This window comes from Chitinophaga nivalis (genome assembly GCF_025989125.1).
Taxonomy (GTDB): domain Bacteria; phylum Bacteroidota; class Bacteroidia; order Chitinophagales; family Chitinophagaceae; genus Chitinophaga; species Chitinophaga nivalis.
In genome coordinates this window covers 4,549,932-4,607,602 of sequence record NZ_JAPDNR010000001.1, presented here as the reverse complement: position 1 = coordinate 4,607,602, position 57,671 = coordinate 4,549,932, and the positions used below count along the sequence as shown (strand labels likewise).

Below are 57,671 nucleotides of genomic sequence, written 5' to 3'. Positions count from 1 at the left end.
GCTGCCATTCGCGGGGATTACCGATATACATGTTTTTCACCAGCCGGCCGGAGATGTGATAAATATACAACTGCAACTGATTTACGGATAAAGCATCAGAAAGAATCAGCCGGATCATACGGCCGGCAGGATTCGGTACAATCTGTAAGTCATTTTCATGTACATCACGCGCAATAACGTTAACGGTTACACGTGCGTTGGCAGTAGCATTATCATTATCGGTGACAGTCAGTTGAAATTCATAGGCGCCTACTACCTTGAAAGATACAAACGCTTTGGCGCCGCCGGCATTGGTAATAAATACATCTGGGCCGCTGACGAGTGTCCACTGGTATTTTACAATCGCGCCATCCGGATCATAGGAAGCACCACCATTCAATAATAACAGATCATCAGACAAGGGTACGGTTACCGAATTACCTGCATTCGCTATCGGCGGTTTATTATCCGGCTTGGGCTTAATCACGGTAACGGTTACACTGGCCTGCGCGGTAGCGCCTTTATTATCGGTCACCTGCAACTGAAAGGTATAGGTGCCGGATACGAGGCCGGAAACAGTGGCCGTTGCGGTAAAAGCATTATTGATCGTCACTTTACCCGGGCCGGAAACTTTGGTCCAGGCATAGGAAACAATCGTACCATCCGGATCGTAGGAGGCCGTACCATCCAGCGTGACACTGGATACCGGTAACTCTACGGTAACATCATTGCCGGCATTGGCAATGGGTGGCTGATTACCGGGATCCGGCGGGTTGACGGTAACAGTCACCCGCGCCGTAGCACTAGCCTGCTCATTGTCTGTGACCTGCAGTTCAAAAATATAGGTACCGGCGATCAAACCGGTTACCTTTGTCTGCGCACTGGCAGCCGTAGTAATGGCAGCCGTATTGGGGCCTGCTACCTGCGACCACTGATAAGCGGTAATGGTACCATCCGGGTCTGTAGAAGCACGGCCATCCAGCTGTGCGGAACTCACCGGCAAGGTAATGGCAATATCTGCACCGGCATTGGCCACCGGTGATTTATTAGCAGCACGGTTAACGATAACGGTTACACGTGCATAGGCAGATGCCCCGTCATTATCTTTTATCTGTAGTTCAAACACATAAATACCTGCTGTCAGACCGGAAACTGCCGTTCCCACACCGGTAATATCTGCAATAACCGCCTTACCGGGGCCCGATACCTGCGACCACTGGTAAGATACAATGGTACCATCCGGATCCGTGGAGGTGCTGCCATCCAGCCGGGTAGCATTGTCTGGCAAGGTAAGGGTGATATTACTGCCGGCATTCGCTACCGGTGGCTTATTTCCGGGCAGTGCCGGGTTAACGGTAACGGTAATACGATCTGTAGCTGTAGCATTATTGTTGTCAGTTACCTGTAATTCAAAAACATAGGTACCGGCTGTTAATCCGTTTACGGCCGTACTTACGCCGGTGGCGGCAACAATCACCGCCGTACCCGGACCGGAAATCTGCGACCACTCATAAGCGGTAATGGTACCATCCGGATCGGCAGATGCACTGCCATCCAGCTGTACACTACTCACCGGCAAGGTAATGGCAAGGTCATTGCCTGCTGCCGCTACCGGCGGTTTATTCGCAGCAGGTTTTACGGTAACGGTTACACGACCTTTGGCAGTAGCCTGGCTGTTATCGGTTACTTCCAGTTCAAACACATAGGTACCCGCCACCAGACCAGACACGGTAGTCTGTGCGGTTGCCGGTGTACCTATAGCAGCGGTATTCGGTCCGGAAACCTGGGTCCATTTATACACGTCGATGGTGCCATCCGGGTCAGCAGAACGACTGCCATCCAGCTGCGTGGTATTTACCGGTAAGGTAATGGTGACATTATTGCCCGCATTGGCTACCGGCGGTTTGTTCACGGGTGGCTTAACGGTCACGGTTACACGCGCTGTACCCGTAGCGTTGTCATTATCTTTTACCTGCAATTCAAAAACATAGGTACCGGCGATCAGGCTGTTTACCGCCGTACTCACCCCGGCAGGTGAGGCTATATCAGCGGTATTGGGACCAGACAATTGCGACCAGAGGTATTCTGTAATCGTGCCATCCGGATCGGAAGAGCCACTGCCATCCAGTTGCACACTGCTGACCGGCAGCGTAATAGTAACGTTGCTGCCTGCCTGGGCAACCGGTGGTTTGTTCACCGGCGCCGCCGGTTTAACGGTGACGGTAATACGTGCCGTATCGGTAGCGCCGGCATTATCCGTTACTTCCAGTTCAAATACATAGGTACCGGCTACCAATCCGTTGGCCGCCGTCTTTGCGGCAGCCGTATTGGCAATGGCCGCAGTACCCGGACCTGAAACCTGCGTCCACTTATAAGCAGTAATGCTTCCATCCGGGTCAAGGGAGGAAGCACCATCCAGCTGTACTGTATTCACAGGCAGCGTAATGGTTTCATCCTGCCCGGCATCTGCCACTGGCGGTTTGTTCACCGGAACGCTGTTGCCATATTCAAAGGCGCCTGCATCAAAAATATTATTAAAAGGCCTGGACTTCCCGTCCTGGTCATTGGTCACACCATAGCTACTCAGGTCTGTACCTTTATCAATAGCCGGAGAAGTGGCAAGCAGGTGATAATCATTACCAGCAGCGTTCTGAAATTTTGTCGTCGCTTCATCTTTCAGCCAGGTGTTGGTCAGCAGCCGGCAATCGATGCCGCTTTGTACAGAAATGCCTGTAGACGCGCCACGGGGTCCTGAACGTACCACCAGGTTGTTGGCGATGATATTCCCCCGGCCAATAGTGGTATAGGTATTCAGTAACCGGATACCATCCCGGCCGGAATTGACAATCGTATTATTCATTACCTGTACGATCAACGGCGTATAGGCTTTGGGGGTAGGCCGGTCGTCAATGAACAGGGCATCCTGGCCTTCACTGGTGCCATCCAGTCCGGTATTGACCAATACGTTATTATATATTTTACAGAGCCCCATCCCAAACACCTCGATACCGTTACCGGTTCCCTTGATCACAGTGTTATTATATACCTTACCATTGGAAGCGCCGCCCAGGATAATACCAGCCTGCTGGCTGCCTTTATTTTCTATACCATAGTTCAATACCCGGTTGTCGTATATCTCCACGTTTTCGGGCGCAGAGGCCACCTGTATCCCATCCCATCCGGTACCATCCGTGATGACATTGTAAATCTTCAGGTTGTAAATCCGGGGCGGTATCACATCTATCGATCCGCTGGCGCAACCATCTACGGTCGTACCGGAAGAAGCTGTATTACCAATGTACATGCCCTCTCCCAGCGTACCATGGATATACAGGTCGTGGAAGTTGACATTGCGGATAGAGAAGTTGGGATATTGGGTAAGGGGGTCGCAGGTAGGGTTGATTTTAGCGAGTACACCGGCCTCTGTATGGGTAATTTCAAAACGGTCGGCTTCATAATCGGTACAACCAGCTCCCATGGCCAGTCCTACGTTGAGATATTTATTGACGCCGTTTACTTTAAAGCCGTATTTGTCGGCACTGCCGGAGCCGGTAATTTTAAAGTATTTAACATTGTTAAAGATGATACCGTAGTTACCGCCGTTTCCGGCTTTTACCTGTCCGCCGCAGTTGATGAATACCAGCGGGCGCTGGGCGCTACCGGTGAAGTTAAAGAACTGAATAAAGGTATAGTTACCGGCTTTGATACAGATAGTATCTCCCGGTTTAACCCCCATGTTTTTACCATCAATATAGGCGCCACCATCACTCGGACTGGGCGTAATCAGGAATTTACAATTATTGCAGCCACCCGTAGCAGCCGGTGCTACGGTAACGGTTACACGCGAAGTAGCAGACAGGTTATTATTGTCTGTTACTTTCAGTTCAAATACATAGGTGCCGGCTACCAGGCCGGTAAGTCTGGCCCTGACGGTATTGGCAGCAGACAGTACGTAGGCCGGACCGGATACATACGTCCATTGGTATTGTGTAATGGTATTGCCCGTAGCTGCTTTGGAGCCTGCACCATCCAGTGTGGTGCTGTTGACCGGATAGGTCAGTTTAATATTGTTACCTGCATTGGCGACGGGTGGTGTAGGTCCGGGAGGTACGCCCCCACCTTTGCTGTATTGCAGCATCCATTCATATATATTCGGTGTCGATAACCGATGCAATACATCGTAGGCTACATCCCACGTATCACCATTATGACCGGCATTGGGTATGATCGTGGAAATGGCTTTGATCACCGGGTTGCAGGAAGCGCTGTTGATCTGGTTCTGGTAAGTGGCAACATATTGATAAAACTGATCCTGATCGCCACAGATATTCCAGACGGCCACTTTACCGGATGCGATATTACAAAGTCCGCTCTTTTTAATATTGTCAATCGGGGCAGCAGATACCGGTACAATCGCGGCGATATTACTGGCGTATTGCGCGCCGGAGGCCACATAGTTCCAGGTGCCATAACCACCGGCACTGATACCGGTAATGTATACACGATTTCCATCCACGCGGTAGCGTGACTTCACATCTGCGAGTATTTGATCCATCATGGCTTCGCTGCAATATCCATTTTCGATTTGCGGCGATACCGTAATAAATTTATACAGCTTTCCTCCTACCGTGAACTGCATTTTAGCTCCCTTGCTGATCATTTTGGGTACGCCCCATTTCAACACCAGATTGAGGTCCGTTCCTTTTTCGCCGATTCCATGCAGGAATATCAGCAGGGGGTAACTCGAGGTTGTTTTATTATAATCATCCGGCAGGTGCAACCAGGCACCGGTAGTTTGGGTAGTGCCAGTTTTAACGGATATGGCTGTTTGGTCTCCCTGGGCGAATAACGGGCTGCACCAAAAAGACACTAAAAGTATACAACTCAATACGTTGATACCAAGTAGTCGGTTCTTCACTAAGGTTAAATTTAAATTGGGAAAAAATCCATCCTGGTCTCCATATACCCCCTGTTTTATGCTTCTTTTCGAACGCTACAAAAATAATCGTTAAGTTGGTATTTAAGGTTAATTCCTAATTAAATACACATATAATTAATTTATTAATTCATTTTATTTAGTAATACATAAACGCTTCACACCGTGTCTCAAAAACAGATGCATACTAAATATAATATTATTATATTAAATAATATAAATTTTAACATTATTTCTTATCGGGTTCTGCCACTGGATTTCGGCTGATATCAGCCGGCAGTAACCTTCGTTTCACCACATCATACAGGAGCACACCCTTCACTGCCTGTTGGATGGAAATATGTGGTCTTTCGCAGTTAAAACGGTGCAGAATAGCCGGATGGATATCCCGTCTGTGATTGGCCGTACCAAAAACAATATCCAGTAACGGCATCGCCGGATCGAATACGGTATCAAAAAAGGAGCGGCTTACCCCCGCATCTGAATGCGGAAATGCAAAGGCCTTATAAGGTAATTGAAACTGTACGGCCAGATCATTCACAGAAGTGCAGGTCTGGTGGAGTTGTTCCTCCAGTGTCAGCTGGGTATAATAGGGATGATCGATACTATGTCCGCCAATACCGAAACCCTGATCAATTAATTGTTGTACCTCCGCGCTTTCCAAAAAAGGTTTTTCTTTCGAGAGATAATCATCAAAAGTTATTTCCAGCAACGCGCCTGCCTCATCTGCCAGGTGGCGGTTATGCCAGGTAATCCGGCGTAGCGCAGCTATAACCGCATCTCTCCCACCGGCTGGCTGGCCGGGTAGTATGGCCCCCACAGCGGTCAATACCGCATGGCTATACGTAGTTTGCTGTAAGGCTTCGATCAGCAGACTGATTTTAAATTTATAGAAGAGTAATTTATTATCAAGGAAACCTGTGTTGAGAAAGAAGGCGCCGGGAATACCTTTCCGGTATAACATCGGTGCAATAAAGTCTTTGACCTGGCGCAGGCCATCATCAAAGGAAAGCAGGAAACTGTAGGGCGATAACGGCCGTTGTTCCTGTACGCTGCGGATGACTTCCGGCAATGTTACCGGCGTGAAATGCTGCAACAGATAATCGAGATCCTGCTCAAAAGCGGCTATCCCCTTGAAGGGATACAGGTGTTTGATATGCGGTACAGGCGCATCGCTGACCAGGTGATGATAAGGCAGCAGCAACCGGTTAGGATCCAGTTGTTTTAACAGCGAAAGTGGTGCTAATTGTATAGATTGATAAAAGGCACGTTTAGCGAATTGCATGGAGTCAGCGTAAGTATGCTTGCAAGATAATGGATGCGGGAGAATAATAAAATAAAAAGCCCCGGAATTATCTTCCGGAGCTTTTCATTCTATTATTCAGTTATCGTATACCTTATAATTGGAAAGCAGCTTTTACTTTCTCAACATAATCCAGTTTTTCCCAGGTAAACAACTCAACTTCTACACTCTTCTCGTGTTTTTTGCCTTTGTTGAATACTTTGGTAACAGTCTTAGGTTCACGACCCATGTGGCCATAGGCAGCTGTGTCGCTATAGATTGGATTACGCAGTTTCAGTCTTTGCTCAATAGCATAAGGACGCAGGTCAAAAATTTCTTCTACTTTCCGGGCGATTTCACCATCCTGCAGGTTTACTTTGGCAGTACCATACGTATTTACGTATACACCGCAAGGTTTAGCTACACCGATCGCGTAAGATACCTGTACCAGTATTTCGTCGCAAACGCCGGCAGCTACCAGGTTTTTAGCGATATGACGGGTAGCATAGGCCGCAGAACGGTCTACTTTGGAAGGATCTTTACCAGAGAAAGCACCACCACCGTGTGCACCTTTACCACCGTAGGTATCTACGATGATTTTACGGCCGGTTAAGCCGGTGTCGCCGTGTGGTCCGCCGATCACAAATTTACCGGTAGGATTGATGTGATAAGTGATAGCGCCGTCAAACAGTGGCTGTAACTCAGGTTTCAGCTGTGCTTTTACGCGTGGGATCAGGATATTGATCATATCTTCCTTAATCTTCGCGAGCATTTTATCATCTGTATCGAAATCGTCATGCTGGGTAGAGATAACGATTGTATCGATTCTTACAGGTTTATTATCATCAGAATACTCAATAGTCACCTGGGATTTAGCATCCGGGCGGAGGTATTTGATTTCGTTATTTTCCCGGCGCAATACAGCCAGTTCCTGCAGCAATTTATGTGCGAGGTCCAGTGCCAGTGGCATGTAGTTGTCTGTTTCACGGGTAGCATAACCAAACATCATTCCCTGGTCGCCGGCACCTTGTTCTTCAGGAGAAGAACGGTCAACGCCCTGGTTAATGTCGGGAGATTGCTCATGTATAGCAGACAGAATACCACAGGAATTGGCTTCAAACATATATTCACTCTTGGTATAACCAATTTTGCGAATAACCTCACGTGCAATATCCTGTACATCCAGGTAGGCTTCCGATTTCACTTCACCGGCCAATACCACCTGGCCTGTGGTTACCAATGTTTCACAAGCTACTTTAGACTTTGCATCATAGGCCAGAAAATGATCGATCAGCGCATCGGATATCTGATCGGCAACTTTATCAGGGTGTCCTTCTGAAACGGATTCAGATGTAAATAAATAAGGCATAAAAAAATTGGATTAGCAATTTTATGGTTTTGTATAAATGATTCTTAGTTTGATGCCGTACTGCGTTTGTTTGGTACCTCCTGCTTTTACACGGGCTACATTGATAAAACCACCGGTGAATGGCAGCATTTTGAGGTCCAGGTTGGTTTCCTGCTTCTTGATCAGCAGTTGCATGTAACGGGTCAAGTTAAAAGAATACTGTGCAATCTGTATTCCTCCAAAGTTTGTAATAATTTGCTTATTAACTGACAGCAATTTCTCGCCAGTATTATAATCAAACATGGGTTTGGTGGTTTCCCCATTTGTAAACTGAAACAAAGATAAGCTTCCTGGTTCAGTAAATACATCATTCATATCACTTTGTCCGCTGGTAATTTGTGTAATGACTAATTCTGCTTTATTAATCAATACTTCAGGGAAAGATTCTAATCCTGGAATAGTCAACCTGGTATACAAACCAGGGCTGGAAGTCAGGAAGAGAATACTGTCTCCTTTCGGATTGGATGTATTAATGTAATTGCTGGCCGTGGAGCCGGTGTAGTTGCGGATATAGAAGTTCGCATGTGCACTGGAAGACTCATTGAATCTGAAAGTAGCACGCAGGGAATCATCCACGGAGTTCTGATAAAACACAGTCAGTTTTGAGCTGGCGTCGTTCAGATTCAGGTAGATCATATTCCTGTTGGAACCCGCCGACGTATCCGGTACAATGGCAAAACCTTTCAGGAAATCGCGGAAGGTCGTGTCATTTTTAAAGGCGCCATCGGATTTCTGCTGGAGCAGCAGGTTACCAAAAGCGCTACTCAGTTTAACCCGGAGCTGCGGCGCTTCTTTGGTACCATATACACCTACAGAATCGCGCAGGGTACGGGGTGCTACCGTTACAGTACCCAGCAGTTCTCCCTGATCATATTGTAAGGCCTTGTTATAGGCGTAGTTAGAGTCTATTGTGAAATTAGGCTCCTTCATACGATATACACGGAAAGTTTGTGTGGTGGAAGAATCACCATAGAAACCCTTGTAGTTCAGGGACAATACAACAGAGTCCAGTTTAATATTGGCGCCATCGAACGTAAACGCATTTTTGGGCAATCCCATCTGCGTATATACGAAAGCGTGACTTTTTCCAAAAATAGGATCTGCTATAATAGATCCCAGTACCTTTGAGTAAGCTCCCTTTCCATTGACAATGGTGGAATCGAATCGCAGGATATTATGGGCGAGGATATTTGTGATAACAGTATCCTGTGGATTCACATAATCTCCCGGCGGAATCAGGCCGGTACCGAGAATGGTAGACTGATTACAACCGGAAACACCGTATAATGCAGTAAAAAAAGTGGCTATGTAACTAAGGTTCCTGAAATTGAGCTTCACGCGAGTATGTTGTTTGTTTATACGATGTTACCGAATATGCTTGTTATTCCCGGTTATTTCCCCAGCAATTGGTTGTACAGTTGCAGGTAGTCGCCCAGATCTTCATTTTCTTTCTTGTAAGGCAAAATTATCTTGCCTTTTTCCGCTTTCAGCTCATCCACCACTTTTTTCTCCAGCTTATCGCCGGCCAGCACCACTGCATCTGCGTATTTACCAGCTCCCCTGTTCAATGCGGTATTGGTACCTTCCTTGAACAGTTCCATATCTTTCTCCTTGATCTGGTTACTGATGGTGGCTTTCTTAACAAAAGTAGTACCTAATTTCTCCTTGAAGGAGTTAGGTAACATCGAATATACAATTTTTGAATTGGCAAAAACCGGCTCTTTTTTATAAGCGGTTTTCAGATACATCGGTATCAGAGAGGTCATCCAGCCACTGCAATGGATAATATCCGGAGGCCAGCCGAATTTTTTGACGGTTTCAAGGGCGCCTTTGCAGAAAAATACCGAACGGGCTGCATTGTCGTCGAAAAACTCTTCGTTTTCGTCGGCGAAAACCGTTTTTCGTTTGAAATAATCTTCATTATCCAGGAAATACACCTGTAATCGTGCATTGGGTAAGGAGGCCACCTTGATGATCAACGGATAGTCATCCCCGTCAATCACAATGTTGATACCCGACAATCTTACCACCTCGTGCAAGCGGTGTCTTCTCTCATTAATAATTCCAAATCGGGGCATGATCACCCTCACTTCCAGGCCCGCCTCATTGGATTTAATTGCCATTTTATTGACCATGGCCGCATAATCACTCAACTCCAGGTACGGCGACATCTCTTGGGCAATAAAAAGAATTCTTTTCTTTGTGGACATTTAACGCTGATTATTAATGCAGTAATTTTTAATTTGGCTTGCAAAATTACGGATTTTTTTAGGAATATTGGCCAATCTGTCAGTTTTAACATCCTTTTAAGCAATGATTTATGTATCTATTTAAGCGCAGCAACGACCTGAAGAAGCACCTGGAACTGGTAAGGAAATCCAATAAAAGCGTTGGTTTCGTGCCAACTATGGGTGCCCTGCATAGCGGACATCTGTCACTTATTCAGGCGGCAAAAAAAGAGAATGAGGTAGTCGTTTGCAGCATTTTTGTCAATCCAACCCAGTTCAATGACCCGAAAGATTTTGAAAAATACCCGATCACCATCGAAGAAGACATCAAAAAATTAAACGACGCCTCAACAGATATACTTTTTTTACCATCTGTAGAAGAAATGTACCCGGAAGGACTGCAAAGTGGCCTTCAATACGACTTCGGCACCCTGGAAACCATCCTGGAGGGTAAATTCCGGCCAGGTCACTTCCAGGGTGTAGGACGCATTGTACACAAATTACTTGACATTGTAAAACCGGATGGCCTTTATATGGGTCAAAAAGATCTCCAGCAATGCCTGATTGTACGTCGCCTGCTCGAAATTACCCATTTGCCGGTAAAACTGGTGGTATGCCCTACCGAACGGGAAAGCGACGGATTGGCTAAAAGCAGCCGGAATACCCGCCTCTCTCCTGCTGCCCGCAAGAAAGCAGTAGCCATCTACCAGGCACTCGAAACACTGCGCCAGAATTTCGGTAAAGGCCTCCATTTCCTCGAAGGCGCCCATGAAGCCATGGATGACCTCAAAGCAAAAGGTTTTGAACCTGAATACCTCGACATCCTCCTGGTTGAAAACGGAACACTCCGGCATATCGACGAGCCACCCGGCAACCATACTGTAGTAGCCGCTGTTGCAGCCTGGCTCGATGGCGTAAGACTCATCGACAACATGGTGCTGCAAGGTAGCCTGTAATATTATTTCCGTCACCAAAAAAAGGGCGCAAAGATTATGTTAATTAACAGGTCTGTTGCGCCCTTTCTTATGCCCTGCCTTGCGCTAAACAAAATATTTTTCCTAGCTTTGCGAACACGCTTATAAGGCGTTTAAGCAGTTATACTATGCAAATTGAAATTTTAAAGTGTAAGATCCACCGGGCGGTAGTTACCGAAGCTAATTTACAATATGTCGGAAGTATCACAATTGACGAAGACCTCATAGATGCTGCCGGCTTAATTGAGTATGAAAAAGTGCAGGTAGTAAACGTTAACAATGGTGAAAGACTGGAAACCTACGTGATCAAAGGCAAACGCGGTTCCGGTATCATTTGTCTGAATGGCCCGGCGGCCCGTTTGGTTGCCCCGGGAGATATCGTGATCATTATCTCCTATGCTACAATGGATTTTGAAGAAGCGAAAAAATATACACCTATTGCCGTTTTCCCGAAAGAAGGAAACAAATTATAATCCCTCAAATACTGCACTGTACCATCACAGCCTAAAACCAATTTGGATATGCCCAAAATGCTTAAGAACCTCATTAAGTTTGTCTGCTTCTTTGGCATAGGCCTGCTATTGATCTGGCTCTTTACAAAAGATATCACAGCCGATCAATGGGATCAGATTTACACTGCATTCCGCAAAGCCAATTACTGGCTTGTTATTCCTGCCATCGTATTGGGTATTGCCAGCCACTGGTTCCGCGCTGTCCGCTGGAAACTGCTGATGAAACCACTGGGCCACCAGCCATCCACACTGAATACTTTCTTCGCTGTGATGGTAGGCTACCTGGCTAATCTGGCTGTGCCACGCCTCGGTGAAGTAACCCGTTGCGGTATACTGGCCCAATACGAAAAAGTACCCGCCGATAAACTGGTAGGTACCATGATTGCAGAACGTGCAGTAGATCTCGTGTGCCTCCTGCTCCTGATGGGCCTCACCATCGTTATTCAGCTGGATGTACTCGGCGCTTATGTCAGTCAGGAAATTTTTCAGCCGCTGAGCCGGAAACTGGCCAATGCCAACGGCGGACAACTGATCATCGTTGCCATCGGCGTATTGGTAGTTGTACTGCTGCTCCTATGGCTGCTGCGTCGCTTCGCCAGATCCAAAGTGGCCATCACCATCAAATCGCTGGCCAGAGGCGTCATGGAAGGCATCTTGTCTATCGGCAAAATGAAAAACAAAAATGGTTTTCTCCTGCAAACAGTACTCATATGGGTCTGCTATCTGTCTCAGGTGTATATCGGTTTTTTCTGTCTGAAAGAAACCAGCCACCTCAGTATCAGCGCTGCCCTGGCCGTACTGATCATCGGTAGTGTAGGCATGATCGTTACCCCGGGTGGTATCGGCGCCTATCAACCACTGGTGCAAAAAACACTGCAACTCTACAATATTCCGTACGCCATCGGCTTTGCCTTTGGCTGGATTATCTGGGTAGCACAAACCCTGCTGGTTATATTCCTGGGCTTCTTCAGCCTCGTGGCATTGCCCATCTACAACAAAAACAGGCATCAGCCTAAACCATAAAATGAACGGATGATAACCACCTGTTATCATCCGTTCGCTGTTTAATTATACAGCTATCTTCCCTTCTTTCCGGCTACTGTTCATATTTTTCATTAACTTTAATTTAATACCATATTTTCACCTAAAACTGTATTATCGCAGCTTAGTTGATGCGTTTACCGAAAGTTAATAAGTAAGATTTTATGCGATTACAGCGTGGCGAGCACCTTGAGACCATGACAACACCCGAAGCAATATCGTCAAAGAAACCAGTCAGGAAAAAACCTGTTGTGGAGAAACGGAAAATGATCGCCAGAGACATCAGCTGGTTATCATTTAATGCAAGAGTACTGCAGGAAGCAGCAGATAAAACCGTTCCGCTGCACGAACGTATCCGCTTTTTAGGCATCTTTTCCAATAACCTGGATGAATTTTTCCGGGTACGGGTAGCTACGCTCAAAAGAATGATGTCTTTTGGCAAAGCATCCCGCATGCACCTGGAAGAAAATCCAGGAAAAATACTGGAAGATATTCAAACCAACGTAATCGACCAGCAACGGGAATTCGATCGCGTATGGAAAGACATTGTGCATGAACTGGAAGTGCAACACATTTTTTTACGTACAGAAAAACAGCTCAACAAAGAGCAACAACGTTTTGTACTGAACTATTTCAATGAACAGGTGCGTACCAATATCATCCCCCTGATGATAGAAAGCATCCAGCACTTCCCTATCCTGCGCGATAAATCCATCTACCTCGCGGTAGTACTGGCCCGTCAGGATAACTCCGTGCGACAGAAATTCGCACTCATTGAAATTCCCACTACCGTATTACCCCGGTTCATTATTCTTCCTTCCAAAGAAGGAGAACACGATATTATTCTGCTGGAAGACCTCGTGCGCTTCTGCCTGCCGAATATATTCTCCTACTTTGGTTACGATAAATTCTCTGCCCACATCATCAAAGTAACACGCGATGCGGAGCTGGATATCGATAACGACATCTCCACCAGCCTGATTCACCAGCTGGAAAAAGGCCTGAAAGACCGTCGTAAGGGGAAACCGGTGCGGTTCGTATACGATAAGGACATCGACCCTTTGCTGCTGGAATATCTCATGCGCCGACAGGGCCTGTCCGGCAAAGACAACCTTATTCCGGGTGCGCGTATCCATAACTTCAAGGACTTTATGGATTTCCCGGAATCGATCTTTCCGCCACATACCCACCGCAAAACCTTCATCCATCCCCTGTTTCTGAATGCGCCCAGCGTAATGCACGTGATTCAGCAACATGATGTGATGCTGCACTTCCCTTACCATTCTTTTGATACGATCATTGACCTCCTCCGGGAAGCTGCCATTGATCCGAATGTATCGTCCATAAAAATAACAGCGTACAGGCTTGCCCGTAACTCCAAGATCATGAATGCCCTGATCAACGCTGTCCGGAACGGAAAACAGGTAACGGTTGTGCTGGAGCTCCGCGCCCGCTTCGATGAAGCGGCCAACCTCGACTGGAAGTCAAGGCTGGAAGAAGAAGGCGTAAAGGTACTGCTGGGTATACCCAATATGAAGATACATGCCAAGCTGTGCGTCATCAAAAAACGGATCGGCACCAAAACACTGCAATGTGGCTTCGTCAGCACCGGTAACCTCAATGAAAAAACCGCACGGGTCTATGGCGATCACTGTCTGCTCACCACCAACCGTGCTATCATCGCAGACATTAACCGGATCTTTGCCTACCTGGAAAGTCCGCGCCACGATACCAAAATACTGGAAGGGTGCAAAACCCTGCCGGTAAGTCCGCTGAACATGCGTGATACTTTCCTCCGGCTGATAGACCGGGAAATAAAATACGCCAAACATAAAAAGAAGGCCAGCATCACCGTGAAAATGAACTCCCTCTCGGATGATGAGCTGATCGCCAAACTCTACGATGCCGCCAAAGCTGGTGTAGACATAAAAATGGTGATCCGGGGTATCTGCTGCGCCTATACGGAAAATAAAAAGTGGAAGAAAAATATCACCGCGGTGAGCATTGTAGATGAATACCTGGAACATGCCAGGGTATTTATCTTCCATCATGGCGGGCAGGAAAAGGTATTCATTGCTTCCTGTGACTGGATGGTCCGTAACCTGGACCACCGCGTGGAAGCAGCAGCACCTATCACGGACCCGGCTATACGTCAGGAACTGATAGACATCATGAAGATTCAGCTGAGCGGAAACGTAAAAGCCCGTATGCTCGATAATGATCAGAAAAATGAATATAGAAAGGAAGGAGATAAAAAAGTAAGAACACAGGTAGAAATTTATAAATACCTCCACGAAAAACAATACCACTAATATTACCCTGGTGCTGTATCGTGTTTCCCATTGCGTACACGATACAGCACTCATAAATAACAGATAACGGCCGGTATTATAACTTCATCACCTGTATCCCCGATCCACTGAACACAAAACCAGGAAATATTTTACTTTTGCGTTTTTTAATTTAATGATTCATTGATGAAGTTAGCAGCTATAGATATTGGCTCCAATGCTGCCAGGTTATTGATTTCCGAAGCATCTCCCAACAGCAGCGGCGCAATGGACTTTACCAAGGTAAACCTGGTGAGAGTACCATTACGATTGGGTTTCGACGTATTTTCAAATAATACGATCTCTGAAAAAAGAGCGGCTCACCTCATTGACACCATCAAAGCATACAAGTTATTACTGGACGTTTATGAAGTAAAATACCTGAAGGCCTGCGCTACCTCGGCCATGCGCGACGCCAGCAACAGCCCGGTGATCCTGCAGGAAGTGAAAGCGCAGACCGGTATCGATATCAAAATTATTTCCGGCCAGGAAGAAGCTTCCTACATCTACGAAAACCATGTCGCCGAAAACATGGATAAAACAAAATCCTATCTCTATATCGATGTAGGTGGTGGCAGTACAGAACTCACCCTCTTTAGTGCCGGCAAACTCATTTTCAAGGAATCTTTTAATATCGGCACCATCCGCCTGCTGCATCAGCAGGTGACAGACAGCGCCTGGCAGCAGATGAAAGATTTCCTGAAAATACAGCTGAAAAACATCGGCGCCGTTACCGCCATCGGTTCCGGTGGCAATATCAACAAGATATTTTCTCTCTCCAAACGCAAAGAAGGCAAACCGCTCTCTCTGGATACACTTAAAGACTACTACAAGGAATTCAGCAGCTTCACTGTGGAAGAACGCATACACCTGTATAACCTGCGGGAAGACCGGGCAGACGTTATTGTACCGGCTTTGCAGATCTATATCAATGCCATGCGCTGGGCGGATGCCGCAGAAATATATGTACCTAAAATAGGGCTGGCAGATGGCCTTATTCAGGCCCTCTACGAAGAAATTGCCGCCAGCAATAAACTGTAGACGCCCTATTCTTTTCATGGCCGGAAACAACTGGAATACTTCCACCGACTGCTTCCCGGCCATGGATCTTTTTCATTCCCCTCCCCTTCCATACATAAAAAAAGTTTCCATTTTCTTATTTATATCCCCACCTTTGCGCTAAATGCATACTGCTTATGTCTGTAAATAAAGAAATCAAGCGCATTACCACGCATATCCTGCAGAAGATGAAAGTGGACGGGGAAAAAATATCTATGCTCACAGCATATGATTATTCCATGGCCCGTATTTTCGATGATGCAGGTATTGATATCCTGCTGGTAGGCGACTCGGCCTCCAATGTAATGGCAGGCCATGAAACCACGTTACCCATTACCCTCGACCAGATGATCTATCACGCCGCATCGGTTGTGAGAGCCATCAAAAGATGCTTTGTTATTGTAGACCTGCCCTTTGGTTCTTACCAGGGTAATTCTAAAGAGGCCCTGAATTCCACCATCCGCATCATGAAAGAAACCGGTGCACACGGTATCAAAATTGAAGGCGGAGAAGAAATTATTGAATCCGTAAAACGGATTATCTCAGCAGGCGTACCGGTAATGGGACACCTGGGTCTTACACCGCAATCTATCTATAAGTTTGGCACCTATGCTGTGCGGGCTACCGAAGAAGCCGAAGCCGCCAAACTGATCAACGATGCCAAACTGCTCCAGGAAGCGGGTTGCTTTGCTATTGTGCTCGAAAAAATTCCGGCTACCCTCGCCAAAGAAGTAGCTGCATCTGTAGAAATACCCATCATTGGTATCGGTGCAGGTAAATATGTAGATGGACAGGTATTGGTGATGCACGATATGCTGGGCATCAACAAAGATTTCAAACCACGCTTCCTCCGTCGCTACCTGGATTTATACGACCAGATATTCGGTGCTACCCAGTCTTTCATTAATGATGTAAAGACAAAAGACTTCCCGAACGAAAGTGAGCAATACTAAACAACGGTATTTTTATCTGTTATCGGAACCAGCAGCAGCAAAAAAACTGCTGGTTCCGATAATAGAATAAAAAAGTTTGCTTATATTCGCTTTTCACCTTTGCTGAATGAACCATTTGTTAAACATACAGCTTTCTCTTCTCTCTTATCTGCGGAGCACTTGCTCCCACGTGCCTTGAGTGCGTATAGCAGATTGCATCTGCTGCTTTCCTTTTTATTTTATTGTTGACTAACCGTGTAAACGGTTCACTGTGTTATGTTACAGGCTACGGTAGCAATTAATTTTTATTAATTTCTGCTGTAAATGTGTATTTGCTTTGGTAAAAATTACCAGGCAGGCGCCTCTTATATAGCGGGAGGGCTTTGTTATGCCTGTACGTTTCTACAGTGATGACCTTTGTTTATTCACTTAAACCGGAAGCAGTTCATGCTTCCATCATCACTATAATTCCATTTCAGATTATGAAACGTGTCATGATTATCGGCGCCGGCAAGATCGGCGAAACAGCGGCCTTCTTATTGCAACAGTCAGGTGATTACCAGGTAACCCTGGCCGACAGCAATGAAGCATTATTGCAGAAATGTACGGATACCAATATCCATAAAACCAAGCTGGATGTGAACAATGCCGCCGAATTACAACAAGCACTGGAAGCACAGGATATTGTACTGAGTGCCTGCCCTTACTTCCTGAATGTAAAAATTGCGACAGCCGCCGCTAAAGCACAGACGCATTATTTTGACCTGACAGAAGACGTGGCTACCACCAATGCCATCCGTGAAATTGCGCAGAACGCCAATGTGACTTTCATGCCACAATGTGGGCTGGCACCAGGTTTCATCAGCATTGCCGCTTTTGACATCGCCAAACAGTTCGATTCCCTGGATTCCGTAAGGCTGCGCGTAGGCGCCCTGCCGCAGTTTCCGACCAACAGCCTGATGTACAACCTGACCTGGAGTACCGATGGCCTGATCAATGAATACTGCAATCCCTGCGATGCCATTCATGAAGGAGAACGTAAAGAAGTAATGCCCATGGAAGGCTACGAACGCTTTGCCCTCGACGGTGTGGAATATGAAGCTTTCAATACTTCCGGTGGATTGTCTGCACTGGCAGAAATACTGGATGGTAAAGTATACAACCTGGACTACAAAACCGTACGTTATCCGGGCCATTGCCAGCTGATGAAAATATTACTGAATGAACTGAAACTGAATAAAAAAAGAGAGATACTGAAAGAAATTATGGAAGACAGCATTCCTTTTACACCACAGGATGTAGTACTGGTATTTGTATCGGTTTCCGGTATGATCAACGGCCGTTCTGTACAGCGTTCCTATTCCCGTAAAATCTACAACCAGGAAATTGCCGGTAAAGACTTTACAGCTATCCAGCTGACAACAGCCGGTGCAGTTTGTGCCGTGATAGATCTGCATACCAAAGGCCTGTTACCATCCAACGGATTTGTGCGCCAGGAAGATGTGGCTTTCAGTGATCTGATCGACAACCGTTTTGCGGTATATTATAATAATTAGCAGATAAATTAAACAACGAGCTATGTTAAGTGAAGTGCTTCATGGTCTGATGGACCGCTACCAAGAGCGGGTACCGGATGTAGCAGCGGTAATAGCTGCCATGGTAAAAGAAGGCATTATCGGGAAAGCAGATGATATCGAAAACGATCATATTGCGTTCAGAACAATGGGAGTGCCGCAGTTAGGCGTACAGTCGCTGGAGAAAATTTTTCTCCACTACGGCTATACGAAAATGGATGCCTACCACTTTCCGGCTAAAAAGCTGGATGCCTGGTGGTATGCGCCACCTTCTCCGGAATATCCGCGCATCTTCATCAGCGAGCTGCGGGTAAAAGACCTGAGCCAGGCGGCACAGGACATTATCTACAGCTATACCAATGAAGTTAAAACAGATCCGGTAAATACCCTTGACCTGGACAACAGCAAAGCGGTAGACGCCTTTTTGCACAGCGCGCTCTGGAGAACCCCTACCCTGGCAGATTTCCAGACCCTTGCAGCAGAAAGTGAATACGCCGCCTGGGTAATTTACAACCGATATTACCTGAATCACTTCACGGTAAGTGTACATAATTTACCTGCCGGATACAATACTGTAGCGGACTTCAACACTTTCCTGGAGCACCATGGGTTTAAACTGAATGATGCGGGCGGTAAAATCAAAACCAGTCCGGATGGGAACCTGCTGCAAAGCGCTACCGTGGCACGTATGCTGACGGCTACCTTTGCAAACGGGGAACAGCACAACATTGCCGGCTCCTATGTGGAGTTCGCCGAAAGAAAAGTGTTGCCACAGTTTGCCCACCTGTCCGCAGCAGCCATCGGCCGGGAACACAGACGGGAAGGCTTTGAAGCCGGCAATGCCGACAAGATCTTTGAAAGCACCTACGCCGCACAAACAAAAAAAAGTTCCTAATTTAGTTTAAACAATACACCGACAATGGTAGCAGATATCTTAAAAGAATTTGGTATTACAGCCGAGCAAAGTGGCGTTAGCACCGGTAAAAACTGGCTGCCGGCACACGGAGCAGATATTATTTCCGTTTCCCCTGTTGACAATAAAAAGATTGCTGCCGTAAAAAGCGCGACCCGGGAAGATTACGACCAGGTAGTAGCCGTTGCACAGGAAGCATTTAAGGAATGGCGCCAGTGGCCAGCCCCCCGGAGAGGTGAAATTGTTCGCCAGGTGGGAGATGCCCTGCGCAAATACAAAAACCAGCTGGGTAAACTCGTTTCCTACGAAATGGGTAAAAGCCTGCAGGAAGGTTATGGAGAAGTACAGGAAATGATCGACATCTGTGATTTTGCAGTAGGTCTTTCCCGTCAGCTGCACGGCCTGACCATGCACTCAGAACGTCCGGGTCACCGCATGTATGAGCAATGGCATCCGCTGGGTATTACCGGTATCATTTCCGCATTCAACTTCCCTGTGGCCGTTTGGAGCTGGAACTCCATGCTGGCATGGGTATGCGGAAACGTATGTATCTGGAAACCATCTGAGAAAACACCGGTAACGGCTTTGGCCTGCCAACGTATAGTCGAAACCGTATTTGCCGCCAACAACGTACCGGAAGGGGTTTGCTGCCTCGTCACCGGCCAGCGCGACGCCGGCGAATGGATGGCGACAGACAAACGTATTCCCCTGGTTTCCGCTACCGGCTCTACCCGTATGGGCAAGAGCGTAGCTGCTGCCGTAGGCGAAAGACTGGGACGCTCCCTGCTGGAACTGGGTGGCAACAACGCCATTATCATTTCCCAGGATGCTGACCTGGATATGTCGCTGATAGGCGCCGTATTTGGCGCAGTAGGTACCGCCGGACAACGTTGTACCTCCACCCGTCGACTGATCATCCACGAAAGCGTGTATGATGCCTTTACGACCAAACTGGTGAATGCCTATGGCCAGATACGCATCGGTAACCCGCTGGATGAAAACAACCACGTAGGCCCGCTGATTGATACTGCTGCCGTAGCTGCCTACCAGGACGCTATCGCCCAGGTAAAACAACAGGGTGGCACCTTCCTCGTGGAAGGAGGCGTACTCACCGGCGCCGGATTCGAATCCGGTTGTTATGTGAAGCCTTGTATTGCTGCAGTGGAAAATACTTACGCCATTGTGCAACATGAGACCTTTGCGCCCATTTTGTATGTGATGAAGTATAAAACACTGCCGGAAGCCATTGCCATGCAAAATGATGTACCGCAGGGCCTTTCTTCCGCTATCATGACCCTGAACCTCCGGGAAGCAGAACAATTCCTCTCTGCAGCCGGTTCTGATTGCGGTATTGCCAATGTCAACATCGGTACTTCCGGTGCTGAAATAGGTGGTGCATTTGGTGGTGAAAAAGAAACAGGTGGTGGCAGGGAAAGTGGTTCCGATGCCTGGAAAGCCTACATGCGCCGGCAAACCAATACGATCAATTACTCTACAGGTCTGCCACTGGCACAGGGAATCAAATTCGATCTGTAAAAAGGAAAATACGCTTTGTGATGTTCAGCTCCGAGGCTTCTGCCCCGGAGCTTTTAATTTTCAGTTCAGGAAACGTCCCCGATCAGATTTTAAAAGCGGTTGATAAAATTACTTACTCATTGTTACTTCTTCAGCATCTCTGGCTGGCATTATACTTCTTCTCTACATACATCGACGCAGGATTTCAAAAATAGTAGCGAGGTTAGAGAACCCCGCTATTCGTTAAACGGAAACCATGCTTATGAGAATTGTATTCAACAACAGGATGTCATTAAATACTCTTCCGGATATAAATATTAGACTTTTTTTTGAATATTCATATTCAACTTTTGTGCTACAAGCAGCCCATAATGGTCGTGTTATCCCCCTGTTTTTTAAGCAGATCCACTATTACAAAGGGTTTCCGGGCACTCTGCGCACTTTCCTGCCCCTACATCCCGGATAGAATATTTTTAGAAATCCCCTATCTGCCTAAACTTTCGGGGTACCCTGCTTCCAAAGCGCGCCGGGATACCCTATCTTCTTAAATAAATTAAAAATGTTGCGGGTTTTATGGCCTCCACCCCTCCCGGACAGCCGTATTTGCCCATTGGTTGGTAGGAATGCAAACTATACCCAGCGGCTATACGTACCACAAACAGGCCATATACAAAAGATCATCGGTATCGCCTCCCCTGTTTTTCTATCTTTTTACCTGGTCTGATGCTCCCAATCAACCAATATATTGCTCGCTTATCATTAATATTTTAGTGTTATACTGCTTTTTCCATACCTTTAAGGTTCTCTATAATCTAAATTGTTCACTGTTTTTATTGGGAAAATTGTTTAAAATGAAATTGTTAAGTCGAGAGGTTGCAGTCTTGGCAGGATGTGTTGCATTGATGGCTGCTTTTACTACGGAAACCATTGCCCAAAGTAAAGGGCCATTACCCAAAAACTGGCATTTACTGAGTTACGACACCGACAGCGTTTATGGTACTGCCACGGAAAAAGCTTATAAAGAACTGCTGAAAGGCAAAAAAAGTACCCCTGTAATTGTTGCCGTAATTGATTCCGGGATAGATTCTACCCATGAAGACCTGAAAGGTATTTTATGGACTAATCCGAAGGAAATACCTGGTAATGGCAAAGACGATGACGGCAATGGTTATATCGATGATATACACGGCTGGAACTTCCTGGGTGGCAAAGACGGCGGCAGTCTGAAAGAAGACTCTGACGAAGCTACCCGCGAATACTACCGCTATAAAAACAAATACGGCAACCCGGACTCTGTTCTTGCGAAGGATTCCAAAGAATACACTACCTGGCTGCAGCTCCAGCAGAAAGTAGAAAAACCTTCTACCCAGTTTAAGCTGCAGTATAAGACCATGTCCAAACTGCAGGAGAATGTAAACAAGTGTGAAACCATCCTGAAAAATTACCTCAACAAGGAAGATTTTACCGTACCTCAGCTCGACAGTATCCAGACGACCAGTCAGGACGTACTGCTGGCACGCAATTTTATGACACGGTTGCTGAAAAGTGCCGGTGATGAACCAGCTACCTTCAGTGATTTCAAAACGGAACTGGACGAATACATCAAGGAACTGAAAAGAAAGGCAGAATGCACCGATGTGCTGCCCAATGCCAACCGGCAACGGATTGTAGGCGACAACCTGGATGATATCAACGACCGGCATTATGGCAACAATGATGTCATGGGTACCTTTGGCTATCATGGCACCCACGTTTCCGGCATTATAGCCGCTATCCGGAACAATGGCGCAGGTATGGACGGTGTAGCTGACAACGTGCGCATCATGGCCGTTAAAGCGGTACCAGATGGCGACGAACGCGATAAAGACATTGCCCTGGCTATCCGTTATGCGGTAGACAATGGGGCACAGATCATCAATATGAGCTTCGGTAAACCCTACTCTCCCAACAAGTCCTGGGTAGATGATGCGGTGAGATATGCCGAACAGAAAGGCGTATTGCTGGTACATGCTGCCGGCAACGATGGCAATAATAACGACTCCATTCCCAACTACCCGAACCCTTATTACGAAGACGGTAAAACCGCCACCAACTTTATTACGGTAGGCGCCAGCAGTACCGGAAGAGGTAATGAGCAGGTAGCCGGGTTCTCCAACTATGGCAAAAAGGAAGTGGATATTTTTGCACCAGGTGTACAGATCTATTCTACCATACCAGGCGGCAACAAATATGGTTCTGCCAGCGGCACCAGTATGGCGGCTCCGGTAGTAGCCGGTATAGCGGCATTGATATTGTCCTATCACCCCGATCTGAGCGCCCGTCAGCTGAAATATATCCTGGAAAAAAGCGCTGCTCCCCTCCCGGATGGTAGTACCCAGGTAAATAAACCAGGCGGACAGGATGAAAAAATCAACTTTGCTGACCTCTCTGTTACCGGCGGTCTGGTGAATACCTATAATGCGCTGAAACTGGCTGCTACGATTAAAGGAGAGCAGGTACGTGGCAAAAAACAAAAGGCGAAAATGAAGCCGCTGAAAAAGAACTAACAACACCTGTTTTCATAACAAAGGGGGTATTCAACTGTATCAAAGCAGCTGAATACCCCCTTTCTCTATGCGGGAATTATTTAACCAGGCGCAAACTCAACGGATATCTGTAGATCACGCCATTATTCGCTCTTACCGCTGCGATAATAGAAAATATTACGTTCAGCAGCCAGATAATACCTAACAGGTCATGCCAGCCCCAGGAAACGGTAAATATTTCGCCCCGTGTATGCCGCCAGAAGTTCGCCAGTGACCACAGTCCCATGCTGATATTATTGACCACATTAATGATCACAGTAATAATGCTGAGCGTAATCTGGAAGTTAATGGCCTCTTTTCCCTGGTCATCCACAAAATGCGATTCATTACGTTTGATGAGCCACAATACCAATACTGCAATGATATTGCCCACCGTAGGCAGTATAAGTATACCTACTATACCACCCAGGTGTACGAAGGTTCCCCACGTACGTTCATCTTTCTGATTCATAAAATAGAGATTAAATATTGGCGAGAAGTTAGGAGGATATTTTAAGATATCAAAAGGAGAAAGAAAAAAAACTACAAACCTATAAGCCGGATTCTGTTTCCACCTGACGGTGAACTGCTACCATTTATCTGCGATGACGCTCACACGTCACCTGTATCTGCCTACCCTCGGTCATCGGGCGAGCCGCCCTCAAACAACCGTATACATGGCATTTCAGCACGCAAGGTTTACCCCCGCAAACAGTTACCTGCCTGCACCGTGGGCTCTTACCCCACTTTTTCACCCTTACCCCGCCATTGACGGGGCGGTTATTTTCTGTGGCACTGGCTGTACCTGGTTATGCACCAGGCCCCACCCGTTAGGTGGTGCGTTGCTCTGCGCTGTCCGGACTTTCCTTCCTCCTGCTCAAGGCAGAAAGACGATAGCACGGTTTGTAGTTGGAGCGCAAAGGTAAGGAAAAACCGGAAAGCAGCACACACAACTGATAAAGATCTGCAGGCTGCTTTCCGGATATGTTTATCTGAAAGTTATTTCTGTTGCCCCGTAACCATATTTTCCATGGTACTGGTTCACAAAATTGGCTACTTCCGGCGTCTGACGGAGGATCTGATGAATCTCATCCCGCAGCTTGCCTTTCCCTACCCCATGAATCACAATCATGCTGTGCTGATGATGACTGATAGCCAGCTCCATATAACGCTGGAACGCATTCAGCTGAATGGCCAGAATCGCAATATTGCTCAGGCCTTTCCAGTTTTTTTCCAGCACTTCAATATGCAGATCTACTTCCTGTTTAGGTTCCAGCGAAGTTTCCGGCTGCAGCTGGATCTTACTTAACAAACTGGCAAAGTTGCCGGAACCTACTGCTACCACAGGATCCTTTTTCTTTGGTTGTTCTGGTACCGGCGCTGGTTCCGGTTCTTTATCCGGGAATTTATCGAATAAAGTATAGGTAAGCGTTGCCTCCTCTTTACTGCGCAGCTCTTCCAGCTGCACAAACATCTGCTTCGGCTTGATTTTCCAGGTTTTCTTTACGGAAGCCGCCAGCTTGGGCTGTGACTCTTTCAGGAAAAAGGTAAATTCAAAACGGGGATTATCGTTCAGGGATTCAAATATCAGATCCGACAGATAAAAGTGGTTATACGGCTGTATTTCATTCTTTATTTCCAGGTCCATCTGATTGTTCAGCCAGATCTGGAAATAAAAACGCATGGCATGCGGCGTATCATTAAACAGGTGAAACTTCATCAGCTTCACGGTTTCATCATAGCCATCCATCTGATATACCGGTAAAACAGACAGGAATACGCCTTTATCTGTTTTAAACACTTCGTATTTGCTTCTGTCTACTTTAATCTCGTCGCCCGGAATCAGCCGGGGCTTATCCTGCACCAGCTTTTGTTTGGTAAAGCGGTGAAAATAGGGAAAGTCTATCTGATCCAGGTATACCGGAAAAGAGGTGCCTTTGACCTCAATCATCACCATATTATCGTTTACCAGGTCTACTATTGTACCTTCTTCTTTTGAACTCAACAGTAATATCCTGTCGCCTATTTGGTATTTCATAATTGCATTCTATCTGGTTGCAAAAGTAAAAATTTGGTGGGATTTAAGCGGATTGAGATGGGATATTTGATAATTTTAAGTAGATATACCCTTCCTGTGCCATTAAAATGGTGGGGCTCACAGGTATGCCTATATGAAAAACAACCCTTTCAGGAACGTTTTTTCTCCGGATGCCGGCGCATGTAATCATCTACAGATATGGGCCCGCTGCCTTCCACCAGGAAAAAAATCAACAGGAACAGCACCAGGATGGAGAGTCCCATCATCGGGTATACGGTAAACAGCCCTGTAGGGGAATGTACAAAGAACACCGCACCAATCAGTACCGGAATGTTCAGCAGGGCAGCCAACCGGGTAAAAAGCCCCATCGCAATGAACAATCCGCCTACGGTATGTGCAAACACGATGTAATGCGCAATACCGAATGACAAGGCTGCCAATGCACGGTTTTCATTGATCAGGGTAGTAAGGGCATCCCTGTTCTGTACAAACAGGATACCGACCCACAGAATGAATACACCCAGCAGAATACGTATAGCACTCAGCCATTTGGGATGATGGGTATCACCCCAGTTTTCGACCCGTTGTAGCATGTTCATAAAATAATATTTTAAAGAACTCCTATAAAGTTACGAAGAAAGATGGCTAATTAATCAAGTGACGTCTGCCCTCCCGGCCAACAAAAAGGGGAGATAAACGATCGTTTATCTCCCCTTTTCATAATGCGATTATATCATTTACGCTTTTCTTCTAAGCTTGCTGTGGGTATAGCTATAACCGAAATAGATGGTAAGTCCTACTGCGAGCCATGCGGAAAACACAATCCAGTTTTTCAGCGCAATTTCCGTCATCAGGTAAAAACAGCTCAGCATACCCAGTACCGGTATCAGCGATAATTTGCGGAGTGCCGACAACACGGTTACAATAATGCTTACCAGTATAAAAATAAAGAACGGGATGTTGTGCTTCCAGACTTCCCAGCCCCCTTCAAAAGAAAGCTTCTGGCCTATCTCCTGGCGGAACAGCAGCGTCAGTCCCAATATCAGCGCAGGCACAATAAATTGCCCGTTGATATACGGCAGGCGGAAACGTTTCTCACCGGTATTTTCTTCTTTCGGCAATAACAACACCCCACCACATACCAATATAAAGGCAAAGAGGGTACCGATGCTGGTCAGATCCGTTACAATGGTCAGGTTCAGGAATAAAGCCGGAATACCTACTATCAGCCCGGTAATAATGGTGGCAAAAGAAGGTGTTTTGAACCGGGGATGGATTTTACTGAAACGTTTGGGTAACAGTCCGTCGCGGCTCATACTCATCCAGATACGGGGCTGACCAATCTGAAATACCAGCAATACACTGGTGGTGGCGATTACCGCACTCACAGAAATGAGGTAACTCACCCAGGGCAGGTGCACCTGGTCAAATACAAAAGCCAGGGGATCATCTACCTTTAATTTTGAAAAAGGTACCATTCCGGTGAGTACAAAAGAAATCAGGATATAGAGTACGGTACAGATAATCAGTGAATAAATCATACCACGGGGCAAATCGCGCTGTGGGTTGGAACATTCTTCGGCGGTAGTACTCACTGCATCAAAGCCAATATAAGCGAAGAAAACAGCAGACACTCCTTTCAACACCCCGGAGAAGCCATTCGGTAAAAACGGGCTCCAATTCTCCTTATTTACATAAAAAAAGCCAACTACTATTACAAACAGGATCACCAGGATTTTCAACGCCACCATAAAATTGGCGCTGCGTTTACTTTCCCGGATACCTACATAAGCCAGGTAGGTAATCAACACCACTACGATAAACGCCGGCAGGTTGAGTATAATCGGAATACCGGCAATATGCGGCGCTGCAGCTACCAGCTCCGGGCTGGCACTATCATAGTTGCTGGCCAGCCACCCCGGCAAACTCAGTCCGATTCCGGCAAGCAGGTTATTACAATAGCCGCTCCAGGAAATGGCCACGGCAATATTACCAATGGCATATTCGAGGATCAGGGCCCAGCCTATTACCCAGGCAGCCAGTTCGCCGAAGGTAACATAGGAATAAGTATAGGCGCTACCAGACACTGGTACACGGGAAGCAAATTCGGCATAACAAAGGGCAGAGAATCCGCAGGTAATGGCGGTAATCACAAACAGCAGGGATACGCCCGGTCCACCATGAAAAGAAGCTTCCCCAATGGTAGAAAAGATACCAGCGCCAATTACGGCCGCAATTCCCATCGCAGTAAGATCCTTTACTTTAAGTACCTTATGCAGTCCCCCATCTGTTTCATGACCATCTGCCAATCCTTCTTTGGCATCCCTGATAATATTGGCAAGTGACTTCTTTCGAAACAGCGAATTAGACATTGGCGAGGAAATTACGGTTTACAGTTTTTCTAAAATAAAAAAGCTTGTCTTACGCAGGAAGAAGGTTGATTATCATGGTGCTGCAGCGATGATCATCAGCTGATCAGTAACTGCCACCCATGCATTTTCTCTTCATCCTGTATAAGACAAGCGCGAATATAACGTGAATTTAAATACAAACCTTATTGCTGACGGTTTAACAGATAATCTGCCAGTTCCATCAACGGCATTTTACGTTTGGACAATACAGCGATATCCTCCAGGCGTCTGAATGCCAGCTCCTGGAAACGTTCCTTTTCTTTTTCTGCCCATGCATCCACTTTGCAGCTATGGAACAGATCCAATACCCGGTCTACTTTATCATCCGGAGAGGTTTCCATCAGCGTTTTCAACGCTGCACGCTCGGCCGGATTACATAGTTCGAATGCTTTCAGGAGCAGGAACGTTTTTTTGTTGACCAGGATATCTCCGCCTTGTTGTTTTCCGAATTTTTCCGGATCACCGAAGGCGTCGAGGTAATCATCCTGGATCTGAAAAGCGATACCAATATTTTTCCCGAATTGATAAATATGTTCCTGGTTCCCTTCGCCGGCGCCACCGATAATAGCTCCCAGCTGCAGGCTCGCAGCCAGTAATACGGACGTTTTCAGCCCGATCATGTTTACATAGCTGTCGTATTGCACCTCTTCCGGTTCCATGGCTTCAAAATCCATATCCAGCTGCTGGCCTTCACATACTTCAATGGCTGCTTTATTGAATACGGAAATGATTTTTTGTTTATAGCGCGGCTGTACCTTGTTCAACCGGTCATACACATTAATCAGCATCACATCTCCGGCCAGGATCGCCGCAGGATCCCCGTAAACAGTATGTACGGTAGGTTTACCCCGGCGTAACGGCGCCTTATCCATAATATCGTCGTGAACAAGGGTAAAATTATGGAAGAGTTCTACGGCATTACCCACCTGGAATGCATCGGGATGCAATGTATCAAATAACTCATTTCCCATCAGACAAAGCACCGGCCGGATACGTTTACCGCCGATTCCCAGGATGTGGGTGGCTGCATTGTATAACTGGCAAGGCTCTTCCGGAAAATGTTGTTGATCAAACTGTTGGCTAAACTGTGCTACTAACTCTTTAAATGATTGCATCTTCAGGTGAATCGTGTTTTATTTTTTACTCTTTTTTCTTTGTTTTTTTGGCAGCTGCCGGTTTCGTACTGGCAGTCGTTTTACCGGTTGCTTTCTTTTCTGGCTTTACAGCGGCCGCTTTAGGCGTCGCTTTTTTGGCGGCTGCGGCTTTGGGCGCTACTGGCTTTTTCTCTTCTTTAGCAACTGCCTTTACCTTAGTGGGTACTGCTTTTTCAGCAGCGCCTTTTTTCACCGGTGTTTTGGCTGCAGGCACTTTTACTGCTGCTTTTTTAGCGGGTGTTTTTTCCGCTGCTGCTTTAGTTGTAGCAGGCGCTTTGGCCGTTTTAGCCGCTGCCTTTTTCGGTGCTGCCTTTACCGGTGTTGGTTCCTGTGCCCTGGCTTTACCGGTAGCTGGTTTTGCTGCCGGAGCTTTTACCGCCGGCATTTTTGCTACCGCAGCTTTTGTGGTAGCCGTAGCTTTTTTCGCTACTGCTTTTTTCGCTGCGGGTTTTACCGTTGTGTTTTTGGTTGCCGTTGCAGCTGCTTTTGTGGTGGCAGGTTTCGCTGGCACCTCTTTCACTGCTGCGGCAGGTGTTACTTTCGTTGTCTTTGTTTTTGCCGCTTTGGCTGGTACCGCTTTTACCTCCGTTGCAGCCGCTGCAGCTTTCGTTGCTGTTGCTTTTGCCGGTTTCGCTGGTACTGTTTTTATCTCCGTTGCAACAGGTGTTGCTGTCGTTGTTTTTGTTTTCGCTGCTGGTGTTTTCACTTCCGCAGGTTTAGCGGTGGCAGTGCTTTCAACAGCCGTTTTCTTCGCAGCCGGTTTAACGGTTGCCGCCTTTTCTTCAACAGGAGCAGGCACTTTAGCCGTAGCCGGTTTTTTCTTATGCTCCGGCGCTTTGGCGGCGGGTTTTACCGGTGCTTCTTTTTGTGGTGGCGTTACCTGTGCCGGTGCTGTCGTCATATCCACCACATGTGTTTCTGCCGCTACCTGGTCTACCACTGGTTCCGGCATGGGTTCCGGCGCAAGCGTTGTTCTGATAGCCGGCTGTGGTGCAGCAGGTTGCTGTGGTTGTTTCCACGGCTGATTGGGCCTGTTATCTTCCCGTTGTTTCTCTTTCTTTTTCTTCCGTCCGTCATTTCTGTCGGGGCGGTTTCTATCTGGTCTGTTTCTGTCGAATCGTTGCTGGTCGTCTCTGCGTTTAGGCTGGAAGCCTTGTTCCCTGCGGCTGCCGGTGGCAGTCAGTTCATCTTCCAGGTCATAATCCAGCTGACGTTTGGCCAGGTTGCCGGCTACCACCCGTATACTCACTTTATCGCCTATACGGAATTTACGGCCACTCGCCTGCCCTACCAGGGCATATTCTCCTTCATTGAAAAGGAATTCTTCTCTTTTGTTAAGGTTATGAATACTGATCAGGCCTTCACATTTGGTATCCACGGTTTCTACCCAGAAGCCGAAATGCGCTACGCCACTGATCACCCCTTCAAAGGTATCGCCCACGTATTGCTGCATGTATTCTACCTGTTTGTATTTATTGCCGGCCCGCTCTGCCTCCATCGCTTTACGTTCCATCTCCGAACTGTGTTTGCATTTCTGCTCCATCTGCTTGTCGGGCTTCACGTTGTTGGCCAGGCAGCCTTCCAGTACGCGGTGTACCAGCACATCGGGGTAACGGCGGATCGGAGAAGTGAAATGGCAGTAATCTTCAAAGCCCAATCCGTAGTGCCCTACATTATTTACCGTATACACAGCTTTGGCCATGGTACGGATACCTAATGTTTCCAGTACATGCTGTTCCGGTTTACCTTTTACCAGCTGCAGCATTTTATTGAAAGAACGGGCAATGCTCTCGGGAGAGCCCAGATCGAACTTATAGCCGAATTTGCTGGCAAATACGGCGAACACCTTCAGCTTTTCCGGATCTGGCGTGTCGTGCACACGGTAAGGAAAAGGTACGGGTTGTTTATTGATTTTTACTTTTGCGACGTAGGCGGCAATGGTTTTATTGGCCAGCAGCATAAACTCTTCGATCAGCTGGTGCGCTTCCTTACTTTCCTTGATCACAATACCGATCGGTTTACCGGCTTCATCCAGTTTAAAACGTACTTCCTGGGAAGAGAAATTAATCGCACCATGGACAAAGCGATCTTTCCGCAGTGTCTGGGCAATTTTATTCAACAACAGCACTTCTGTTTTATAAGGGCCGCCATCCTGGCTTTCGATGATATCCTGTACTTCTTCGTAAGTAAACCGATGATCGGAATGGATAACGGTACGGCCGATCCAATGTTGTTTCACTTCTCCCTTTTCGTTCATCTGGAACATAGCGGAGAAGGTCAGTTTATCTTCATGCGGCCGCAGGGAACACAGCTCATTGGATATTTTTTCCGGCAGCATCGGCAGTACGCGGTCCGGCAGGTATACGGAGGTGGCCCGTTTATCGGCTTCCGTATCCAGGGCGGTACCTGGCACTACGTAATGGCTAACGTCTGCGATATGTACACCTATTTCAAACAATCCGTTTTTCAGGGTACGGATAGAAATGGCATCGTCGAAGTCTTTTGCGTCAATCGGATCGATCGTCATGGTGAGGATCTTCCGGATATCTTTTCTCTTTCGTATCTCCGTTTCCGTTATCCGCTCCTCAATTTTACCCAGTTCTTCCATGACTTCTTTCGGGAAGTTCAACGGGAAGCCTGCTTCGATGAGGATCTCCTTCATAGCCAGGTCGTTGGTATCGCTGGCATCGAGGATTTCTACAATTTCGCCTACAGGTTTGCGGGATTTTTCGCCCCAGGCCACTATTTTTACCACGGCTTTATCGCCATTTTTAGCAGCGCCAAGGGAGTTGGCCGGAATATAAATATCCGGCATAAAAAGACCTTTTTCCGGGATCAGGAAGGCGAAGCTCTTGCTCACCTGCAGGGTACCGGTAAATTCAGTTTTATTTCGTTTAAGGATATCCGTTATAACACCTTCCATACGCCCTTCATTACGGGCCTGCTTCAGCACATCTACCAGCACTTCATCTTTATCCAACGCAGTATGCAGGTTCTTTTGCTTCACCATAATATCTTTGGTGAGGCCTGGTACAATTACAAAGGCCATTCCTGACCGTGTTACTTCCACTATGCCTCTGAAGGTTTTCTTCTGGCCGCCACCACTGTTGCTGTTTCTTTTATCTTTCTTTTTTTTACTCATGTCAGTTGTAAGTTATTATTGACCAGGTACCTGCAATTGCCGGGCCACGTAGTCAAAAATAAAGTTATTAAATAATGTTGCTTCTCCGAAGAGAAACGAGATCTCTACAGGCATAACAGCAATTTTCAGGTTTTGTTCTGTCAGGACATTTTTCAGCAAATGCAATCTCACAGCATCTTTTTCGGTAGTGATGACCACTTTCTGTGTACCGGGCAGCTCATCACATTCTTTCCTGATTTTTGCAATATCTTTTTCCGAATAATAATAATGGTCGGGGAAAGATAACAGGTATACCTGCTCATAACGACGTTTCAGTTCATCCAGCAATGGTTCCGGCCGGGCAATGCCACAAGCCAGCAATACTGTGGTGGCTGCAGGTAGGGTGATCGGTTCATGTGTCACCATATCATACAGGGCCCCGTATTGCAAGGTAGTGAAAAAGAGCCGCTGATGAGGCAACGGATTGATTTCTTTTTCCAATGCCAGCTTTTCCGCCAGACTCATGGAAGGCGGACATTTGGAAACAATGATGCAATTCGCCCGGGCATATCCTTTGCGTCCTTCCCGCAGCCGGCCGAAAGGAACTACATAGTCGCGGGTAAACAACCGCCGGTAATCTGTAATCAGGATATTCATGCCGGGTTTGATGGAACGGTGCTGGAACGCATCGTCCAGCAGTACCACCTGGGTTTCCGGCTCATCTCCCAGCAATTGCGGGATGGCGAGCATCCGTTCTTCGCCCACACTCACTTTAATATCCGGAAATTTATCATGAAACTGCATTGGTTCATCACCAATATCGGCAGCTGTGCTGTTTTCATCTGCCAGCAGATAGCCGCTGGTACGCCGGTTGTATCCGCGGCTGAGCGTAGCCACCCGGAAATTATCTTTTAACAGCCGGATCAGATACTCCACATGCGGGGTTTTGCCGGTGCCGCCTACAGAGAGGTTACCGGCGGCGATGGTAGGAATATCAAATTCCACGGCTGTCAGCAGCCCTTTATCATAAAAACGGTTACGCACCCACATCACCAGGCCATACAGGAGAGAGAAGGGATATAAGAGGAAATTCAGGTATCTGAGCACTGTTGTGTAATTTATTAAAAATGATAAATATGCCCGGGTGTTACAACTGTTTGCAGCGGTACATCCCAGGGATCCGTATCCAGGATCCGTGCAACCGGTTCAAAGAGAGAAAGCCCGATGGTACGCACGCCGGAACGACATTCTTTTAGAAAGCGGTCATACATTCCCTTCCCATACCCAACGCGGTGACCCTGCCGGTCAAATGCCAGTAAAGGTACAAATACCAGGTCGAGATCCGATGGAATAACGGGCGTACCCTGCGCCGGTTCAGGAATGCCAAAGCGATTTTTCACCAGGATGGTATTGGCTTCCCAATGGTAATGCGTCATCTCTCCGGTTTTCATGTTGGCCCTTGAAAGCGCCCATTGTATGCCGGGATAGGTTGTTTTCAGCCAGTTGACCAGCGGCCAGGTATTTACTTCTTTCTTTTCGGAGATCGGCAAAAAAACATGGGCCCACTTTACCTCCTGGAAGTCCAGTTGCCGGCAATTGGCCAGCAGTTGTTCATTCAGCGTGATGATGGTGTGGTCGTCCAGGTTCAGCCTTTCTTCCAGAAAATGTTTTCGTATATCCTTTTTAGTGGTCATGCCAGTAAACTATGTAACGGTGCAGTCAACAATTGTGCCTGTGCCTTTACAAAGGCTTTATCTATATGGTTTGTCAGGGGGATACGGCCAATTTTCGGATAGCCACTCCATTGCACCACTTCCTCTTCATTGCTATGCCAGTCTCCTCCGAAAACCCAGCCAGCTACCGGTATCCGCTCCTGCTGCAACACCCGTGCAGTTAGCAGGGCGTGGTTAATACTGCCCAGGTAATTCTGCGCCACAATGATCACACGCGCCTTCAGTTGCCGGATGAGGTCCACGGTAAATTCATGGTCGTTTACCGGTACCAGCAGGCCACCGGCCCCTTCTATAACCAATGCACGGGTAGCGGGCTGGTATTGACCAGCCAGGGTAATGATCCGGGAAATATCGATGGTAACTCCTTCCATGCGGGCAGCCAGATGAGGAGATGCCGGCTCCTGCAAACGCCAGGCTTCCGGGTGACAAACAGACAGGTTGCCAGACAGCAGTGATGACACAGTTTCCGTATCTGTTCCTTCTGCAAGCCCGGACTGTATAGGTTTCCAGTAATCTGCCTGCAAGGCTTCCGTAATACAGGCGGCGGCTATCGTTTTTCCAACACCGGTACCAATACCGGTAATAAATATTCTTTCACTCATCGGTGACAAATATAGGGAGAAAGCGGAAAGCAGCATACAGAAAGGTGTTTCTGCTAAAATATCGGGTCAAATCCACGATTCGTAAACCGTAATTCGTATTTTCGCCCCCATAGAACCTCATTATTATGAAATATTGTGATAACATTCTTGAAACGATTGGAAATACCCCGATGGTAAAGCTTCACCGCGTAACGGCTACCTTGCCCTGCCCGGTATTGGCGAAAGTGGAGTTTTTTAACCCAGGTAACTCTATTAAAGACAGGATGGCAGTTAAGATGATTGACGTAGCAGAAGAGAAAGGACTGCTGAAGCCAGGTGGCACCATCATCGAAGGTACTTCCGGTAATACCGGTATGGGCCTGGCGCTGGCGGCCATCATCAGAGGCTATAAATGTATCTTTACCACTACCGATAAACAATCCAAGGAAAAGGTGGATATTTTGAAAGCAGTAGGCGCAGAAGTAATTGTATGCCCTACCAATGTGGAGCCTGAAGATCCCCGTTCCTATTACTCCGTATCTAAAAGACTGGCTACAGAAATTCCGAATTCCTTTTATGTAAACCAGTACGATAACCTCGCCAACCGCCTGGCACACTACGAACAGACCGGCCCGGAAATATGGGAACAAACCGGCGGAAAAATCACCCATCTGGTGGTAGCCACAGGCACCGGCGGTACCGTTACCGGCACCAGCAAGTTCCTGAAAGAAAAAAATCCGGATATTAAAGTGTGGGCCATCGACAGCTATGGCTCCCTGCTGAAAAAATATTTCGATACCGGCGAACTGGATATGAACGAAGTATATCCGTACATCACAGAAGGTATCGGGGAAGACTTTGTACCGGAGAACTACGACATGTCGTTGATTGACCGGTTTGAAAAAGTAACGGATAAAGACGCCGCTGTAATGGCCCGTCGTATTACCAAAGAAGAAGGCATCTTCGTTGGTTACTCCGCCGGTTCTGCGATCTCCGGCCTGATTCAGCTGAAGGATCAGCTGAAACCGGATGACCTGGTAGTGGTTATTTTCCATGACCATGGCAGCCGTTATGTAGGTAAAGTATATAACGACCAATGGATGATGGAACGCGGCTTCCTGGATGTAAAAACCGTGAAGGATGTAGTGAATGGTCGTCGTAATCAGCCACTGGTAACCATTGGCGCCGATGACATTGTGAGTGAAGCCATTGCCCGGATGAAAAAATATGATATCGAACATCTCCCGGTAACACAGGGCAACGATATCATCGGAGCAATCTCTGAAAGTGGTTTATTCAACCGCCTGATAGATGATGCCAACCTGAAAGATGCGAAAATCAGCCAGGTATTGCAAACAGCATTCCCACTGGTAAGCCAGGATACACCGATAGAAAAACTATCAGTATATATCAACCGCGAGAACGGTGCAGTGCTCACCAAAGATGATAGTGGCCACCATCACATCATCACGAAGTATGATATTATTCAGGCATTGGGAAGATAATTTCCTGCCTCCTTGAAAAAGCTGTTTTGTTATACCATCGTATAGCAAAACAGCTTTTTTACAATTAAAACTTCCTCCTCATGGTTTTTACCGATCAGATAGGCCATACCATCACACTTTCCGCCCCGCCGCAGAAAATTGTTTCACTGGTACCTTCCCAGACAGAGCTGTTATACACCCTGGGGCTGGATGCTGAAGTAGTGGGCATTACCAAGTTTTGCGTACATCCGTCGACGTGGTTCCGGAGTAAAACACGGGTAGGCGGTACTAAAAATGTACACCCCGATATTATCCGGCAACTATCTCCGGATCTCATTATCGCCAATAAGGAAGAAAATCTCCAAAGTGATGTAACGGCGCTGATGGCGGAATTTCCGGTATGGGTAAGTAATATACAGTCACTGGCAGATGCCTGTGATATGATTACCCGTGTAGGCGATATCACAGGCCGGGCAGCTGCCGCTCATACACTGGCCAACACTATCCAGGCCCGTTTTGCCGCCCTCACTCCCCTGCCGGCTCCCATCCCCACCGCTTACTTCATCTGGCGGAATCCCTGGATGGTAGCGGGTGGCGACACCTTTATCCATGAAATGATGCAACATTGCGGACTGCAGAATGTATTCGGTGAACAGCTGCGCTATCCGGTTATATCGCCGGAACAACTGGCTGCCAGCGGTTGCAGGTTGGTATTATTATCTTCTGAGCCTTATCCCTTCCGGGAGAAACACCTGGCTGAATTGCAGGAAATACTGCCCGAAGCCACTATCCGGCTGGTAGACGGGGAAATGTTTTCCTGGTATGGCAGCCGTTTGCTGGAAGCGCCGGATTATTTTCGCACGGTTCTCACGCCCTGATTACACCTCCAATTATAAGCGTACTGCGAACGCATCACAGACCTGCCGTGGTATTTTTTTATTTTTCCGGAAGATGCCTACCGCCTGTTATTCTCTGGTAACCCCGCTGTCTGCAACGGGATAAGTGATTGGTTCCCTGCTTTTTATTTTTCCTGTGGGTGTGAGTAGTTTTCGCTATAATTCTTGTTATTAACTCCTTATATTTGCTTTCCTAAAAAACAAACACTTTTTATAGTATGGGAAAATACAGAGCTGGCGTACTATTCGGCGAAGAGCTGGATGCGCTGTATAACGATGCCAAAGACAACGGATTTGCTATGCCTGCCGTGAATGTTGTTGGAACCAACTCCGTAAACGCGGTACTGGAAACAGCTGCCAAAGTAAATTCACCGGTAATTATACAGTTTTCCAATGGTGGCGCACAGTTTTTTGCAGGTAAAGGTATGCCTAACGATAAACTGCAGGCGAATATCGCAGGTGGTGTTTCCGGTGCAAGACACGTACATGAGGTAGCGAAATACTATGGTGTTCCTGTGGTATTACATACAGACCATGCTGCTAAAAAATGGCTGCCGTGGATCGATGGTTTGCTGGATGCAGGTGAAGCCCATTTCAAAGCCTATGGCCAGCCACTGTACAGCTCTCACATGCTGGACCTGTCTGAAGAACCTATCCAGGAGAACATCGAAATTTCCCATAAATATTTCGAGCGGATGAATAAACTGGGTATGTCTATCGAAATCGAACTGGGTGTAACCGGTGGTGAAGAAGATGGTGTAGACAACTCTGGTGTAGATAACTCCAAACTGTATACGCAGCCGGAAGAAGTGGCCTATGCATATGAAGTATTATCCAAAGTAGGCTCCCGTTTCACCGTAGCTGCCGCTTTCGGAAACGTACATGGCGTATATTCTCCGGGTAATGTGGAATTACGTCCGGTAATCCTGCATAACAGCCAGACTTTCATCCAGGAAAAATTCAAGACTGCCGCCAAACCGGTATACTATGTATTCCACGGTGGTAGCGGATCTCCTAAGCACCAGATTACCGAAGCACTGGGTTATGGCGTTATCAAAATGAACATTGATACCGACATGCAATGGGCTTTCTGGGAAGGTATCCACAATTTCTACAATGACAAGAAAGATTATCTGCAGGCACAGCTGGGTAACCCCGAAGGTGCAGATAAACCTAACAAGAAATACTACGATCCGCGCGTATGGCTGCGCAAAGGCGAAGAAACCTTTGTAAAGCGTCTGGAAGAGGCCTTCCAGGATCTGAACTGTATCAACAGGAATGCATAAGTAAGCGGAAAGGTTAAAGCAAAAAGCGACTATAGCGGGAATTAAGAATCCAGGCATCTGGCAGCTGGCATGGTAACGGTGAAATAGCAGCGAATTACATTCGCCCTTATCTGTTATCCACTTGCAAGGCATTGATCCTGAAATTCATAATTCTCGCTATATGTTTTTTGCTTTATACGATAATTCGTATCTTGCACCACTATTTTCTAATCTAATAGTAAAATATGTCAAGCTGGTTTAAGCGAATTAAACAAGGCATCTCCACCTCCACCAGTGAGAAGAAAGAAGCTCCGGATGGGTTGTGGCACAAATGTCCTAACTGTAAAAAAACCATCACCGTTAAAGAACTGAAGGAACATTTTTACGTGTGTGATAAATGCAATTATCACAACCGTATCAATTCCGCAGAGTATTTCGAGATTATCTTTGATAACAATCAGTTCGAAGAACTGTTTCCTAATATTTACCCAACCGATTTCCTTGGTTTTAAAGACCTGAAACCCTATGGCGACAGGCTGAAAGACGCACAGAAAAAGTCAGGCCTGAAAGACGCCATGACTGTCGGAGCCGGGAAAGTACATGGTAATGATCTCGTAGTAGCCTGTATGGACTTCAACTTTATTGGTGGTTCCATGGGTTCCGTGGTAGGTGAAAAGATTGCCCGTTCCATCGACTATTGTATTGTACACAAGATGCCCCTGATGATCATTTCCAAGTCAGGTGGTGCCCGTATGATGGAAAGTGCCTTTTCCCTGATGCAAATGGCCAAAACCTCCGCCAAACTGACGCAGCTGGCCAATGCCAGGTTACCATACATCTCTTTAATGACCGACCCGACAACAGGTGGCGTAACTGCTTCCTATGCCATGCTGGGCGATCTGAACATTGCAGAACCAGGTGCACTCATCGGTTTTGCAGGTCCGAGAATCATTAAAGAAACCATTAAAAAAGACCTCCCTGCCGGCTTCCAGAGCGCCGAATTCCTGTTGGATAAAGGATTCCTGGATTTCATCATGGATAGAAAAGAACTTAAAACGAAGCTGGCCACTGTATTGGGCCTCTTCAAAAACTAGGATACTGGCCTGTTGGTATCCCTACTTACGGATACCAACAGCCTGCTACCTGAAAGCTATACCCTTAAATGGCAGAATTAAAAAACAGATCAGCTTATTTCGAATACGCAATAGAAGATAAATATATTGCCGGAATGGTATTGACCGGAACCGAGATCAAATCCATCCGCGGCAACAAAGTGAGTTTCAATGATTCCTTCTGCTACTTCTCCAAAGGAGAATTGTTTGTTAAAAGCTTGCATATCGCCGAATACTCCCACGGTACTTCCGCCAATCACGACCCGCTCCGCGAACGTAAACTCCTGCTCACCAAACGGGAACTAAGAAAGTTGGAAAATAAAATTAAAGAACGCGGTTATACCATCGTTCCCCTTCGTATGTTCATTACAGATAAAAGCCTGGCTAAGCTGGAAATCGGCATTGGTAAAGGTAAAAAGCTGCACGACAAACGCGATTCCATCAAACAACGGGAAGCTGACAGAGAGCTGAGAAGACAATATAAATAATACCGGTATGATCCTTGTATCATATAGCTGCCTAAATTACTGGTAGTCTTTCTAAAATATGATATATGCGACCCAAACACCTATCCCTTTTTTTAATATGGGGTGCGCTAGCCTGTATTTTGTTCGCTGGTTGTAAATCCGGTGAAAAATTATACAACGGTGGTAAATATGATGCGGCAGTTAATGCTTTTGTCAAAACCTTGCAAAAGAAACCGCAGGATGCTGTTGCCACACAGCTGCTACCGGAAGCCTACCGTCACGCACAACAACAACATGAAGAACGGGTAAATGCCGCACTCCGTTCCAATAATCAACTCAAGTGGGAAGCTGTACGCAGCGAATACCGCACCCTCCAGCAACTCTATAACACCATTCAGAAATCACCTGCTGCCCTCCGGATTGTACAACCGAAAGATTACAGCACCGCTATTACCGGCGCCCAGGAAAATGCAGCGGAAGTCCGCTATGACCGTGGTATTGCCTTGCTGGAAAGGGGCGACAAAATGAGTGCCCGCAAAGCCTACGATGAATTTGTGGCGACCCTGAAACTGGTACCTGATTACCGGGATACCAAGAACCTGCGCGACGAAGCCTTCGAGCGTGCAGTCGTGAGAGTGGTAGTAGGCGATATTGAAGTACGCTCCATGTATTCCGACTACCGTACCAATCAATTCCGGGACAACCTGGCCAGCAACTTACAGCAACGTAACAACAACCGCTTTGTCATATTTTATGATGAACGTACGGCGCGTAATGCCAATCTCCGGCCGGATGAGTATATCGCCCTTCGTTTTGCCGACATCATGATAGGCAGAACCATCGTAGACGAAACAAAGAAACATCTCTCAAAAGAAATTGAGACCAGTTCCTATACCGATACAACAGGTAGAGTGATCAAAACCTACACCACAGTCCACGGAACAATTTCAGTTATTAAAAAGCGGGTAGAATCCAGTGCCATACTGGATTATCGCATTACGAAACTCAATGGTAATCACCTGGAACAGGTATTGCGGGAGGATCGTATTCCCAACAGTTATACCTGGACCAATGAATACGGGACGTTCCACGGCGACGACCGGGCACTGGACCTGGGAGACCGCAGCCTGATTCAAGGTTTTGACAGACTCCCTCCTTCTCCACCGGAGATATTCATGGCCATCGTTCATCCTATTTACGCAAAGCTGGAACAGGATCTTCAACAATTTTACAACGGCCACTATTAGCGGCTTTATATATGCCAACAGCCTATAGTAAAATAGCTGACGCACATTTTACTATAGGCTGTTCTGTTTTATAGACATCATAGCTGCAGCCAACCCTGTTTAATTTGTATCGCTCAGGGCTTTTGCCAGCGCCGGTATCAGCTGATGCGCCGGTACTACCCCGCTCTCCCGCCAGATCAGCTTTCCTTCCCGGAAAAACAACAAAGTAGGCACGCTCATAATTTTCCACTGCGCTGCCAGCTGCTGATTTTTATCAATATCTATCTTGATAATCCGGATCTTATCGCCCAGCTTCTCTTTTACTTCCTTCAAAATAGGCGGTACCGCCTGACAAGGGCCGCACCAGGTGGCAAAACAATCAATCAATACAGGGGTTCCGGCTTGTAATATTGTTTGCAGGTTTTCCATAACACACATTTTTAGCTCTTTGCAAAATACACACTTTTTGAGGACTGAAAAACATCTCCTATATTACGCCTGTACCCGTTTTAATACCTAGTGCCATGAACCTGTTACCATCTGTCATTTACCTGGCTTGGTTTTTATCTGAAATTTTACTGCATCGGCTCCTGCGCGGCGGCGACAGTGCAGACAAAAAAAAGCAGGATAAAAGCAGTCTGCTGATTATCTGGATCATCATTATGATCAGCGTCAACAGCGCTGTTGCACTTACGTTCGTCATCGCCCATCCGATCGTGCGTCACATACCATTACCGGCCATCGGCCTCGGCATGATTATATTGGGTATGTTACTGCGCTTTGCGGCCATCCGGCAACTGGGACGGCTATTCACCGTAGTGGTGACCATCCGGAAAGATCATCAGGTGAAAACAGATGGGCTTTACCGCCTGATAAGACATCCGGCCTATACCGGCTCTCTGTTATCATTCCTGGGATTTGCCCTGTCTCTCAATAACTGGTACAGCCTCTTCCTGGTGTTTATTCCGGTAACAGCCGCTTTTATATATCGCATGAACATCGAAGAAGAAATGCTGCTGTCGCAGTTCGGGCAAACCTACAAAGACTATATGCAACGCACCAAACGGGTAATTCCCTGGGTGTATTAAGCTCGCCTGCTACTAACTGTAACCCATATACGTTATTGAATTATTTAGTTACATTCAAACCTGTTTAAATGGTAAAAAACTACTATTAGGTAGTACCATACTGGCATTTTTTTTAACAGCATGTCAAAAAAATGCCATCGACAATGACGTTAATCCAACACCAGTACCGATACTACCAATAGACGACTGGTATCTTAAAACAAATTCCAATAATGACAACATTACAGATACCTATTATTACAACCCCGACAGAACACTGCATCAATTGATAACCACTATTGGCTCCCGCCAGACCGAGCATCAGTTCCTTTACGAGAATGGCCAGCCGATAGCTATCAAAATCATGAAAAAGCCAACAAACGAGGGTTTAAAGGTGCAACTGCAGACATTTACCTATAAGAACGGGCAAGTAGCCATCGTTAAACATTATGGTACCGAAACAGACCCGGAAATCAAGGCATATGATTCCCTGGAATATCAGCAAGGCCGTCTTGCCAGGTCCTATCATAGTGGTCCCGGGTACCAGTACAATGAAGAGCGTATTTATAACTGGAAAGATGGTAACCTGATCAGCGTGCAGCAATCTTATCTCAACAACAACAAATATGTACTGTCTTCTACCAGGGCATATACCTATGGTACCCGACCTAATCCATTCAAAAATATGATCTGGGTCCTGGTACTTTTACAACGGGGAGGTGATGCAGAACTACTTAGCAACAATAATCCGATAAAACGGACATATATTTTGGCCAATGGCGAAACAACCTACTCCACCAGTGAAATGAGCTATAACGGGATTCAGGTACCGGTTGGCGTCACTACCACCTACGTTTCATCCAGTGGTACCACCCAACAGACCGGCTCCTATGAGTTTATTCATCTGAAAAAATAATATCTGCTATCGTTAAAAGGCTTCGTTTGAAGTCTTTTAACAATGCCTGCCCCCTATTGTTTCCTGCTACCCCCGCAGTATCAGCCACCAACCTGTATATATGAGCAACCAACTGCACCCCGGGCCTCTTTCGGCCCTCCCCTGGCTTTTTAAAAATATATCCGTAATATATACGTTATTCCATCATACATTTACGCATCCATCAATCAAAAGCTATGAAAAAAATGCTGCTGCGTACCATTGCCTTTACCATGCTCCTGACGGCATGTAAAAAAGACAATAACAGTACCGATAACAACGGCAATGGCACCAACCCCACCCTACCCAAACCAACAGATGATTGGTATCTGCATAAAGTCAGTAATGATAATGGTGATACCAGTACCTATTACTACACCAGGGATAGAATACTTTACCTGATGGAAAATACCGGTATTGCCGGTTATGCAGGTTATCTCATTAACTATGAAGCGAATCTTCCGGCAAAGGTTTACTATAGGAAAAGTGCTATTGAGCCGGCTCCCGGCATGTTGAAACAGTCTTACACCTATGAAAACGGCGACCTGGTAAAAGTAGTCACCTACGTGACGCCCGACCCAGCCAGCCCGGGGGAGATAGCAGGCTATGACTCGCTCGAATATCAGCAGCATCGTATTACCAAAGCCTATCGCCTGGGGCCCTCCGGCGGCAGCCCGATAGCAGAGCGCCTATATACCTGGCAGGAAGACGATGTGATCAGTATGCAGGAAGCCATTGCCATCAACGATAAACTGACGCCGGTATCAACGACTACCTATACTTATAACAATAGGCCCAATGCTAAAAAGGCCCTGTCGCTCCTGTTCTTTTTCCAACGGAGTATCAATCCGGAAATACTGGCCGCCCATGAACTGGTAAAAAAGGTACAGACCCTGGCAGATGGCCAGGTCAAGGAAACCATTACCTGGGCCAAAAGTTACGACCCGCAAAAACTACCGGTGACGGATACTGCTGTCAGCATTACGGCCACGGGTAGCAGCAAAAATATCAGCACCTACAAATATCTCAATCTGAAAAAATAAAATACCCGCATAAAAAAAGCCTCCCGAAAATTCCGGGAGGCTTTTTTTATGCTATAGCAAACATTAGTTATAGAGATTCGGATTATTCTGTTCTTCCGCAATCGGAATAGCAAACAGGTAATTCGTGCTGTTCGGTGTAAACGGCACCTTGTTCGGGAAAGACAGGATACGGTGTCCCACTGCCTTTACACTTTTGAAAGTACCGTTGGCACGTGGCACCTTGATGATACTGTCGCCACCATTGAAAGACAGGAAGGCTCTCCGGTTAACGGTACCGCCTGTACGAATAATGTCAGACAGTGAAAACCCTTCTCCCCATAATTCTTTCCTTCTCTCCAGCAGGATGGTATCTTTCAGATTACCGGCATGTGCAGGATCGTAAGGAACAGCGTTACGGGCATTACGTAAGGTATTCAACGCTTCTACTGCTTTACCCTGATTACCGCTTTCTGCATAGGCTTCTGCTTCGATCAGGTACATTTCTGCAGCACGCATCAGCACCAGGTCACCCACCATCGCCTGCGGATCACGGAAACGGAATTTTTTGTACCGCAGGAAACCTTCGCGGCTGGGGGTTGTATCCCACTCAAACAAACGAGTGCGTACATCTCCCTGGGTAAAATTATCTTTAAAGAAAGGATCTGCCATGAAGCTGTAATAGTAAGAAGCCGCAGAAGAAACGTCCAGGTAGTTGAAGTTATAGCTGGCGTTGCTTTGGTTAGGCGTTTGGCCATGTCCCCAGATCCACTCTACGTTGTTGACATCATTAAAACCTTTGTTATAGTCGTCGCCTGACATCAGCGAATAACCACTGCGGGCAGCGGCAGCCTTGGTGGCAGCATCTGCATATTTACCGCTGTAGAGATAAGCTCTCGCCAGTAAACCCTGTGCTACATGCAGGTCAATTTTCCATTTTTTAGCCCCATCGCGCTGGTAATTTTTCAGCAGTGGTTCTGCTTTCAACAGGTCATCAATTACCTGCTGATAAACACGGGCAATGGTTTCTCTTGGTTTACCCGGTGTAGTACTGGTAGACGGTTCGGTATAAATCGGTACTGCTTTCGCGTTCGGATTTGTTTTCACACTCAGCTGGTAGTAAGACGCCAGTGTTAAATAACAATATGCGCGTAAGGCATAGGCCTGGCCTTTCAGGTAGGCTTTCTGTCCCTCATCGCCGGTAGCATTATCTACTTTGGCAATAATGTTATTAGCGTTGTCGATTACTTTGTACAACAGTCCCCAGTAAGCACCTACGCGGTTCTGCGTTTTATCCAGCATTTCTCCATAGGCGTAAGCATCTCTCAGGCCGTATTTCAGGGTCACTGCCACATCGCTTCCCATCGCATCGCTGGTCAGGTCAATAGATTTGTAACCCGGTACTGCATAGGTGAAGAATGATTCAAACATATAACTCCAGGTACCATTGATCACGGTTTCCACATTGTCGGCCGTATTGAAGATCTGATCATCCGTGATGGCATTGGTAGGTCTGTTGTTCAGAAAGTCCTTGCTGCACGCAGACAGCACTACTGTTGCAAATATCGTTAAGAGCGTAAGTCTGTTCTTTTTCATGATACTTTTTTTTAGAAGCTCAGGTTAATGCCGGCAGACAATGATTTGATAGCCGGATAGCGATAATAAGTAGTTCCGGCCACTGCCTGTTCCGGATCCATACCCTGATGGTTATACAGCGTGAATAAGTTTTCGCCCTGTACATATACCGTTACGTTATTCAGGTGTGCTCTATCCAACAGTGATTTAGGCAGGTTGTAGCTCAGGTTCAGTGACTTCAACCGCGCATAGCTGGCATCATAGAGGAAACGGGTGGAGGAACTTGTCGCTCTGCTGGTGCCGGTTGTTAATGCCGGAACATCTGTGTATCTGTTTTCAGGCGTCCAGGCATTCAGGATATCCTTAGACCAGCTGCGGCCCGGGTTGGAACCGGTGTGCACTAAGCCTACATAATCATTATCCAGTACTTTACCACCCAGGCTGTATACGATCAGGAAAGAGAAACTGAATCCTTTATAGTTGAAGGTGTTGGTTAAACCACCGTATACATCAGGAATAGCGGAGCCTACATAATACTGACTTGCGTTAGCATAATTATTGGTCGTGATTTTATTACCATCCTTATCGTTTGTATACCATAAAGGCTCTCCATTATCCGGATTTACACCTGCATAGTCACGCAGCCAGAAATCGTAAATAGATTTTCCTACCATCAGTTTCTTGGTACCACTGATAATTTCTTTCTGCGGCAAAGCAGTAATGGTATTCTTGTAATGTGTCAGGTTCGCGTCTACTATCCAGCTAAAATCTTTGGTTTGTACCGGTACGCCGTGTAAACTGATTTCCACACCGGTATTTTTCATCGTACCGATATTATCGTCTATAGCAGAATAACCGATAGATGGTGCTTTCGGCTGGGAGAACAGCAGGTTTTTGGATTTACGCTGGAAGAATTCCACGGTACCGCCCAAACGATTCTTCAATACGGCGAAGTCCAGTCCTACGTTAAAGTTGAGGTTTGTTTCCCATTGCAGACGCTCATTGTTGATCATATCCCGGTATGCTCCCCGGTCGCCCAGGTTATTGGCCACGAGATAGAGCGGCAGGTAACTGTAATAAGCACTGGCACCCAGGTTATCATTTCCCTGACCACCATAGCTGGCGCGCAGGGTGAGCAGGTCTAACCAGCTGGCTTTTTTCAGAAAGTCTTCCTGAGAAGCTTTCCAGGAACCACCTACTGACCAGAAGGTACCCCAGTTGTGTCCGGGTGCAAAACGGGAAGAACCATCTCCACGTAAGGACGCAGACAGGAAGTATTTACCGTCATAGTCATATTCCGCACGTCCCAGGTAACTGGAAAGGCTATACGTATCTGTGTATCCTTCAAAACCTTTTATCAGCGTAGCTGCAGAAGGTTCATCCAGACTTGGAGATGACATACCGGTTTTAGATCCCTGGATAAAAGAATACTTGTATTTATAGGCTTCCTGCCCTGCCAGGAGGTTCAGGTGATGCTTTTCATTGAAAGTTTCTTCGTAGGTCAGGATGTTATTGAACGTCCAGCTGAAAGTACGATAGCTGCCTCTGTCTACAGAACCGCCGGTTTCCACGTCAAAACCTACCGCTGAATTCGTATAGTCGTGTGAGTTACGGGCCAGGTAGTCGGCACTATAGCTGGTTTTGAATTTCAGTCCTCTCCAGATAGTTGCTTCACCGTATGTACGAACAGACAGGTTATCGCGCAGTACATTGTGTTTATCGATACCGGAAGTTTGCACCAGGTTGGTATTGGTAATAGCGCCGCTCGGACGGTACAGACCATAGTCGAAAATACGGTCTCCTTTGTTATCCTGCAGATAATTACCTGCGCCATCCCGTTTGTAGATCGGATAAAAACTAGGAATAGAACGGGCGTAGTTTACATAGTTATCAGTACGGCTGTCTTCAGAAGGAGGCGCCTGCTGATCGGAATGTGAACCATTGAAGTTTAAGCCCACTTTCAGCCATTTTTTAGCGTCGATTTCTACGTTACTGCGTACGTTGTAGCGTTTGAAACCGGAACCTAGGTAAATACCCTGATCATTGAGGTAACCACCGGATACAAAGTATCTTGTTTTTTCAGTTGCACCGGAAATGCTCAGATCCGCCTGTGTGCGGGTACCGGTACGTTGCAATGCATCGCCCCAGTTGTCGTCCCACAGCGCGCGGGCGCCTGGCACCAGTTTACCGTCGGTACCTACCGGCTGCGCATAGGCGTCGCCATAAGGGTTGATACCCAGGTCACGTACCACGCCACTGCTGGCCTGACTTCTTGCCCATCCATCTATTTCATTGGCAGGCATACCTTTCGGCGGATTTACCAGTTTGGTGTTGTAGAGTGCTCTCCAGTAAGTTTCAAAATACTGGTCAGTATTTACCTGTTCGTAATCTTTTACGGCTCTTTTGGAAAAGCCCTGATTTACGCGGATATCTATATTACTGCCTTGCTTTTTTCCTCTTTTGGTAGTGATGATGATCACCCCGTTGGCACCACGGGAACCGTACAGTGCACTGGAAGCAGCATCTTTTAATACGCTGATGGATTCGATGTCGCCCGGATTGATAGCACTGATGCTACCGCCGTAAGGCGCTCCATCTACCACATACAAAGGATCCGAAGAAGCATTCACGGATCCAACCCCGCGGATACGGATCGTCGCATCAGCACCTGGCTGGCCGCTGGCAGCAGTACTTTGTACACCAGGCGCCAAACCCTGTAAGGCTTTGGATACGCTGGAAACCTGTCTGCTGGCAACTTCCGCTCCTTTGATCTGGGATACGGAACCAGTATAGGAATTTTTCTTTGCCGTACCATAGGCTACGACAATTACTTCATCAATATCTTTCCCGGAGGACTGTAATAATATCCGTAAAGGAGCAGTGCTGATAGGCACTTCCTGCTCCACCATACCGATAAATCTGATCACGAGTGTAGTTGCTGCGGCATCGGTTACTTCCAGTTTGAAAGTTCCGTTTGCACCGCTTACCACTCCTTTGGAGGTGCCTTTAATAGCAATAGAGGCGCCAGGTAGTGGCTCATTGTCTTTGGCTGATAAAATCGTACCTGTTACTGTGCGTGTTTGCGCGAAAGCCGCAACAGGCCCCAGCAGTAACAGAAAAAATAACAATCGTTGTAACATAAGTAAAATGTTGAGTGGATTGGTTTATTAAATGGTCAATGCAATACAATGCCTCCCCCGCATCCGGCGGGGCAGCTATACATCCCAAATTGTAGTCATACTCAGCAACAGCAGTATCATGGAAACGGCGGGTGACAGTACATTATCCGTTAACACGTATGTGTTGTTTTTTTAGTTGATAGGTGGTTGTCAGTTACAGCAACAACAGCAGCCAGTGCTGCGGTAACCTGGTTGGTACAATACTTCTTTCATAAAAACGGCTTGTTTAAAAACATCAGCTTCCTAATACTCTATTATTCCTATAGACTAATGGGACGCAAAGCTAATAGATTTCAATTAATCAACAAAGGAAATGTTAAAAAAGTTGTTCATTTTTTTTTAAATCGGTGCAATCTGAAGTTGGTTTCATTTTGGTTTAAGTCGTTGCGATGCTCATTCCCGGGTAAATGATTATCGTGGAATTACGGGTAATAAATTTTTCGAAAGATAATAAAATTGTTAAATAAACAATAACAAAATGTGATCATCCTCCTTTATGCATCAACAAAACAATGATAACACCGGAAGTAGTGAGGGTAATATTTGCCACCGCATAAGCGACTGTGTAGCCCAGCGCCGGTACTTTACTGTTCAGCGCATCCTGTACCGCCAGTAACGGCGCCGACTCATCGTGCGCACCAGCGCAGGCTCCCAGCCCAATAGCCGGATGGAATTTAAACACATATTTGGACAACACGAGTGCCACCACCATCGGTAACAGACTTAACACCACACCCGCCAGAAATAAGGTAATTCCCTCTTCTTTCAGACCCTGTAAAAAGCCTTCACTGGCTGTTAGTCCTACGATGGCAATAAACACATGTAACCCCAGTTTGGTCAGCACCCATTGCGATGCCGGCGGAATATAGCCATAACGCGGATGTACTGCCCGTAACCAGCCAAACAGCAAGCCGGCAATCAATGCCCCTCCGCTTGTACTCAGCTCAACAGGTACATTGCCAATACGCACACTCAGCGAGCCAAACAAAGTGCCCAGCACAATGCCGGCAGACAGGTATACGATATCTGTTTCCAGCCCCGTCCTCTCCTTATATCCCAGCATAGCGACTGCCTTGTCCAGCTCCTCCTGGATGCCCACCAGTTCGGCCACATCCCCCTTTTGCAAAACGGTACCCGCATGCAATGGAATTTCGATGCCACTCCGGGAAATCTTCCGGATACTGAGGCCATGTAGCGCAGGATGATGGGCCAGGAATTTCAAAGGCTGGTTGATCGCGTCTTTACCAGTAACGATTACATTAATGGTTTGCACCGGAAAAGTAAGCAGCGCACTATCTGCCACTTCCTTTCCCAACAAGGCCTCCGAAGCAATAGCCGCGGCCCGTTGCCCACCTACGGCAATGATATCGCCCGGGTAGATCATCATATCCGGCGCGGCTTCCAGCAAGTCGCCGCTGCGGCGTATCCGTAAAATGTATAAGGCCCTTTTTTTATCGTGGAGTATTTTTTCTATGGCTGCGATGGTCTTTCCGCCGGCCACCAGCTCCTCATTGACTACATAGGCGCGGAAAGCCACGCGGTCATAGGCATTCCGGATGTTCTCCTCCCCTTCGTCCACGGCATCACTCATGGTGGCTTCCATGGCTTTGGTTTCGGCGATCAGCTTCTCGCGGCTACCCGACATAAACCAGGGACCTATTACCGACAGAAACCAGCTGGTACCTGCCGTTCCGAAAATATAGGTGACCGCATAGGCCACCGGTATCTGGTTGACCAGTTCTGTTTTACGGGCATCCGGCAACTGCAATTCATGAATGGTATTGCCTGCCACGCCGATAATAGCAGAACAGGTATTGGCGCCGGACATCAGCCCAGCAGTGGTACCCGTATCAAAATGCAGCAGGCTGGCAATCGCCCAGCAGAAAAATACGCTGCTGCAGCAGACGATAAAGGAAAACAGGGCAATCGGTAATCCGTCTTTCCGCAAGCCCTGAAAGAATTGCGGACCGATACCATAGCCGGTACAGAAAAGAAAAAAGAGGAAAAAAATAGATTTCGTTTCACCGGGGATTTTCAGGTGAATACCTCCGATCAGGATCCCCACCAGCAATACGCCGGTTACGGTGCCCAGGGTAAAACCTTTTATCCGCATCTTTCCGATGAGGTATCCGAAGAGCAGGGTCAACATAACCGCGATTTCCGGGTATTGTTGCAGGGTTGACGTAAACCAGGTAAGCATAAACGAAAATTGGAGGTGCGCATATATTACAATTACGCCCGCCTGTTAGTTCGGTTATACCAGATGCTTTATTGAAAAAGGCTGTCCATGCAGTATGGACAGCCATAAAAAATGTTTATCTGTTTTATATGCCGCTTTCAAAACCTACGTCTACCAGCCAGTTGCCACTATCCGCCGCCTGGGTGGCCAGCTCATCGCAACGATTGTTAAACGGATTGCTGGCATGGCCTTTCACCCACTGCATCTTCACCTGGTGTTTTCTATACAGGGGAATAAAACGCAGCCACAGATCTTTATTCTTCTTCTCTTTAAAATTGATTTTTACCCAACCCCATAACCATCCTTTCTCAATACTATCCACTACATACTTACTGTCTGTAAAAATGGTGATAGCCAACCCGTCTTTCTTCAGGGCTTCCAGCGCAGTGATGACGCCCAGCAGCTCCATTCTGTTGTTGGTGGTTTTCCGGTAGCCCTGCGATAATTCCTTTCTGGTATTTCCCCAGATCAATACCACTCCATATCCTCCCGGACCTGGGTTACCGCGCGATGCTCCATCTGTATATGCAATCAGTTCTGCCATGTTCTCTTTAGAATAGCGGCAAATATATTTTAAAGAATCCCGAATATCAAATAAAGCCTCCGGCAAAACGCCACAGCCGACCGCGAATAATAACTGCGGACTGCTGTGGCGTCTTATGAGAAATATATTTTGTGGCCGGCCCTACACCTGGAATACGCCTACATTAAAGGCTTGTTCCACAGGGGCGTTGTTAGCCGCCTTAATGGCTTCTGCAATACGCAGCCGGGTATCTGTCGGATCAATGATTTCGTCGACCCACAGGCGGGCCGCCGCGTAATAAGGCGTCGTTTGGGTGTTATACTTTTCCGTGATTTCCCGGAGCAGTTTACTTTCTTCTTCCGGCGTAATCTCCTGTCCTTTTGCTTTCAGGGAGGCCACCTGGATCTGTAACAGGGTCTTAGCAGCCTGTTCTCCCCCCATCACGGCGATCTTCGCGGAAGGCCATGCATAAATGAACCGCGGATCATATGCCTTGCCACACATGGCATAGTTACCTGCTCCGTAGGAGTTACCGATGATGATGGTAATTTTCGGCACTACAGAATTAGATACGGCATTCACCAGTTTAGCCCCGTCTTTGATGATACCGGCATGTTCGCTCCGGCTGCCCACCATGAATCCCGTTACATCCTGCAGAAATACCAGTGGAATTTTTTTCTGGTTACAATTCATGATAAAACGGGCGGCCTTGTCGGCGCTATCGTTATAGATCACCCCTCCCATCTGCATTTCTCCTTTCCTGCTTTTCACAATCTTACGCTGGTTGGCCACAATACCTACGGCCCAGCCATCGATGCGGGCGTAGCCACAGAGAATGCTTTTGCCATAGTCTTGTTTATACTGGTCAAATGCAGAGTCGTCTACCAGACGGGCTATAACATCCAGCATATCATATGGGCGGGTACTGTCTGCCGGCAGGATGCTATCCAGTTCTTCTTGAGGTTTCGCGGGTAGTACCGGTTCAATACGGTCAAAGCCGGCATTCGCGCCCTGTCCGATCTTGCTGACAATGCGTTTTATCTGATCCAGACATTCTTCATCTGTTTTGAATTTATAGTCGGCTATGCCGGAAATTTCGGTATGTGTCACGGCGCCGCCGAGGGTTTCCGCATCTACGTCTTCTCCGATGGCTGCCTTTACGAGGTAAGGGCCGGCCAGGAAAATAGAGCCGTTGCCTTCCACCATCAGTACTTCATCACTCATGATAGGCAGATAGGCGCCACCGGCCACGCAGCTGCCCATCACCGCAGCAATCTGGGTGATGCCCATGGCGCTCATCCGGGCATTGTTGCGGAAGATGCGACCGAAGTGTTCTTTGTCGGGAAAAATTTCGTCCTGCATAGGGAGGAATACACCGGCGCTGTCTACGAGGTAGATCACCGGTAAGCGGTTCTCCATGGCAATTTCCTGCAGCCGGAGATTTTTCTTGCCGGTCAGCGGAAACCATGCCCCGGCTTTAACGGTCATATCGTTGGCGACAATCATGCACTGCCGGCCGCTTACATATCCGATCCCACCTACGGTGCCTGCTGCGGGGCAGCCGCCGTATTCGGGGTACATGTCATAAGCAGCAAAGGAGCCTATTTCCGTGAAAGGCGTATCCTTATCAATCAGATATTGGATACGTTCCCTGGCTGTAAGTTTGCCGCGCTGCCGCACTTTCTCCAAACTTTTTTTGCCTCCGCCCTGTTCAATTACTGCGAGGCGTTGTTTCATGGTACTGATAGCCATCCGCATGGCATCTTCGTTTTTGTTGTTCTCCAGTTGCTGCTGATCCATAACAATGGTTTTTATAAGCTCTAAAAATAGGGAAAGAATCATTGCGGACCATCAAGGTACCTTGTTTGTTCCGGGATTAAATGTTAAATTACCCTATCTATCTGTTCACCATTCTAAAGCTATATCCGCATGCAGCTGACCGAACATCTGGCCACTTCCGTAGAAAACCTTTACAGTGGCTCACCCTGGATAGATGTTACTTTCGAGGAACATTTGCCCCGTATCAATGCCCGGCAGGCCATACAGGTGATTAAAGAATCCAATTGCATCTGGCAGATTGTAAATCACATTATCTACTGGCATCAACGGGTACAACGTTATCTTTACAATGAACCGCCGGAGCAGGACGGCGACCTCCCCGACTTCTACCTGCCGGAGAACCACGGCGAAGAAAACTGGCAGGCTACCCTGCACAGGCTACAGCATTCTTTTGAACAGATGGCTGCCACGATCCGGAAGTTTCCGGAAGACAAACTGTTTGAAACCGTACCGGGGACCAAGCAGGTAGCTATTTATTACCTGCAGGGAATTGCAGAACATGACGCCTATCACCTGGGACAGATTGTATTGCTGCACAAGTATGCCTGACCAGGTGCTATCAGGCCAGTTCCACGTCGTAACGCTCCTCACATAATTCCTGTCCCCATTGCTGGTGGCGCTTTTCGGTGGTTTTACGGAACCCTTCCCTTTTATAGAGGGCAATGGCAGTGGTTTGTGTATCTGCTGTCATCAGGTGTACTTTCCGGTAATTTTTTTCCCGGCAGAAATCCATCGCCTGTTGCAGCAGTTTTTTGCCCAGTCCTTGTCCGCGGCAGGATGGATCTATCAAAAACCAGCGCAACTGCGCCTGGTGCTTTGACGTATTCACAATCGCCACCGAGCCGATAATCCGGTCGTTGAGGGTAGCCAGAATCATGCGGTCTTTGTCGGGATTATAGGTAGGTACAAAATCGTAGAAGGTTTTACATACATATGCTTCAAACACCACATTGAATCCGGATTCCTGTCCGTACAGGGAGCCATGCATATGTACCAGGTACCCGATATCACCGGGTTGCAGGGTATAACGGAAACGGATATCCGGTGTTGCTGCCGGTGTCAGTAAATGTTGTTCGATGGTTTTCATGGAACTGGCTACTTCCTGTTGCTGTTGGGTATTCAGGGGCGTTAACATCCGCTGCACATCTGCCGATGACTTTTCATTCAGTGCCGCCATTTTTTTCTTTCCTTTGGCAGACAGGTACAACAAAAAGGTACGGCCGTCGGCAGCAGATTGTTGTCGCAGCAGCCAGCCTTCCTGTTCAAATTTTTTCAGCATACGGCTGAGATATCCCCCATCTACCTGCAACGCTGCGATCAGTTGGCCTGCTGTACATTTTTCGCGATGATCAATTTCATACAATACGCGCACTTCGGAAAGGGATAAATTACTGTCCAGGATCTGCAGATTCAATAATCCAATCATATTGGTGTAGAAACGGTTGAAGTGGCGAATATCGCCTACCAGCTGGCTATCAGGTAACATTGCTATTTTTATTTATTCGCTAAACTCCATAAAATACTTGACAAAAGCAAATAAATTATTTGACTTAGTCAAGTACTATCATCGTCAGTTACCTGGTTAATTCCCGATCCGTTATCTATCAAATGAGGTAAGACATTATATTTGCGTCTTTGCCGGAAAGTTGTATCTTGATTAAATTTGATTTATGTCGCCAGGATTATTATTCTCATTCGTTATTGCCTACTTTGTCATACTATTAGTTGTTGCGTGGTATACAGGCCGCAATTCCAACAACGATTCCTTCTTCATCGGAAACCGCAACAGCAACTGGATGCTGGTTGCCTTTGGTATGATCGGCACCTCCCTCAGCGGAGTTACTTTTGTTAGCGTGCCTGGTGCTGTGGGTAAAGATGCCTTTACCTATCTCCAGATTACCATCGGTTATTTCTTTGGCTATATCAGTATTGCGTATATACTGATTCCCTTGTATTACCGCCTGCAGCTCACCTCCATTTATAATTATCTGGGCAGCCGGTTTGGTACCAGGTCGTATAAAACCGGGGCTTCCTTCTTTATTCTTTCGCGTACACTCGGCGCTACGGCCCGGTTATACCTGGTAGTAAGAATATTACAGGATGCCATTCTCTCCAGCTTTGGAATTCCTTTCTGGATGACCACCCTTATCCTGTTGTTCATGATATTGGTGTATACCTATGAAGGAGGTGTAAAAACCATCGTGTATACGGATACGTTACAAACCACGTGCATGCTGGCCGGACTGATTATCTGTGTGATATACATCCTGAACACCATGCACCTCGGATTCGGGGAAAGCATTACCGCTATGCATGAAAAAGGCCTCACACGCATCTTCAACACGGATCCGAACGATAAGCTCTTTTTTGTGAAACAGATCCTGGCCGGGGCTTTCATCACCATTACCATGACGGGAATGGACCAGGAAATGATGCAGAAAAACATCTCTGTAAAAACATTAAAAGACGCCAAAAAGAACATGGTATCCCTGGCCTTTATCATGCTCTTTGTTATCAGCCTGTTTCTCTTCCTGGGCGGCCTGCTGCACCTTTATGGCGCGCAGGTAAATGTAGCTGCCACCGGCGACAAGTTATTCCCGGAACTGGCGCTGCATCATATGCCTCCGGTAGTTTCCGTGATCTTCATCATTGCGCTCATCTCCGCCCTGTTTCCCAGTGCAGATGGTGCGATGACCGCCCTCACCGCTTCCTTCTGCATCGACATCCTGGGTATGCAACGCAGAACAGACTGGTCAGAGGCGCAGAAGAAAAAATACCGCCAGCGGATTCACCTGCTCATGGCATTTGTGTTCCTGTTGTTTGTGATGATCTTTGAATGGGTGAACAACCAAAGTATGATTGGTGTGATCCTGAAAGTAGCCACTTATACCTATGGGCCGCTGCTGGGGCTCTTTGCCTTCGGTATTCTCTCCAAACGCCGGGTGACAGATGCACTGGTACCGATTGTGTGCGTAGCCGCCCCGGTACTGTGTTTTATTCTGGATAAAAATCAGGCGGCTATTTTCGGCAACTTCCAGATAGGATTGGAATTACTGATTATTAACGGGCTGTTTACCTATATCGGCCTGCTGCTGATCAGCAAAAAGCAATAAGCAATACGTTGTAAGATATAAGCAAAAGGGGGAGCTATCGGTTGATAGCTCCCCCTTTTGCTTAGTATGGCCGGATTACACCGGCCGGGATTTACTTAGATGCTGCAGCTCCAATACCGTTGTGTCGCTGCCTTCACGATACATCGGCACAAACTTCCGGTTATGTGCAATTTCGTGGTAGGTATAGGAGGTACGTTGTAATACCGTGTTGGAATATACATCATTGAATCCTCTCACTGTGACATACAATTCCACATCTGCACTTTCCATATCCTGTTCGGAGAAGCCCAGCAGCGGGCTGTTTTCATCGATGGGATGTACCACCGTCCAGTTCATCGACAGCGTTTCCACTTTTCTCCGTTCGAGTGGCAGTTCATAATACTTGTACACCGCTTCTCCATTCTCCTGCACCTGCAAACCTATATTTACCAATACTTCTACATTGGTTAAGGTGTGATTGTCTTTGTAGGACGCAAAGCGGAACATGAGGGCGGTGCTATCTTTGTAAGGCGCGATCAACGCCTGATCGCTGAATGCCAGGTGTGCCTTCGGCCGGGAGAAACGGCCATAAATCAAACCCGTAGCAACGGCAAAAGACAGGAAACCCGTCATGGCTTCAATGGCCGCCACCAGGTTGGCGCCATCTCCTATCGGATTGACCCGGCCATACCCTACCGTGGTAAAGGTTTCGGTGCTAAAGAAAAAAAGTTCCTTGAATTTGGCCCAGGGTGTTGCACCCATCACCCCCTGCAGCTGTTCGGGGCCCAGCCACCAGTATACGCCTGTATACAGCAGGTTGATGGTAAAATAAAACAACAGGATCACCACGGCGAACTGCCACACGGGCACGCTCAGCATCATATGGTATACATTAAAACGATCCTTGAACGGGCGACCCTCCCGCCGCAGGTTAAAGCTGCCGTCGCGATTAATAAACCGGCCGCCGAAACCACTGGCATTGGTACCAAAACCTGTGTCGTTGTTTTGCCGGGAAAATGGATTGATCCTCTTTAGCAAGGCCATAGTATAGCAATTTGTATGGTAAAGCTAATAAGAATTTAAAAAGGAAAAACACCCATGTATGCTAACCGTTTTAACGTGTACATAAAAAAGGCGGTATCAAAAAGTAGCCTCTTTTTATTTGCATTAAAGTTGAAGTTGTTTGTATGCAGATCTCTCAACTATTATTTCTCCTATCAAATAGGTTAGTTCCCGGATGCTGTTGATATTGAATTTTAAAGGATGCAGGATAGTCTTAATGGTCTTTTTTAACTACGATCCAGCATTCATCTTTACTTTACAGCACCTGCACGACCTAAAGCAATTGAACCGGTTATTACTTTTCAACGGACCGAATGCGGCTTCCGGCGCGCTGTTCTTTGCCTGCTGCCTGCTCCACTTAATCGCTTTTGCTTTGATGTGTGCCCAACCTGACAAAGAAATGGTGT

43 protein-coding genes and 1 other RNA gene (1 of these 44 only partly in view) are annotated in these 57,671 nt (G+C 47.0%); 21 read left to right on the top strand and 23 right to left on the bottom strand.

Annotated features, from left to right (window positions below):
- The 5 genes from OL444_RS18295 to OL444_RS18275 all read right to left on the bottom strand — a co-directional run.
- Positions 1-4,897: the 5' portion of a PKD domain-containing protein gene (locus OL444_RS18295; RefSeq protein WP_264730854.1), read on the bottom strand. The gene continues 104 nt to the left of window position 1, outside the view; 4,897 of the gene's 5,001 nt are visible here — the first part of the coding sequence; its start codon is at positions 4,895-4,897; the stop codon falls past the left edge of the window.
- 247 nt (positions 4,898-5,144) lie between these two features.
- A complete protein-coding gene (locus OL444_RS18290) occupies positions 5,145-6,200 on the bottom strand; it encodes a polysaccharide deacetylase family protein (protein ID WP_264730855.1) in 1,056 nt (351 codons plus the stop codon).
- A 112-nt stretch (positions 6,201-6,312) separates the two neighbouring features.
- A complete protein-coding gene (gene metK / locus OL444_RS18285) occupies positions 6,313-7,566 on the bottom strand; it encodes a methionine adenosyltransferase (RefSeq protein ID WP_264730856.1) in 1,254 nt (417 codons plus the stop codon).
- A gap of 21 nt (positions 7,567-7,587) precedes the next feature.
- Complete coding sequence (locus OL444_RS18280) at positions 7,588-8,943, bottom strand: DUF4270 family protein (protein ID WP_264730857.1); 1,356 nt, start codon at positions 8,941-8,943, stop codon at positions 7,588-7,590.
- A gap of 53 nt (positions 8,944-8,996) precedes the next feature.
- Positions 8,997-9,815, bottom strand: a complete 819-nt coding sequence (locus tag OL444_RS18275; protein WP_264730858.1) for a glycogen/starch synthase — start codon at positions 9,813-9,815, stop codon at positions 8,997-8,999.
- Between the two features lie 110 nt (positions 9,816-9,925).
- On the opposite strand from OL444_RS18275, the gene panC reads away from it, so the two are divergent.
- From panC to OL444_RS18225, 10 genes are all read left to right on the top strand, one after another.
- Positions 9,926-10,789 (top strand): pantoate--beta-alanine ligase, encoded by an 864-nt coding sequence (panC, locus tag OL444_RS18270; RefSeq protein ID WP_264730859.1) that lies wholly within the window; start codon positions 9,926-9,928, stop codon positions 10,787-10,789.
- 146 nt (positions 10,790-10,935) lie between these two features.
- Positions 10,936-11,280: an aspartate 1-decarboxylase gene (gene panD / locus OL444_RS18265; protein WP_264730860.1), complete on the top strand. Its 345-nt coding sequence runs from the start codon at positions 10,936-10,938 to the stop codon at positions 11,278-11,280.
- Between the two features lie 48 nt (positions 11,281-11,328).
- Positions 11,329-12,342 (top strand): lysylphosphatidylglycerol synthase transmembrane domain-containing protein, encoded by a 1,014-nt coding sequence (locus tag OL444_RS18260; RefSeq protein ID WP_264730861.1) that lies wholly within the window; start codon positions 11,329-11,331, stop codon positions 12,340-12,342.
- Positions 12,343-12,611: 269 nt separating this feature from the next.
- Complete coding sequence (gene ppk1, locus OL444_RS18255; protein WP_264730862.1) at positions 12,612-14,672, top strand: polyphosphate kinase 1; 2,061 nt, start codon at positions 12,612-12,614, stop codon at positions 14,670-14,672.
- 165 nt (positions 14,673-14,837) lie between these two features.
- Positions 14,838-15,731, top strand: coding sequence for a Ppx/GppA phosphatase family protein (locus tag OL444_RS18250; protein WP_264730863.1), 894 nt, complete (start codon positions 14,838-14,840; stop codon positions 15,729-15,731).
- Between the two features lie 155 nt (positions 15,732-15,886).
- Entirely contained in the window at positions 15,887-16,702 is an 816-nt protein-coding gene (gene panB / locus OL444_RS18245; RefSeq protein ID WP_264730864.1) for a 3-methyl-2-oxobutanoate hydroxymethyltransferase, read from the top strand.
- A 461-nt stretch (positions 16,703-17,163) separates the two neighbouring features.
- Entirely contained in the window at positions 17,164-18,237 is a 1,074-nt protein-coding gene (locus tag OL444_RS18240) for a saccharopine dehydrogenase family protein (protein WP_264730865.1), read from the top strand.
- 22 nt (positions 18,238-18,259) lie between these two features.
- Positions 18,260-19,150: a DUF1338 domain-containing protein gene (locus OL444_RS18235; protein ID WP_264730866.1), complete on the top strand. Its 891-nt coding sequence runs from the start codon at positions 18,260-18,262 to the stop codon at positions 19,148-19,150.
- A gap of 24 nt (positions 19,151-19,174) precedes the next feature.
- Positions 19,175-20,704, top strand: coding sequence for an L-piperidine-6-carboxylate dehydrogenase (gene amaB, locus OL444_RS18230; protein ID WP_264730867.1), 1,530 nt, complete (start codon positions 19,175-19,177; stop codon positions 20,702-20,704).
- An 860-nt stretch (positions 20,705-21,564) separates the two neighbouring features.
- Positions 21,565-23,229, top strand: a complete 1,665-nt coding sequence (locus OL444_RS18225) for a S8 family peptidase (protein WP_264730868.1) — start codon at positions 21,565-21,567, stop codon at positions 23,227-23,229.
- Positions 23,230-23,305: 76 nt separating this feature from the next.
- Here the strand turns inward: OL444_RS18225 and OL444_RS18220 are convergent, their stop codons facing one another.
- The 10 genes from OL444_RS18220 to bioD form a co-directional block, all read right to left on the bottom strand.
- Entirely contained in the window at positions 23,306-23,719 is a 414-nt protein-coding gene (locus tag OL444_RS18220; RefSeq protein ID WP_264730869.1) for a DUF4870 domain-containing protein, read from the bottom strand.
- A 66-nt stretch (positions 23,720-23,785) separates the two neighbouring features.
- Positions 23,786-24,157: RNase P RNA component class A (gene rnpB, locus OL444_RS18215), an RNA gene on the bottom strand.
- A gap of 78 nt (positions 24,158-24,235) precedes the next feature.
- The gene (locus OL444_RS18210) at positions 24,236-25,285 is read right to left on the bottom strand and encodes a Smr/MutS family protein (RefSeq protein ID WP_264730870.1); all 1,050 of its coding nucleotides are present in this window, start codon (positions 25,283-25,285) and stop codon (positions 24,236-24,238) included.
- A 149-nt stretch (positions 25,286-25,434) separates the two neighbouring features.
- Positions 25,435-25,884: a DoxX family protein gene (locus OL444_RS18205; protein ID WP_264730871.1), complete on the bottom strand. Its 450-nt coding sequence runs from the start codon at positions 25,882-25,884 to the stop codon at positions 25,435-25,437.
- A 138-nt stretch (positions 25,885-26,022) separates the two neighbouring features.
- Positions 26,023-27,657, bottom strand: a complete 1,635-nt coding sequence (locus tag OL444_RS18200; protein ID WP_264730872.1) for an amino acid permease — start codon at positions 27,655-27,657, stop codon at positions 26,023-26,025.
- Positions 27,658-27,839: 182 nt separating this feature from the next.
- Positions 27,840-28,811, bottom strand: coding sequence for a polyprenyl synthetase family protein (locus OL444_RS18195; RefSeq protein ID WP_264730873.1), 972 nt, complete (start codon positions 28,809-28,811; stop codon positions 27,840-27,842).
- A 25-nt stretch (positions 28,812-28,836) separates the two neighbouring features.
- The gene (rnr, locus tag OL444_RS18190) at positions 28,837-31,992 is read right to left on the bottom strand and encodes a ribonuclease R (RefSeq protein WP_264730874.1); all 3,156 of its coding nucleotides are present in this window, start codon (positions 31,990-31,992) and stop codon (positions 28,837-28,839) included.
- A gap of 15 nt (positions 31,993-32,007) precedes the next feature.
- Positions 32,008-33,078 carry a tetraacyldisaccharide 4'-kinase gene (lpxK, locus tag OL444_RS18185; protein ID WP_264730875.1) on the bottom strand — a complete coding sequence of 357 codons (1,071 nt, stop codon included), beginning with the start codon at positions 33,076-33,078 and terminating at the stop codon, positions 32,008-32,010.
- Between the two features lie 14 nt (positions 33,079-33,092).
- Positions 33,093-33,665 (bottom strand): 5-formyltetrahydrofolate cyclo-ligase, encoded by a 573-nt coding sequence (locus tag OL444_RS18180; RefSeq protein WP_264730876.1) that lies wholly within the window; start codon positions 33,663-33,665, stop codon positions 33,093-33,095.
- Positions 33,662-34,306 carry a dethiobiotin synthase gene (gene bioD, locus OL444_RS18175; RefSeq protein ID WP_264730877.1) on the bottom strand — a complete coding sequence of 215 codons (645 nt, stop codon included), beginning with the start codon at positions 34,304-34,306 and terminating at the stop codon, positions 33,662-33,664. Before bioD ends, OL444_RS18180 begins: the two co-directional genes overlap by 4 nt.
- A 125-nt stretch (positions 34,307-34,431) precedes the next feature.
- Here bioD and OL444_RS18170 point away from each other — a divergent pair, with 125 nt between their 5' ends.
- The 6 genes from OL444_RS18170 (at position 34,432) to OL444_RS18145 (ending at position 40,756) form a co-directional block, all read left to right on the top strand.
- Positions 34,432-35,790 carry a pyridoxal-phosphate dependent enzyme gene (locus OL444_RS18170; RefSeq protein WP_264730878.1) on the top strand — a complete coding sequence of 453 codons (1,359 nt, stop codon included), beginning with the start codon at positions 34,432-34,434 and terminating at the stop codon, positions 35,788-35,790.
- Between the two features lie 80 nt (positions 35,791-35,870).
- Entirely contained in the window at positions 35,871-36,647 is a 777-nt protein-coding gene (locus tag OL444_RS18165) for a helical backbone metal receptor (RefSeq protein WP_264730879.1), read from the top strand.
- A 236-nt stretch (positions 36,648-36,883) separates the two neighbouring features.
- Positions 36,884-37,951 carry a class II fructose-bisphosphate aldolase gene (gene fbaA / locus OL444_RS18160; protein ID WP_264730880.1) on the top strand — a complete coding sequence of 356 codons (1,068 nt, stop codon included), beginning with the start codon at positions 36,884-36,886 and terminating at the stop codon, positions 37,949-37,951.
- A gap of 224 nt (positions 37,952-38,175) precedes the next feature.
- Complete coding sequence (gene accD / locus OL444_RS18155) at positions 38,176-39,024, top strand: acetyl-CoA carboxylase, carboxyltransferase subunit beta (protein WP_264730881.1); 849 nt, start codon at positions 38,176-38,178, stop codon at positions 39,022-39,024.
- A gap of 68 nt (positions 39,025-39,092) precedes the next feature.
- Complete coding sequence (gene smpB / locus OL444_RS18150) at positions 39,093-39,530, top strand: SsrA-binding protein SmpB (protein ID WP_264730882.1); 438 nt, start codon at positions 39,093-39,095, stop codon at positions 39,528-39,530.
- A gap of 200 nt (positions 39,531-39,730) precedes the next feature.
- Positions 39,731-40,756, top strand: a complete 1,026-nt coding sequence (locus OL444_RS18145) for a hypothetical protein (protein WP_264752029.1) — start codon at positions 39,731-39,733, stop codon at positions 40,754-40,756.
- Between the two features lie 99 nt (positions 40,757-40,855).
- On the opposite strand, the gene trxA is transcribed toward OL444_RS18145, so the two are convergent.
- The gene (gene trxA, locus OL444_RS18140; RefSeq protein ID WP_264730884.1) at positions 40,856-41,164 is read right to left on the bottom strand and encodes a thioredoxin; all 309 of its coding nucleotides are present in this window, start codon (positions 41,162-41,164) and stop codon (positions 40,856-40,858) included.
- Positions 41,165-41,259: 95 nt separating this feature from the next.
- On the opposite strand from trxA, the gene OL444_RS18135 reads away from it, so the two are divergent.
- The 3 genes from OL444_RS18135 (at position 41,260) to OL444_RS18125 (ending at position 43,779) form a co-directional block, all read left to right on the top strand.
- The gene (locus tag OL444_RS18135; protein WP_264730885.1) at positions 41,260-41,823 is read left to right on the top strand and encodes a methyltransferase family protein; all 564 of its coding nucleotides are present in this window, start codon (positions 41,260-41,262) and stop codon (positions 41,821-41,823) included.
- A 343-nt stretch (positions 41,824-42,166) separates the two neighbouring features.
- Entirely contained in the window at positions 42,167-42,718 is a 552-nt protein-coding gene (locus tag OL444_RS18130) for a hypothetical protein (protein ID WP_264730886.1), read from the top strand.
- Between the two features lie 215 nt (positions 42,719-42,933).
- On the top strand, positions 42,934-43,779 hold the full coding sequence (locus OL444_RS18125; protein WP_264730887.1) for a hypothetical protein: 846 nt from the start codon (positions 42,934-42,936) through the stop codon (positions 43,777-43,779).
- A gap of 63 nt (positions 43,780-43,842) precedes the next feature.
- Here OL444_RS18125 and OL444_RS18120 read toward each other — a convergent pair whose 3' ends face one another.
- The 5 genes from OL444_RS18120 to OL444_RS18100 all read right to left on the bottom strand — a co-directional run bounded on the left by OL444_RS18120 (position 43,843) and on the right by OL444_RS18100 (position 53,071).
- On the bottom strand, positions 43,843-45,351 hold the full coding sequence (locus tag OL444_RS18120) for a RagB/SusD family nutrient uptake outer membrane protein (RefSeq protein ID WP_264730888.1): 1,509 nt from the start codon (positions 45,349-45,351) through the stop codon (positions 43,843-43,845).
- 11 nt (positions 45,352-45,362) lie between these two features.
- Positions 45,363-48,470 (bottom strand): SusC/RagA family TonB-linked outer membrane protein, encoded by a 3,108-nt coding sequence (locus OL444_RS18115; protein ID WP_264730889.1) that lies wholly within the window; start codon positions 48,468-48,470, stop codon positions 45,363-45,365.
- 523 nt (positions 48,471-48,993) lie between these two features.
- Positions 48,994-50,709 carry an aspartate-alanine antiporter gene (aspT, locus tag OL444_RS18110; RefSeq protein ID WP_264730890.1) on the bottom strand — a complete coding sequence of 572 codons (1,716 nt, stop codon included), beginning with the start codon at positions 50,707-50,709 and terminating at the stop codon, positions 48,994-48,996.
- A gap of 124 nt (positions 50,710-50,833) precedes the next feature.
- Complete coding sequence (gene rnhA / locus OL444_RS18105) at positions 50,834-51,292, bottom strand: ribonuclease HI (protein ID WP_264730891.1); 459 nt, start codon at positions 51,290-51,292, stop codon at positions 50,834-50,836.
- A gap of 141 nt (positions 51,293-51,433) precedes the next feature.
- A complete protein-coding gene (locus OL444_RS18100) occupies positions 51,434-53,071 on the bottom strand; it encodes an acyl-CoA carboxylase subunit beta (protein WP_264730892.1) in 1,638 nt (545 codons plus the stop codon).
- A gap of 129 nt (positions 53,072-53,200) precedes the next feature.
- Between OL444_RS18100 and OL444_RS18095 the strand changes: the two genes are divergently transcribed.
- Positions 53,201-53,659: a DinB family protein gene (locus tag OL444_RS18095; RefSeq protein ID WP_264730893.1), complete on the top strand. Its 459-nt coding sequence runs from the start codon at positions 53,201-53,203 to the stop codon at positions 53,657-53,659.
- 10 nt (positions 53,660-53,669) lie between these two features.
- On the opposite strand, the gene OL444_RS18090 is transcribed toward OL444_RS18095, so the two are convergent.
- The gene (locus OL444_RS18090; RefSeq protein ID WP_264730894.1) at positions 53,670-54,596 is read right to left on the bottom strand and encodes a bifunctional helix-turn-helix transcriptional regulator/GNAT family N-acetyltransferase; all 927 of its coding nucleotides are present in this window, start codon (positions 54,594-54,596) and stop codon (positions 53,670-53,672) included.
- 184 nt (positions 54,597-54,780) lie between these two features.
- Between OL444_RS18090 and OL444_RS18085 the strand changes: the two genes are divergently transcribed.
- Positions 54,781-56,223, top strand: a complete 1,443-nt coding sequence (locus tag OL444_RS18085) for a sodium:solute symporter (RefSeq protein WP_264730895.1) — start codon at positions 54,781-54,783, stop codon at positions 56,221-56,223.
- A gap of 75 nt (positions 56,224-56,298) precedes the next feature.
- Here OL444_RS18085 and OL444_RS18080 read toward each other — a convergent pair whose 3' ends face one another.
- On the bottom strand, positions 56,299-57,246 hold the full coding sequence (locus OL444_RS18080) for an ion channel (protein ID WP_264730896.1): 948 nt from the start codon (positions 57,244-57,246) through the stop codon (positions 56,299-56,301).
- Positions 57,247-57,671 lie beyond the last annotated feature (425 nt).

What these genes read in the sequence shown, in the direction of transcription:
- OL444_RS18115 (WP_264730889.1), bottom strand. Translation starts at nt 48,470, where the DNA reads ATGTTACAACGATTGTTATTTTTTCTGTTACTGCTGGGGCCTGTTGCG.
- metK (WP_264730856.1), bottom strand. Translation starts at nt 7,566, where the DNA reads ATGCCTTATTTATTTACATCTGAATCCGTTTCAGAAGGACACCCTGAT.
- aspT (WP_264730890.1), bottom strand. Translation starts at nt 50,709, where the DNA reads ATGCTTACCTGGTTTACGTCAACCCTGCAACAATACCCGGAAATCGCG.
- OL444_RS18200 (WP_264730872.1), bottom strand. Translation starts at nt 27,657, where the DNA reads ATGTCTAATTCGCTGTTTCGAAAGAAGTCACTTGCCAATATTATCAGG.
- OL444_RS18195 (WP_264730873.1), bottom strand. Translation starts at nt 28,811, where the DNA reads ATGCAATCATTTAAAGAGTTAGTAGCACAGTTTAGCCAACAGTTTGAT.
- OL444_RS18125 (WP_264730887.1), top strand. Translation starts at nt 42,934, where the DNA reads ATGAAAAAAATGCTGCTGCGTACCATTGCCTTTACCATGCTCCTGACG.
- amaB (WP_264730867.1), top strand. Translation starts at nt 19,175, where the DNA reads ATGGTAGCAGATATCTTAAAAGAATTTGGTATTACAGCCGAGCAAAGT.
- OL444_RS18170 (WP_264730878.1), top strand. Translation starts at nt 34,432, where the DNA reads ATGAAATATTGTGATAACATTCTTGAAACGATTGGAAATACCCCGATG.
- OL444_RS18130 (WP_264730886.1), top strand. Translation starts at nt 42,167, where the DNA reads ATGAAAAAGCCAACAAACGAGGGTTTAAAGGTGCAACTGCAGACATTT.
- OL444_RS18250 (WP_264730863.1), top strand. Translation starts at nt 14,838, where the DNA reads ATGAAGTTAGCAGCTATAGATATTGGCTCCAATGCTGCCAGGTTATTG.
- OL444_RS18085 (WP_264730895.1), top strand. Translation starts at nt 54,781, where the DNA reads ATGTCGCCAGGATTATTATTCTCATTCGTTATTGCCTACTTTGTCATA.
- OL444_RS18090 (WP_264730894.1), bottom strand. Translation starts at nt 54,596, where the DNA reads ATGTTACCTGATAGCCAGCTGGTAGGCGATATTCGCCACTTCAACCGT.
- panD (WP_264730860.1), top strand. Translation starts at nt 10,936, where the DNA reads ATGCAAATTGAAATTTTAAAGTGTAAGATCCACCGGGCGGTAGTTACC.
- OL444_RS18120 (WP_264730888.1), bottom strand. Translation starts at nt 45,351, where the DNA reads ATGAAAAAGAACAGACTTACGCTCTTAACGATATTTGCAACAGTAGTG.
- panB (WP_264730864.1), top strand. Translation starts at nt 15,887, where the DNA reads ATGTCTGTAAATAAAGAAATCAAGCGCATTACCACGCATATCCTGCAG.
- OL444_RS18275 (WP_264730858.1), bottom strand. Translation starts at nt 9,815, where the DNA reads ATGTCCACAAAGAAAAGAATTCTTTTTATTGCCCAAGAGATGTCGCCG.
- OL444_RS18165 (WP_264730879.1), top strand. Translation starts at nt 35,871, where the DNA reads ATGGTTTTTACCGATCAGATAGGCCATACCATCACACTTTCCGCCCCG.
- OL444_RS18260 (WP_264730861.1), top strand. Translation starts at nt 11,329, where the DNA reads ATGCCCAAAATGCTTAAGAACCTCATTAAGTTTGTCTGCTTCTTTGGC.
- OL444_RS18205 (WP_264730871.1), bottom strand. Translation starts at nt 25,884, where the DNA reads ATGAACATGCTACAACGGGTCGAAAACTGGGGTGATACCCATCATCCC.
- OL444_RS18240 (WP_264730865.1), top strand. Translation starts at nt 17,164, where the DNA reads ATGAAACGTGTCATGATTATCGGCGCCGGCAAGATCGGCGAAACAGCG.
- smpB (WP_264730882.1), top strand. Translation starts at nt 39,093, where the DNA reads ATGGCAGAATTAAAAAACAGATCAGCTTATTTCGAATACGCAATAGAA.
- OL444_RS18080 (WP_264730896.1), bottom strand. Translation starts at nt 57,246, where the DNA reads ATGGCCTTGCTAAAGAGGATCAATCCATTTTCCCGGCAAAACAACGAC.
- bioD (WP_264730877.1), bottom strand. Translation starts at nt 34,306, where the DNA reads ATGAGTGAAAGAATATTTATTACCGGTATTGGTACCGGTGTTGGAAAA.
- rnr (WP_264730874.1), bottom strand. Translation starts at nt 31,992, where the DNA reads ATGAGTAAAAAAAAGAAAGATAAAAGAAACAGCAACAGTGGTGGCGGC.
- OL444_RS18290 (WP_264730855.1), bottom strand. Translation starts at nt 6,200, where the DNA reads ATGCAATTCGCTAAACGTGCCTTTTATCAATCTATACAATTAGCACCA.
- OL444_RS18135 (WP_264730885.1), top strand. Translation starts at nt 41,260, where the DNA reads ATGAACCTGTTACCATCTGTCATTTACCTGGCTTGGTTTTTATCTGAA.
- OL444_RS18220 (WP_264730869.1), bottom strand. Translation starts at nt 23,719, where the DNA reads ATGAATCAGAAAGATGAACGTACGTGGGGAACCTTCGTACACCTGGGT.
- trxA (WP_264730884.1), bottom strand. Translation starts at nt 41,164, where the DNA reads ATGGAAAACCTGCAAACAATATTACAAGCCGGAACCCCTGTATTGATT.
- fbaA (WP_264730880.1), top strand. Translation starts at nt 36,884, where the DNA reads ATGGGAAAATACAGAGCTGGCGTACTATTCGGCGAAGAGCTGGATGCG.
- accD (WP_264730881.1), top strand. Translation starts at nt 38,176, where the DNA reads ATGTCAAGCTGGTTTAAGCGAATTAAACAAGGCATCTCCACCTCCACC.
- OL444_RS18210 (WP_264730870.1), bottom strand. Translation starts at nt 25,285, where the DNA reads ATGAAATACCAAATAGGCGACAGGATATTACTGTTGAGTTCAAAAGAA.
- OL444_RS18095 (WP_264730893.1), top strand. Translation starts at nt 53,201, where the DNA reads ATGCAGCTGACCGAACATCTGGCCACTTCCGTAGAAAACCTTTACAGT.
- rnhA (WP_264730891.1), bottom strand. Translation starts at nt 51,292, where the DNA reads ATGGCAGAACTGATTGCATATACAGATGGAGCATCGCGCGGTAACCCA.
- panC (WP_264730859.1), top strand. Translation starts at nt 9,926, where the DNA reads ATGTATCTATTTAAGCGCAGCAACGACCTGAAGAAGCACCTGGAACTG.
- OL444_RS18180 (WP_264730876.1), bottom strand. Translation starts at nt 33,665, where the DNA reads ATGACCACTAAAAAGGATATACGAAAACATTTTCTGGAAGAAAGGCTG.
- OL444_RS18100 (WP_264730892.1), bottom strand. Translation starts at nt 53,071, where the DNA reads ATGGATCAGCAGCAACTGGAGAACAACAAAAACGAAGATGCCATGCGG.
- OL444_RS18235 (WP_264730866.1), top strand. Translation starts at nt 18,260, where the DNA reads ATGTTAAGTGAAGTGCTTCATGGTCTGATGGACCGCTACCAAGAGCGG.